We start from the raw sequence: 57671 nt of genomic DNA, 5'->3' as shown, positions 1-57671 counted from the left end.
CTTCGACCTGGCCTGGTTGTCCACCAACCGGTTCCTGCGGCTGGGCGGGGGCGAGGAGCCGCTGTCGACGAGCGTCATGCTGTCCCCGGTGGTGCTCGGCGTGAAGCCGGACGTGCCGCTGGGGGAGCGGCCGACGTGGGCGGACATCGCGGACCGCGCGGCGCTGGGCGAGCTGAGGTTCGGCATGGCCGACCCCCGGCTGTCGGGCGAGGGGCTCGCCGCGCTGATCGGGGTCGCGACCGCCGCCGCCGGCACCGGCACCGCGCTGCGCCCGGAGGACGTCGGGTGCGACCGCGTCCAGGGGTTCCTCGCGGGCCGGGCGTTCGACTCCCGCGACCTCGTCGACGAGTTCGTGAACCGCCAGTCCGATGTGGACGCCATCGTGGCGCACGAGTCGGAGGTGCTGTCGCTCAACGCGTCGGGCAGGCTCGCGCAACCCTTGCGGGTCGTGTACCCGCACGACGGGATCGTGCTCTCCGACTACCCCCTCACGCTGCTGCGGCCCGAGAAGCGCGCCGTCTACGACCGGGTGGTGGAGTGGCTGCGCTCGCCGGCCGCCCAGGAGCTGATCATGCAGCGGACGTGGCGGCGGCCGGTCGACCCGTCCGTGCAGCGGGTCGAGCTGCTGCGGGAGCCCCTGGGGAACGCGCTGTACTTCCCGGACAGCCAGGAGGTGATCGACCGGCTGCTGGCGTTCTACGACCGGGCGGGTACCGGCCGCCAGGTCGTCTTCGTGCTCGACTACTCGACCTCCATGGCGGGGGAGAGGGCCGCGCGGCTGCGGGAGGCGTTCGCCGCCCTGAACGGGTTCGAGCGCTTCCACCTCGGTGAGACGGTCACGGTGGTGCGGTTCGCCGGCGAGGTGCTGGAGGAGTTCTCGGTGACGATCTCCACGAGGGAGGACCTGGACGGCCTGCTGGCCGTCGTGGGGTCCGGGGACTTCCGGGACCACACGGCGATCTGGTCCGCCCTCGACCACGCCTACGGGCTCGTGCGGGGGGAGGCGTCGATCGTGCTGATGACCGACGGGGAGAACAACGCGGGCATGGCGGTGGACGAGTTCCTGCGCGTCGGCCGGGCCGGGGTGCCCACGTACCCGATCCGCTTCGGCGAGGCGGACCTCGCGGAGCTGGACCGGGTGGCGCGGGCCAGCGGTGGCCGCGTCGTGGACGCGACGACGAAGTCGTTGCTGGAGGCGGTGAGGGAGATCCGTGGGTGCCGGTAGCGGAGCGTTCTGGAACATCGTGTGGGGTGTGACCGTCCTGGCCGTGCTGGCGGCGCTCGGCGTGGTGGTGGTGAACCTGCGGCGCGGCCGGGGTCCCGTGCCCGTGCCCGGCCTGCCGCTGCTGCTGAACAAGGGGCGGGTCATGAGCCTCTACCAGGGCGGCGGCTACGGCGACGCGCTCGTCCGGGAGGTGCAGGAACGCGTCACGGTCACCAGGGACGGCAAGCTCCAGATCGGGGTCAGGCTCGTCGACCTGGTCGGCGGTGGGTCGGTGGAGCACCAGATCGTCAACACCTACGTGAAGCACGCGGAGCCGGTGGAGGTGCTCGGCGTCGTGATGAAGGCGCTGGACAGCGCGCGCGGCATCGTGCACGTCGACCTGGCGAACCTGCGCGTCCAGACCAACGCGGTGTGGCGGCGGACGAGGCTGTCGGAGCTGGGTGACGGCCCCCGGGACGTGTACGTGTCGGTGAAGGGGAAGTTCCGGCTCGCCAAGGGCCCCGACGACAAGATCGTGTTCCTGGCGGCCATCGGGAAGGACGGCTCCGGGGCCAACGTCCGGATGGAGTGCTCGGGCGAGGACATCCACCTGGACGACGAGATCCCGGAGGGCGTGTTCTACGCGCGCTGCCTGGGCAAGGCCCAGCCGTGGCGGGGCGAGGCGGGCGAACTCGACATCCTGCCGGTCGCGATCTTCCAGTAGTCCCGCCCCGGTGCGCGGCCGAGCCGGAGCGCGGCCGCCCGCCGGGTCCGGTCCGCTAGCAGCTGGAGCAACACCCGCAGCCGGGTCCGGTGCAGCCGCCGCAGCAGTTGCAACCACCCGCGTGCGGTTGCGGCGTGGGTGTGGTTTCCGTGGTCATAGTCGGCCTCCGTGGCGGAAACGGTTGAGGGCTTCGCTGTCACGGTGCGCCGCCTGGGCGGAACTCATAAGCCCCTTCACCCGTCCGCCCACACCGGTCACCTGTACGGTCGAGCATTTCCGCGGTGGAAGAACCGCGGTGTGGCACGCCGTTCGGCCAGGCCGCTTCGGACGCTCCTGTCGAGCTCGTGCGGGAGGGATCAGGACCGCACGAGTCGCCCGATGGCCGCGCTCGCCTCGGCGATCTTCGCCTCGGCCACCTCGCCGCCCTCCTCGGCGGCCTGGGCCACGCAGTGCCGCAGGTGCTCGTCGAGCAGGCTGATCGACACCGCCTGCAACGCCTTGGTGGCGGCGGCGATCTGGGTGAGCACGTCGATGCAGTACTCGTCGTCCCCGATCATCCGCTGGAGGCCCCGGACCTGGCCCTCGATGCGGCGCAACCGCTTCAGGTGGTCGTCGCGGCGGTCTGCGTAGCCGGGCATGACGAGTCCTCTCCGCAGGTCTACGGCGTCCACGATATCGCGGGGGCGGGGGTGGCCGGGGTCTCGTTGGGGATTGATACCCCATAGGGGTATGTTGGGCGGTGTCGGGCGAGGGGGTGCACCAGTCTCCCCGCCCCCACCACCACGAAGGACGTCGACATGAAAGCAGCAGCGAAGCTCTCCGCCTACGGTGCGGTGCTCGCCCTGGTCGCCGGTGGCGCCTGGGCGGTCGGGAGCGCTGTCGGTCCCCTGCCCGTCGGGGCCGCGGGCCACGACGGGTCCGGCGGCGGGGACGCCGGGCACGGGGACGACCACGGCGCCGCCGTCGCGGGAGCAGCGCAGGACCAGCCGGCCGGGTTGGCGTCGTCCCGGGGCGGTTACACCCTCGCGCCCGTCGACACGGCGCTGACCGCCGGGACCACGGACACCTTCTCGTTCCGGGTCACCGGGCCCGACGGTGCGGCGGTGACCGCGTTCGACGTCGAGCACGACCAGCGGATGCACCTGATCGTGGTGCGCCGGGACACCTCCGGCTTCCGGCACGTGCACCCCGAGATGACCCCGGACGGCACGTGGACGGCGTCGCTGGAGGTGTCGGGCGCGGGCTCCTACCGGGTGTTCGCCGACTTCAGGCCCACCGGCGGGGAGGCGACGACCCTGGGTGTGGACGTGACCGCCGCCGGGTGGTTCGAGCCCCTGGAGCACGCGCCGTCGCGGGTGGCCGTGGTCGACGGGTACGAGGTGCGCCTGGACGGCGAGCTGGAGCCGGGGGCGGCGTCCCCGGTGACGTTGACCGTGAGCCGGGCCGGCGAGCCGGTCACCGACCTGGAGCCCCACCTGGGCGCCTACGGCCACCTCGTGGCGCTGCGCCGGGGTGACCTCGCCTACCTGCACGTCCACCCCGAGGGCGCGCCGGGGGACGCCAGGACGGCGGCGGGGCCCGGCATCGCGTTCGTCGCCGAGGTGCCGTCCGCCGGCGGGTACCGCCTGTTCCTGGACTTCCGGCACGGCGGGGTCGTGCGCACGGCGGAGTTCACCCTGACCACCCGGGGAACCCCGGAAGAGCCCGCGCGGACCTCGACGGCGCCCGCCGGGCACGGGGAAGAGGAGGAGCACGGCCATGGCTGACACGCAGCTCGAACTGTCGATCACGGGCATGACCTGCGCCTCGTGCGCGAACCGGGTCGAGCGCAAGCTCAACAAGCTCGACGGCGTGACCGCGAGCGTCAACTACGCGACCGAGAAGGCCCACGTCACCTTCCCCGAGTGGGTGGACCCGCTGACCCTGGTCGCCCAGGTCGAGGCGGCCGGCTACGGGGCCGCCCTGCCCGCCGCCGAACCCGAGGCCGACGTGGCGGAAGCGGACCCGATCCGGTCCCTGCGGCAGCGGCTGGTGGTGTCCGCGGTGCTCGCGGTGCCGGTGGTGGTGCTGGCGATGGTGCCCGCGTGGCAGTTCACGTACTGGCAGTGGATCTCGTTGGCGCTGGCCGCGCCGGTGCTGGTGTGGGGTGCGTGGCCGTTCCACCGGGCGGCGTGGGCCAACCTGCGGCACGGCGCGGCCACCATGGACACGCTGATCTCGATGGGCACGATCGCGGCGTTCGGCTGGTCGCTCTACGCGCTGCTGTTCGGCACCGCCGGGCGGCCCGGCATGACCCACCCGTTCGAGCTGACAGTCACGCGGACGGACGGCGCGGGGGCGATCTACCTGGAGGTCGCGGCCGGGGTGACGGTGTTCATCCTGGCGGGCCGCTACTTCGAGGCCCGCTCCAAGCGGCGGGCCGGGGCCGCGCTGCGGGCGCTGCTGGAGCTGGGTGCCAAGGACGTGGCGGTGCTGCGCGACGGCCGTGAGACCCGCGTCCCGCTCGCGGAGCTGGCGGTGGGGGACCGGTTCGTCGTCCGGCCCGGTGAGAAGATCGCCACGGACGGTGTCGTGGACGAGGGCAGCTCGGCGGTCGACGCGAGCATGGTGACCGGCGAGTCGGTACCGGTCGAGGTCGGCCCCGGCGACGCCGTGGTGGGCGCGACGGTCAACGCCGGCGGGCGGCTGGTCGTGCGGGCCACCCGGGTCGGCGCGGACACGCGGCTGGCGCAGATGGCCCGGCTGGTCGAGGACGCCCAGAACGGCAAGGCCGAGGCCCAGCGCCTGGCCGACCGCGTCTCCGGCGTGTTCGTGCCGATCGTCATCGCCCTGGCCGTGGGCACCCTGGCGTTCTGGCTCGGCGCGGGCGGAGGGGTGTCGGCGGCCTTCACCGCGGCCGTGGCGGTGCTGATCATCGCCTGCCCGTGCGCCCTGGGCCTGGCCACGCCGACCGCGCTGCTGGTCGGCACCGGTCGAGGTGCCCAGCTGGGCATCCTCATCAAGGGACCCGAGGTGCTGGAGTCCACCCGGCGGGTCGACACCGTGGTGCTGGACAAGACCGGCACCGTCACCACCGGCCGGATGAGCCTGGTCGCCGTCCACCCCGCACACGGCGTGGCCGAGGACGAGGTGCTGCGCCTGGCGGGCGCGCTGGAGCACGCCTCCGAGCACCCGATCGCCAAGGCCGTCGCCGCCGGCGCGGCCGACCGGGTCGGGGACCTGCCCGGCGTCGAGGACTTCCGCAACCACGAGGGCGTGGGCGTTCAGGGCGTGGTCGACGGGCACGCGGTCGTCGTCGGCCGCGAGCGGTTGCTGGCCGAGTGGTCCGTGCACCTGGACGACGACCTGGTCGGGGCCAAGCGCGCCGCCGAGGAACGCGGCCACACCGCCGTGCTGGTCGCCTGGGACGGCCGGGCCAAGGCCGTGCTGTCGGTGGCCGACACGGTCAAGCCGACCTCCGCCGAAGCGGTGCGCAGGCTCCGCGACCTGGGGCTGACCCCGATCCTGCTGACCGGCGACAACTCCGCCGCCGCCCACGCGGTCGCGGCCGAGGTCGGCATCGACGAGGTCATCGCGGAGGTCATGCCCGAGGAGAAGGTCGACGTGGTGGCGCGCCTCCAGGCCGAGGGCAAGGTCGTGGCCGTGGTCGGTGACGGGGTCAACGACGCCGCCGCCCTGGCCAAGGCCGACCTGGGGCTGGCGATGGGCACCGGCACGGACGCGGCGATCGAGGCGAGCGACCTCACGCTGGTGCGCGGCGACCTGCTGGCCGCCGTGGACGCGATCCGGCTGTCCCGCCGCACCCTGGGCACGATCAAGGGCAACCTGTTCTGGGCCTTCGCCTACAACGTCGCCGCCCTGCCCCTGGCCGCCGCCGGCCTGCTCAACCCGATGATCGCCGGGGCCGCCATGGCGTTCTCCAGCGTGTTCGTGGTCAGCAACAGCCTGCGGCTGCGCGGCTTCCGGGGCACCACCGCGACCACGCCGCCCACCGGGGTCGAACCCACCGCGGCGAAGGTCCCCGCGAGCGTGGCCTGACCGCCGGTCAGCCGCTCGAACTCGGTGCGGTCGGCTCCTCCGGCTCGGCGGTGGTGCCGGGGTCGTCGGTGGTGGGCTCCACCGGGTCCGAGGTCTGCTGCGGGACGGTGGTGGTGACGACCGGCTCCGTCGGCTCCGTGGTGGTGCCGGTGTCCGGCCCCGCGGCGGGTTGGCTCGTGGGGACCGGGGTCGCCGCGGACGTCGCCACCGGTGGCGCGGTGGTGGTGACCTGCGGCGCGTCGGTCGCCTGCGGCGGGTTCACGACCTGCCGGGGGCCGGCCGTGACCTGCGCCGGCGTACCCGGTGAGCCCGGTGGCGCGGTGGACGCGGACTGGGCCGGGGCGGAGGGGGAGGTGGTGGGGACGGGCGCGGAGGTCGCGGGCTCGTCGCCCCAGGTCAGGGCCGTGGTGATGACGAACGCCCCGAACAGCACGCCCGCCGAGGTGAGCAGCGTCTTGTTCGGCAGTCGCCGCTCGCGCGGGGGTGCGGCGGTCATGGCGGTGGCGTCCGGCGCGGCGGCTGGTGTGACGGCCGGGGCGGTGGCGCTCGGCGCGACGACCGGGGCGTCCGGCGCGGTGGCGGCCGGGGTGGCGATCTCCGGCGCGGCGGCTGGGGTGGCCGGTGCGGTGGCTGGGGTGGCAGCCAGGGTGGCGGCCGGGCCGGCGGCGTGGGTGTAGATGTCCAGGGTGTCGATGTCCGGTGCGGTGGCGGCGGGGCCGGCGACGGCCGCCGGGGCGGCACCGCGGGGCAGGGAGATCCCACCGGCGGGGGTGGTGCAGGAGCGGGGGATGGGGACCAGGCCCGAGGCTTCCGCGGCCAGGACCTCCGCGCAGTCGTGGGCGGCGGGGCGCTCGTGGGGCTCGGCGGCGGTCATCCGCGACAGCAGGTGCTCGACGTCGGAGGGCAGGTGCTCGGGCAGGACCGGCGCGCGGTGCAGGCGGGCGATCGCCGCTTCGACGTCGCCGCCCCCGTACTCGCGCCGCCCGGTCAGGCACTCCAGCAGGACCAGGCCGAGCGCGTAGACGTCGGCCTGGGGGTCGATGTCCTGGCCGAGCACCTGCTCCGGGGCGAGGTAGGCGGCGGTGCCCACCATCTGGTCGGTGCGGGTCAGCCGGGTGGCCCCGGTCAGGTGGACCAGGCCGAAGTCGGCGAGGTAGGGGTTCTCCTCCTGGTCGAGCAGGATGTTGGACGGCTTGACGTCGCGGTGCACGAGGCCGCGGGAGTGCACGTGGGCCAGCGCGTCCGCCAGCCCGGCCCCGAGGCGGCGCACCCGGTCGACGGGCAGCGGTCCGCGCGAGATCCGCTGGCGCAGGGTGTCGCCCTCGACGAGCTGGAGCACGACGAAGGGCGTGCCCGCCTCGGTGTCGGCGTCGTAGACGGAGACCAGTCCCGGGTGGGAGAGCCCGGCCAGGGCGCGGACCTCCTGGTCGAACCGCTGGGCGGCGGCGGGGTCGAACCCCGGCTGGAACAGCTTGATCGCCACGTGCCGCCGCAGGAGGGTGTCCCAACCCCGGTGCACCTCGGCCATGCCGCCCGTGCCGATCGGCTCGATGAGCCGGTAGCGGCCTGCCACCTCGTTCTCACTAACCGACTGTGACACCGACATACCTCCGGTCGCACCCGTGGACCACTTTCGAGTGCCCTGATGACGGAGAGTGCAAACAGTCCCTTCGGCTGTCGGACGATCGGCGCACCGCACTACCCGGCGCTGACCTGGGAAGCACCGGATTCGAACGGGTTTTCGACGACTTCGCTGCGGGAGGGGCGACGCCCAGCAGGAGCCGTCGCGCCTCCCGCGTCGCCGACACGGTCTCGGACGCCTCGGGGCGCACCACGAGCGGGTCGGCGACACCGGTCTCGACCAGGGGGCGCAGCACCACGCGCCGGTCCGCCGCCACGGCGAACGGGACACCCCGCGCCTCGGCCCGGTAGCGGACCTCGACCAGCAGCGACAGGCCGATCGAACCGAAGACCACCACGCTGTTTGATCAGTCATGAGCCCGTCCTCCGGCACCGCGCGGGACCGCGCCGACGTCTGACCGTTGCCCACGCCGCTCGGCGAGAGGGGACCTGTGTCAGCCGGTCGTCTCATGCTGTCACCAATTGGGGCCGATGCCGGTGACTTGAGCTGTTTTTGCAGCTCAGGCCGATTCCGGCTCTGACCGGGCGGTGTTCATCGGCATCGTGATCGCGACGCTCCGGCGTTTGCTGTCGCCAGACGTCCTGGGACAGGCTTGCGGACCGCACGGCAACGGGTGTGCCAGACCATTGCCTCGCGGGCCCAAGATGGACTCCGACCTGCCGTTGCAGCCGCCAAGTCACTGGTGTTGGCTGGAGCCGTCGTTGGCCGTGCTGTGCGGCCGGCCGTCCTTCTCCATGGCCGCGACCACCACGCCAACGATCCCTGGGATCGCGACGTCGTCACCAGCGTCGACGTCGCGTCCTTGGTCTGCCCGACCGGCAGCCCGGCCGCCAGTGCCCGCAGCTCGTCCTCGGGCAGCTCGGACAGGTCGGCACCGACCGGCTGTGGCACCGACCGGCCCAGCCCGCACGGGAACGGGTTGACCGCGTTCCGGCTCCCGGGCGGGGTGGACAGCGCGTCGTCGTCGCCCCACGGCAGATAACCCCACCATCGTATATGCCGACCCGTGAGGCTCGTCGCACTACTCCGGTCGAGGGCGGCCGGTCGCGTGCAAGCCGGTTGCTAAACCCTCCACTTCCAGTCCTGGGCGGTGGAGTTGGCGCAGGTCCAGATTTCGGTTCTCGCTCCCGGGTGCTGTGCATAAGCCTTTACGTTGAGGCAATAACCGGACTGCCTGTGCAGCAGTACAGACCCGTAACTGGACGACTCCCAGTAGGACCAGAGCGCAACCCTGTTGTTGCAGCCCCAGAGTTCTGTTGCCGCGCCCCTGTTGACGCTGTAGCCGACGGTGTTGAGGCACAGCCCTGAAGCGGGGTTGTACATCTGCCCACTTTCGTTCAGCACCCACTGTTCGGCCGGCACGGTGCTGCAGCCCCAGATTTCCGTCCTGCTGCCGGGTTCCGCGCTGTAGCCCACGACGTTGAGGCACAACCCTGCACCGGTGTTCATCAGGACGCCCTGGTTGTACTGCGCGTTGTACTGTTCGGCGGAGGCGGTGCCGGTCGCCATGAGGGCGAGGGTGCACCACAATGCGGTGAGGACGGCGGTCACGCGAATAGTGAGAGAGTGCATGTTGACGACATTGCCTTCCGTTCGCCGTGCGCGATTGGAGCAGGGGTGGAAGATTTCGTCGATTATTTGGCGGCATCTCGGAGGTTACCGTTGTCGAGCAGCAGTGGCAAGGTTCCCCGTTAACACCGCTGTTCGGTCGGGTGCCGCCGGTCGCTGACAATGACTGCGCCTTTCGGCTCACCGGTCCGCGTTACTGCGGAAATAAATTCTCCGGGCTACTCGAATGCGCTGCTCGAAGGGAGTCGGGACCGCTCGACGACCCTGCCGGCCGACTTCGGTAATCCCACCTGCCCGACCGGGAGGCGGCGTGAGCCACCACCGGCGCGAATGAGCAGACCTGGCGCGACGCAGGCAGTCCTCGAAGCAGCACCAACCGAGGGGGAACCGTGGCCAAACCCCGCCCCGAGCGCATCGACCCGCACTGGCCGGAGCCGCCCGCTGACGGCAAGTACGGGGGACCGGCCCGGCATCGCCCACCTGCTCGGGTTGAACCCCTCCACGGTGCACCGGGGTGCTGCGCCGTTTCGGGCCCCGGCTGGCGCACCCGAACCGGGCCACCGCCACGCCGGTGCGGCGCTGCGAGCACGCCGCGTTCCGGACCCGCGCCTACCGGCCCCGGGCCAACGGCAAGGTCGAACGCTTCAACCACACCCTGCTCGACGAACGGGCCTACGCCGAGGCATACCGGTCCGAGACCGAGCGGCGCGAGGCGCTACCGGGATGGCTGCACGCCTGCAATCACCACCGCGGCCAACCACCAGCCAACCGCATCCCCAACCTCACCGGGCAGAACACCTGGCCGCAATGCCGGTGACTTGAGCTGTTTTTGCAGCTCAGGCCGATTCCGGCTCTGACCGGGCGGTGTTCATCGGCATCGTGATCGCGACGCTCCGGCGTTTGCTGTCGCCAGACGTCCTGGGACAGGCTTGCGGACCGCACGGCAACGGGTGTGCCAGACCATTGCCTCGCGGGCCCAAGATGGCCTCCGACCTGCCGTTGCAGCCGCCAAGTCACTGGTGGTGCGACTAGGACCAGAATGTCACTCGGTGTTACTCACGACACCGCCCTGCGCGGCGGTGGGAGGTGTTTCGGGAACTCGTGCCCTCACCGCATCCGCGGGACCGGCGGGGCGACCGCGCGGGCCGCCGCCACGGCGTGGTTGGCGGTGGAGCCGATCTGGAACCGCAGTCTCGCGACCGCCAAGCGCATGCTGGCGGCGACCTGCTCGGGAGAGGGTGCGGGCCCGCGTTGAGGGGCCCGTTCGTCCGGGTTCACCCGAACCGGGTACCCGGCTGTCCTCCGATCGACACATCCCGCGACACCGGGTGCCCGAACCCCGGGTAGGACGACGACCCGACCCGGTCCAGCTGCGGTCCGAGGTAACGTCGGGGTCGGGTCCTGCGCACGAAGCCGGAGGTGATCACGGTGCACCAGCTCTCATGACGGCCCCATCCCGGGGCGTCACGGAGCCGAAAGGCGACCGTATGAGCAGGACCGACAAGACCAGGCCCCGCTGGGTGCGGATGGCCGACTTCCCGATGGTGACCTGCGTGCCCGTGCACGACCACCGCGCCGGGGTGTGCACGCTGCCGGAGGAGGTCACCGCCGACAGCACCGATTCCCGTCACCGCGTTGCCGGGTGCCACTGGGGAGGCAGCCCCCGCTGCCCGATCCGGGACGACACCAGGGGCGGCAACCGGGAGTGGTACCACTTCCGGCGCGAGGAGCGCCGCCGCGGTCGTCACCGGGCGCGCCGCGAGCTGCGCGCCCACCGCGGCCAGGACGGCTGAGGTGGCGGGTGGGGCCGGTCGCCGACCGGCCCCACCCCGATGAGCCGGGTCTCCGGGCGTCGACCCGCCCCTGGTACTACGGTGGTGGCGGCCGAACGCGGGAGGCAGACGAGCGTGACCACCTGGACCGATGTGATCAACTACGTCCGCACCCGTTACGAGGTGCTGGAGGAGACCGACGACTGGCTGCGCTTCCGGCTCGACACGGGCGACGGCCGCACCCAGCAGGTCTCGGTGCACCACGTGCCCGACGAGGCCGGTCGGAGGTGGCTGGAGATGTCCTCGCCGGTCGGCCGGGCCGACGCGGTCGACCAGGGGCGGCTGCTCGAACTCGCCGGCTCCTCGCTCGTCGGCGGCGCGGCGGTGGTGGACGGCGTGGCCCTGCTCAAGCACGCCGTGCCGCTGGAGGACCTGAGCGTCCGGGAGGAGTTCGAGCACCCCCTCACGATGCTCGTCGCGAACGCGGACGCGTTCGAGCACGCGCTGACGCGGTCCGACCACTTCTGACCCGGGGCCGGCGGTCCACCGCGACCGCCGCCATCAGCAGGCAGCCGAACGCCGGCAGGAACAGCACCGGCAGCTGCCACGTGATGACGGTCAGGACGGCGAGCGCCAGGAGCAGCAGCAGGGAACCGCGCGCGTCCCCCGCGCCGCGCCGCGCCGCCGCGCGCAGCACCTCGCCCCACGTCCTGCCCGGTGACCAGCCGGCGGCCGCGCGCAGGACGACCACCGCGAGCCCCGCGCCGGCGGCCGCGCAGACCGCGGCGACGACCGGGCCGCCGGCCAGCCCGGCGGCGAGCAGGACCAGGTCCGCGGCCAGCACGCCGAAGGCGGCGACCACGCCCAGCGACGGCTGCCAGCCGCCGGGGAACGCCGCGCGCACGTGGCCGAAGAAGGCCCGGACCGCGGTGCTCTCGCCGTCGACGTGGGCCTTGACGTGCGCGCACCCCGCCGCCAGCGCGGGCAGCAGCGTCACCACCGGCAGCGCGGCGAGCAGCGCCAGCAGCCCGGCGGTCAGGCACTCGCCCAGCAGCGCGAGCTTCCTCATCCCTTGATCCCCGTGGTGGACACGCCCTCGACCAGGAAGCGCTGGAAGAACAGGAAGAACAGCACGACCGGCACCAGCGCGAGCACGGACATGGCCATCAGCGCGCCGAAGTCCGAGCCGGCGGTCTCGTCGATGAACAGCTGGAGCGCCAGCGGCAGCGGGTACTTGTCCGGGGTGCTGAGGTAGATCAGCGGTCCGAAGAAGTCGTTCCAGCTCCAGATGAACGTGAAGATCGCCGTGGTGATCAGCGCCGGGCGGCACAGCGGCAGGACGACGTGCCAGAAGACGCCCCACTGCCCGGCGCCGTCGATCTTGGCCGACTCGTCCAGGTCGCGCGGCAGGGTGCGGATGAACTGCACGATGAGGAACACGAAGAACGCCTCCGCGGCCAGGAACTTGCCCACCAGCAGCGGCACGTAGGTGTCGACCAGGTCCAGCCGCTGGAACACCACGTACTGCGGGATGATCAGCACGTGCACGGGCAGCAGGAGCGTCGCGATCATCACCGCGAACAGCGGGGTGCGGCCGCGGAAGCGCAGCCGGGCGAAGGCGTAGGCGGCGGGCGCGGACGACGCGACCGTGCCGACCACCGACAGCAGGGCCAGCACGGTGGAGTTGAGGAAGAAGCGGGCCACGTCGATGCCGACCACGCCGTCGAACACGCGCTCGTAGTTGGCGGTGGTGGCCGCGTCCGGGAGCAGCCGCAGGTCGCCCAGGATCTCCGCCGACGGCTTGAAGGTCGACGCCACCACCCACACGACCGGGTACAGCACGACGCCCAGCAGGACCAGCACGCCGAGGTGCCAGACCACCCCGTGCACCCGCTGTCGCCTCATCGCGCGTCCCCCGAGTAGTGGACCCAGCCGCGCGCGGTGCGGAACAGGAACGCCGTGACCAGCCCGACGCCCAGCAGCAGCATCCACGCCATGGCCGAGGCGTAGCCCATGCGGTAGTCGCCGAAGCCGCGGTCGAACAGGTAGACGGTGTAGAACAGCGTGCTCCCGGCGGGCTGGCCGTTCGGCCCGCCGACCACGTAGGCCGAGGTGAAGACCTGGAAGGCGTTGATCACCTCCAGCACCAGGTTGAAGAACACCACGGGCGAGATCATCGGCAGCGTGATCGAGCGGAACCGCCGCCACGGTCCGGCCCCGTCGACCTCCGCGGCCTCGTAGAGGTCGCGCGGCACCTGCTTGAGCCCCGCCAGGAAGATCACCATCGGCGCGCCGAGCTGCCACACGGCCAGCAGCACCAGCATGAGCACGGAGAAGTCGGGGTTGCCCGCCCAGCCGCCGGTGTCGATGCCCACGGCGCGCAGCAGCCGGTCCACCACCGAGTCGTCGCTGAACACCACCTTCCACACGATCGCGATGCTGACGCTGCCGCCGATGAGCGAGGGGCCGTAGAAGGCCGCGCGGTAGAAGCCCTGCCCGCCCCGCCGGTTGTCCAGCAGCACGGCCACGGCGAGCGCGGCGGCCAGCTTGATCGGCACGGCGAGCACCACGTACAGCGCGGTGACCTGGAGCGAGTTCAGCCAGCGGGAGTCGGAGAACATCCGCCCGTAGTTGTCCAGGCCGACCCACTCCGGCGTGCCGAACAGGTCGTAGTCGGTGAACGACAGGTACAGCGAGGTCAGCATCGGGCCCAGGGTCAGCGCGACGATCCCCAGGATCCACGGCGACAGGAACAGGTAGCCCGCCACGCCGTCGCCGGGCAGCCGGCCCCGCTCGCGCGCGGGGGCCGGCGCCGCGGCGAGGTCGGGCGGGCGCGCCGCCGTCCTCGTCACGACCCGAGGGTTTCTTCGGCCTCGGCGAAGAACTGGTCGACCGCCTCGTCCACGGTGATCCGGTCGTACAGCAGCTCCTCGACGATCCGGATGAACGCCTGCTCCAGGCTGCCGGCGCCCTTCGGCGGCGCGGGCGGCGTCGGGCCGAAGCGCTCCCGCTCCGCGTCCTCGTAGGCCGCCACCGCCGCGAGCGGCCCCTCCAGCCGGGCGGCGGCGCGCTGGGCGTTGGTCGGGGGCAGGCCCCGGTTGGCGCCGAAGATCTGCCCGGCCTCGGGGTCGTTGACCATGAACGAGACCAGCTCGGCGGCGGCCTCGGGGTGCTCGGTGCGCCGGGACAGGCTCAGCATCATCGCGGGCTTGAGGTACTGGCCGCTGGAGTTCTCCTCACCTCCGGGCACGGGCCCCAGCTTCAGCTCGGCCTCGGTGGCGTTGGCGTAGCGGGCGGTGAAGTTGTCCCAGCCCAGGTCGCCCGCCACCAGGTCCAGCTCCAGCGCGAACGAGGGCTTGATCTGCACGCCCTTCTCGACCGGCAGGACGGCCCCGGCCTCGGAGAGGTCCACGCCCTCCTGGAAGAACCTCGCCAGGCGCGCCTCGTCGAAGCCGAGCCGGCCGTCCTCGGTGTACAGCAGCCCGCCCTCCTGGCGGAGCTGGAGCTCCAGGTTGTAGTAGCTGCCGATGTAGTTGCCGCCGCCGTGCACGCCGGTCCGCTCGGTGATCTGCCGCAGGGCGGCGCGGTAGTCGTCCCACGTCCAGCCCGGCTTCGGCTCGGCCACGCCGGCGCGGGTGAACAGCTCCGGGTTGTAGACGTAGCCCCAGGTGTTGGCGCCGACCGGCACGCCGTAGCGGCGGCCGTCGACCTCGCCCGCGTCCTCGAGCCCCTCCAGGAGGTCGTCGAGCTCGATCTTCCCCTCCTGCTCGCCCAGGTCGTAGAGCGCGCCCCGGTCGGCGTACTCGCGCAGGTAGGCGAAGTCCATCTGGAGCACGTCCGGCGCGTTGCCGCCCGCGGTCTCGGTGGCCATCTTCTGCCAGTACGCCTCGAACTCCTGGAAGCTCGGCGTGACCCGGATGTCGGGGTGCTTGGTGTGGAACAGGTCGATGGCCTTCTGCATCAGCTCGGCGCGCTCGGCGTTGCCCCACCACGCGTACCGCAGCGTGACCGGCCCGGACGTCGCGTCGTCACCGCAGCCGGTCAGGACGGCGGCCAGGACCAGCCCCGCCGCCGCCACCTTCCTGAAGTGCCTCGTCGCACCCATGGGCCGTCCTCCGGGGTCGGATCCGTCCGGAACCACGCGCAATAGCGGAAAGCGTTTTCCGGGAGGCTACGAGCCCGTTCCCCCCACGTCAATGGCCGCTTCGGGGTGACGGCGCCGCCCCCGAGCACCCTGGTGTGCGCGGTGGTCAGCTCCTCCCCGCCGCCGGCAGGCACCAGCACGGGTTGGCCGGGCGTTGCGGGACCCGCTGGACGCGCACGTGATCGACGGCCTGGCGCTCACCCGCGCCGCCGAGCGGCCGGCCGCCGGCCCGGAACGCCTGGTCCGCGCCTTCACCCGCGAGTTCGGCCTGCCACCGCACCGCTACCTCGCCGGCCGGCGCCGGTCAGAGGCCCACGGTGAGGGCGCCCAGCAGCGTCAGGCTGGGGATGCCCGTGGTGGCGCAGCTGATCGGGTCCGGGTTCAGGGCGGTGAGCTGCATCTTCGCCGGCTCGGTGGCGAACGTGCCCGAGGTGATCGACCCCAGCAGCAGGATGACGATGTTCGCGCCCACCCGGCTCGACGTCCGGTTGTAGGAGTAGGTGCTCGGCGGAACGGCCGGGTCGGTCCAGGTCAGGGTGCGGGTGCCGCTGCCCTGGTAGAAGAGCTGGGTGCAGCTGTAGTTCGGCAGCGTGGCGGTCTCGGTGTACGAACCCGTGGCGGCGGAGCCGTTGAGGCAGTTGACGAGCTGGCCCTGGACGGTGACGGTGACCGTCTGCGGGGTGTTGGTGACCGGCTGGCTGAACGTCACCACCTCGTTGACCAGGCAGGTCTGCGCGACGACCGCCTGGGCGGTCGGCGCGACGCCGGTCAGCGCGGCGGCGGCGACCAGGCAGGGGACGGCGGTGCGCAGGGCGGCTCGGATCGTGTTCATCCACGGACCTCTCGGGTGTCGGACCGGCGCCGGGGCGGGTCTCGGTGGTGGTCACGGGTCACATCGGGCCGGGTTGTCGCTGCGTTACGGGATCAACACCGCGAGTAGCGAAGTTGATCGACGGGATGGGCGGGCTCGCGCCTTGGACAGATGTGAGCGATAACAGAAGCGGCTTCGTGGAAGATCATCCGACGCGAATCGATCTTGCATTGTCGCAGCTGGCAACATGATTCGCCGGAGCGCTGTCGAACGATTCGACTGCACAATGCTTGTTAGCGATAACAGACTCCCTTGTCAGTCGGTGTCGGGATCGTTATCGTGCTGAGAACGCGCCGGTGGCGCCCACCCGGAACACCACCGACCACGCGCCACGATTCCTGCTCGCAAGGAGGCGAAGCATGGGTCCCCGCACGTATGCGACCACCCGGGTGGCCGGAGTCCAGGCACCGTGCAGATCAGCACACCGGTGCCGGACGCCCGCGCGCTGACGCCTTCCCCCGCACCCCGTTCCCACCCCCGTTCCCCTGAGTGCCGTCCGTCCACCGGACCGGCGCGCACCAGGCCGCGCCGCCGTCGCACCCACCCGCCAGAACAGAAAATCGAGGACATCGTGGTCTCATCGATGAAACGCGTTCTGACAGCGCTGCTCGTCCTGTCCGTGACCGCCGTGGCGGCGCCGTCCGCGTCGGCCTACCCCGGCCCCGGCCGGGTGACCGGCGACGTCGGCGTGCACGACCCGAGCGTGGTCAAGCGCCCCGACGGCAGCTACCTGGTCGCCCACACCGGCAACGGCATCTCGCTGAAGACCTCGGGCGACCGCACCGCGTTCCGCAACGCCGGCGCGGCCTTCCCCAACGGCACGTCGTGGGCGAACACCTACACCAACAACGGCCGCAACCTGTGGGCGCCGGACATCACCTACCGCAACGGCCAGTACTGGCTGTACTACTCGGCCTCCACGTTCGGCTCGAACCGGTCGGCGATCTTCCTGGCCACCAGCCCCAGCGGCAACTCCGGCACCTGGACCCACCGCGGCCTGGTGATCGAGTCGCGCACCAGCGACAACTTCAACGCCATCGACCCCGACCTGGTGGTGGACGACCAGGGCCGCTGGTGGCTGAGCTTCGGCTCGTTCTGGTCGGGCATCAAGATGATCGCGCTGAACTCCTCCACCGGCCTGCGGTCGGACAGCACGGTGCGCTCCATCGCCGGCCGCAACGGCGGGGCGATCGAGGCGCCGAACATCGTCAAGCGCGGCAGCTACTACTACCTGTTCGTCTCGTTCGACCGGTGCTGCCAGGGCGCCGCGAGCACCTACCGCGTCATGGTCGGCCGCTCCACCAGCGTCACCGGCCCCTACGTCGACCGCAACGGCACCGCCCTGACCTCCGGCGGCGGCACCGAGATCCTGGCGGGCCAGGGCAGCACCCACGGCCCCGGGCACCAGGACGTGCTGGCCGACAGCGACGGCGACGTCCTCGTCTACCACTACTACGCCGACAACGGCGCGTCGTTGCTCGGCATCAACCTGATGAGGCTCGACTCGGCCGGCTGGCCCTCCGTCTACTGACCGTCCGGGCACAGCCCGTGCCGCGTCGCAGGGAGAAGACCTTGACACCGATCACCAGCGGTCCGCGTCGCCGACGGCGGACCGCGCTAGTCCTGGCCACCACCACCGTGCTGCTCGGCGGCGTCACCTCCGCCCTGCCGCCCGCCGCGTCGGCGGCCACGGTGGACACCGGCGCCACCTACGTGCTGGTCAACCGCAACAGCGGCAAGGCGTTGGACGTCTACGACCTGGCCACGGCCGACGGCGCGCGGATCTCGCAGTACACGCGCAACGACGGGGCGTGGCAGCAGTGGCAGTTCGTCGACTCCGGCGGCGGCTACTACCGGCTGAGGTCCCGGCACAGCGGCAAGGTGCTGGACTTCACCTCCACCGCCGACCGGACCGGCCTGGTGCAGAACACCGACGCCAACCGCACCGGCCAGCAGTTCCGCCTGGCCGACTCCGACGGCGGCCACGTCCGGCTGCTCAACCGGGCCGCCGGCAAGGCCGTCGACGTGCTGGACTTCTCCACCGCCGACGGGGCCCAGCTCATCCAGTGGCCCGACACCGGCGGCACCAACCAGCAGTGGCAGCTGGTCAAGCTGGGGTCCAGCGCGCCGGGGACGTTCACCAACCCGATCAAGCGCAACGGCCCGGACCCGTGGCTCCAGTTCCACAACGGCTACTACTACCTGGCCACCACCACGTGGAACTCCACCATCACCATGCGCCGCTCGCGGACGCTGGCCGGGTTGTCGAGCGCGGCCGACCAGGTGGTGTTCAACCTCTCGGGCCGCCCCAACGGGTGCTGCAACATGTGGGCGCCGGAGTTCCACCTTCTCAACGGCCGCTGGTACCTGTACTACGTGGCCGGGCAGAACGTCCAGGACTTCAACCCCACCCAGCGGCTGCACGTGCTGGAGTCCTCGGGTTCGGACCCGATGGGGCCGTACTCGTTCAAGGCCGACCTGGGCAACACCTGGGAGCTGGACCCGAGCATCCTCCAGCACGGCGGGAAGCTGTACCTGATGGGCAGCGCGACCGACGGCACCCAGTCGTTGACCATCACGCCGCTGTCCAACCCGTGGACGATCAGCGGGTCGCGCCGGACCATCTCCCAGCCGACGCTGTCGTGGGAGCGGCAGACCCACCCGGTCAACGAGGGCGCGGAACCGCTGTACCGCAACGGTCGCACCATGATCGTGTACTCGGCCAGCGCCTGCTGGGGCCCGGACTACAAGCTGGGCCTGCTGACGCTGACCGGCTCCGACCCGCTGAACCGGTCGCACTGGACCAAGTCGCCGAACCCGGTGTTCCAGCGCAACGACGGCAACGGCGTGTTCGCCCCGGGCCACAACGGGTTCTTCAAGTCGCCCGACGGGACGGAGGACTGGATCGTCTACCACGCCAACGACAGCGCGGGCGGCGGCTGCGACATGAACCGCTCCACGCGGGCGCAGAAGTTCACCTGGAACTCCGACGGGACACCGAACTTCGGCACCCCGGTCCGGCTGGGCACGCAACTCCCCGCCCCCTCGGGTGAACCCGCCGCCTGACCTCGGCACCCCCGGTGGCCGGCGGCGCCCTTCCGCCGCCGGCCACCCCGGGCGGGTTCGGCACTGTCTTGTCGGTCACCCCGGGCGGGTCCGGCGCTGTCCTGTCGGCCATCCCGGTTGGGTCCGGTGACGTCCTGCCGCCGGTGACCCCGGCCGGGTCCGGTGCCGTGCTGCCGCGACCGCCCGTCGGGGATACGGTGGGACCCCGGTGGCCGATCCCGGCCGCCGGGGTCTTCGCGGGAGGGGAATCGCTTGTGGGGTCGGTCGTCCGCACGGGAAGCGCGACACCTGGCGGCGGTGATCCCGCTCGTCCTGCTCGCCGGGTGCACGGCCGGGCCGATCGGTCCGGACCGGGCCGCGCCGAGCGCCGCGGAGGTCACCGCGCCCTCGGCCGCGCTGACCGTCCTGGACGTGGGTGACGGCGGGGACGCCGCGATCGCGACCAGCGCCGCCCTGTTCCGCAGCGCGCCCGTCGTCGTGGTGGCCGGGCACCCGGACGCGGCGGGTGCGGGCGCCGTCGCGGAACGGCTCGGCGCCCCGGTGCTCCTCGCCCCCTCGGGCACACCCGCTCCGCCACCGGCGACCGACGCCCTGCGCCGCGAGCTGACCAGGCTGTCCCCGCGCGCCGTGCTCGCCGTCGGCGCGGGGGTGCGGCCCGTGGCCGAGTCGACGGCGGGCGACGTGCCCGTGCTCACCGTCGACACCGCGACCGCCGAACTCCCCGAGGGCCTGCCCCGGACCGACCCGCCCGCGCCGGTCGGGGTGACCGTGCTGGTGGACACCACCCGGGACGACGCGGCGGCGGCCGCCACGGCGCGCGCGGCGGGCGCCCGGGTCGTCGGTGTGCGCGGGGCCGACCCGCGCGCCGACCCGGCCGCGATCGAGGCGCTGCGCGGCGCCCCGCCGACGGCCGTCCTGGCGGTGGGCGGGGACTTCGGCCCGGCGGACCGGCTCCGGGCCCGGCTGGACGTGGCCTCCCGGGGTGTCGAGCTGCCGGGCGGCGGCCAGGTGCTGTTCCCCGGTCGGCGGCTGGTGTGCCTGTACGGCCACCCCGGCGCACCCGCCCTCGGCGTGCTCGGCGAACAGGGCGTGGACGCGGCCGTCGCGCGGGCCAGGGAGGTGGCGGCCGGGTACGAGCCGGTCAGCGACGTCCCCGTGGTGCCGGCGTTCGAGATCATCGCCACCGTCGCGCAGGCCGCACCCGGTCCCGACGGCGACTACTCGGGCGAAGCCCCGGTCGAGTCCCTGCGGCCCTGGGTCGAGGCCGCCGGGCGGGCCGGCCTCTACGTCGTGCTCGACCTGCAACCCGGTCGGGCCGAGCTGCTGGACCAGGCGAAGCGGTACGCGCCGCTGCTGGAGCTGCCGCACGTCGGCCTCGCGGTGGACCCGGAGTGGAAGCTCGGGCCGGACCAGGTGCCGCTGGAGCGGATCGGCGGCGTGGACGCCGCCGAGATCAACGAGACCGCGGCCTGGCTGGCGGCCCTGACCGCCCGCAACGCCCTGCCGCAGAAGCTGCTGGTGGTCCACCAGTTCCAGCTCTCCATGATCCGCGACGAGCGGTCGCTGGTGACCACCCACGACGAGGTGGCCGTGCTGATCCACATGGACGGCCAGGGCACCACCGGTCAGAAGACCGCCACCTGGGACGCCGTCGTCGCGGCGCGTCCCCACGAGGGTTTGCCGATGGGGTGGAAGAACTTCTACGACGAGGACCGCCCGATGCTCTCCCCGGAGCAGACGATGCGCTACCGGCCGGCGCCGGCGATGATCTCCTACCAGTAGGCCGCACCGGTCGGGGTCGTAGGACGAAACGGGTGAACCGGCCGTGCGGTCCATTGCCCCTCGCGGACGGGTGTGGGAACACTGGGTTCCCCAACCACGTGAGGAACGGGTGCACATGAGGCTTCTCAAGAGGATCATCCGGCGTCGCCCCTTCTCGTCCCCCGGCTACTACGCCTACCCGGCGGTGTGAACCGGTGCCGCCCGGGGAGTGCCCGCCGACGGCGTCCCCGGTCGGCCCCGGTTCGGGAACGTGAGGGATCCCCGGGAGGAGCTCCTCGCCGCGGCGAGGGCCGGCGACGGCGTCACCGAGCTGCGGCCCGGCCTGTGGCTGGTCACCGACCCTCCCTCGACCGCGCGGCTCCTGGCCTCGCCGGACGCGGTGACCGGCAGGAGCGCGCCGCGCCGCGACCTCACCTCGTGGGGCCCGGACGGCGCCGCCACCTGGATGGCGGTCCGGCGCGCCCTGCGGCCGGTGCTGACCGCCCCGCACCTCGAACCCCTGCTCCCGGCCATCGCCGAGCAGGCCCGGCGGACCACCGCGGCCTGGCCCGCGCCCGGGGTCGTCGACGGGGTGCGCGCGGCCGTCCGCCTGGTGTCCGACGCCACCCTGGCCCACCTGCTGGGCGCGCCCTCGGCCACCCTCTCCGCCCTCGTGGACGAGGAGCTGTCCGCCGCAGGGCGCACCCGCGCGGTGCTCGGGCGGCCGGTGCTGGGTCGGCGTAGCCTGGACCGCGCCCGGCGGGCCACCTACGACGCCGTCCGCCACCGGGTCCGCGCCGACCGCGACGGCCTGCCCGCCCTCCTTGCCGCCCACGGCTTCGAGGAGCACCACGTCACCCTCGCCGTGCGCACCCTGCTGCTGTCGGGCCACCACGTCCCCGCCGCCGCCCTCGCCTGGACCTTCCACCGGTTGGCGCTCCACCCCGACGCGCAGGACCAGGCCCGAGCGGAGGCCCTCGCCCACCCGGAGCCGGGCGCCGACCTCCCGTTCTGCCGGGGCGTGGTCCGGGAAACCCTGCGCCTGCACCCGCCCGTGTGGCAGCTGCGGCGACAGCTCCGCGCGCCCGTCAACCCCCTGCCGGCCGGCGCGACCGCGGTGTTCAGCCCCTACCTCAACCACCGGGACGCGGCCGCCCACCCCGATCCCGACGCCTTCCGCCCGGAGCGCCGGCACCTCCGCCCGGCCCTCGGCAGCTACCTCCCGTTCGCCCTGGGACCGCGCTCCTGCCCGGCGTCCCGGACGGCGCTCGTCGAGCTCACGGTGCTGCTGGCCGAGGTGCTCAAGACCCACCGGCTGAGCCGGCACCGGGACCCCGGCCCGTCGCGCGGCGTCCTCTACGCCCCGGACGGCCTCGCGCTCCGCGTGGTCCCCGTCGGCGCGTAGCCCGGGAGCTGCGGTACGGTCCGTTCGGAACGATCCGAACAAAAAGAACGGACACCCGTGGACGCCTCCGGCAAGCTCGTCGTCGCCGTCACCGGAGCCAGTTCCGGCATCGGCCTGCGCGCCGCCCGAAGACTGGCCGAGGAGGGGCACCGCGTGTTCGCCCTCTGCCGGGACCCGCGGCGGGGCGAGGAGGCCCTGGCCCGGATCAACGCCACCGCGCGGGAACCGGCGCGGCTGGTGCTCGCCGACCTGGCGGAACCGGGCTCCCCGGACGCCGCCGCGGCCGCGGTCGGCGAGGGCGCCGACCGCCTGGACGTGCTGATCAACAACGCGGCGAACTTCGACCAGACGTTGCGCGAGCCCCACCGCACCGCCGACGGGCACGAGCTGATCTGGGCGACCAACCACCTGGGGCCGTTCCGGCTGACCGCCGCGCTCAGCGGGTTGCTCGCGGCCTCACCGCGCCCGAGGGTCGTCAACGTCGCCAGCAAGGGCCTGCTCACCACGCCCCGCATCCGCATCCGCTTCGACCAGCTGGACGGCCGGGGCTGGTACGGCCCGACCAGGGCCTACTACCACTCCAAGCTCGCGCAGGTCATGATCAGCTTCGAGCTGGCGGTGAGGGCTCGGGGTCGCCTGGACGTGGCGTGCGTCCGGGTGCCCGCGGTGCGCCTGGACGCCGACCGGGTCGCGAACCTGCCCCGGTTGTCGCGCGTGCTGTACGCGCCCAAGAACCGGCTGGCGGCCTCGCCGGAGGACCTGGCGGCGACGTACGCGCGGATCGCCGGGCGCGAGGACGACTGGTCACGCCACGCGGGGGCGGGGGCGCGAGGGGCCCTGCGCGGGATCTACGTCGACGAGCGGGAACGGCCGGTGGACGCGCCCGCGTTCGCCTACGACGCGGCGGCGCGCGAACGCCTCTGGTCGGTCACCCAGGCCGCCACCGGCGACCCCTCGTGGGCCTGGTGGGGGAACTAGTGGAGGACGCGCGGGCGGTCGAACGGGCGGAGTTCGTCGAATCCGCCGGGCTGTACTTCGAGCGGCTGGGGTTGAGCCGTACCTCGGGCCGGGTCCTCGGGCACCTGTTCGTCGAGGAGAGCGGGTCCGCGGACGCCGCCGAGCTGTGCGCGGCCCTCGACGTGGCCAAGAGCACCCTGAGCGTGTCCCTGGGCCGGCTCGAACAGCTCGGGCTCGTCCGGCGGCACCGCCCACCGGGCCGCAAGCGTGACCACTACCGGGTCACCGAGGACGTCTTCGGGCACGCGCTCAAGTCCAAGGTGTCCGAACTCGCCGAACTCGGCGGCGTGCTCGGGCGGGGGCTCCACGCGGCCGAGGGCAGCCCCTCGGCGGTGCGCCGCCTGCAAACCATGATCGACATGAACGAGTTCCTGCAACGGGGGTTCTCCGGGCTGCTGGAGGAGTGGGACGCCCGGGGCGGACGCGGTCCGGTCGGGTAGGCGGTAAGGTCCTCGGTGGTGTGCCGGGAAGCCTGGTCGGCGTGGATCTGCCGTCGTCCGGGATCGGGGGCCGCTCATGGCCGGGTACGTCGTCATCGTCGGCCGCCGCGCGGCCGGGTGCTCGCGCGAGGGGCTCCTGCCGTGGTGAGCGGAGCGGCCGGCACCGCCGTCGGCCCCATGGTGATCGCGGCGGTGGAACAGCACCACCCCCGTGTCCGGCGACTGCTCGACGACCCGCTGGCCGCCTCGGTGCTGCCGCCCGTGTCGAGGTGGGTGGCGCGCCTGGCCCGCCGACCGCGCGTGCGCGAGTGGCTGGTCGACGCCTCGGAGCGCAACGCGCCCGGCATCTGGGGCGGCATCGCCTGCCGGAAGCGCTACATCGACGACCAGGTGGTCCGCGCGCTGGCCGACGGCATCGGGTCCGTGGTGGTGCTGGGCGCGGGCCTGGACACCAGGGGCCACCGGTTGGTGGCCCCGGCGGGTGCGACGGCGTTCGAGGTGGACCTCCCGGCCAACGTCGAGCGCCGGCGCGGGCGCCTCGGCGACCGGGACGGCGTGGTCCCGGTGCCGGTCGACCTCGACACCGGGGACCTGGGCGCCGCCCTGGCCGCGCACGGTCACCGGGTCGGGGACAGGTGCCTGTTCGTGTGGGAGGGGGTGACCCAGTACCTGACCGAGGAGGGCTTCCTCCGGACCTTCGACTTCCTGGCCGGCGCGGCGCCCGGCAGCAGGGTGGTGTTCACCTACGTCCGGCACGACTTCGTGGACGGCAGCGATCGGTACGGGGCCGACGCGCTGCACCGCCGGTTCGTCACCAGGCAGCGCCTGTGGCGGATCGGCGTGCGCCCGCGCGACGTGGCCGGCCTCCTGGCCGGGTACGGCTGGCGGAAGGTCGAGGACGTGGGGACCGAGGAGTTCCTGGCGCGCTACGTCCGCCCCACCGGTCGGGAGGTCGCGGTGTCGCCGCTGGAGCGGACGGTGCTGGGGGAGAAGCTCTGAGCGGTACCGCCGCGAGGACGCCACCGGCCGGAAGAGGAGCGTTTCGCGGACGCCTGGCCGGTGCGCTCGTCCCACCGCGGTGGACGAGGAACGACGAGCGTCAGTCGACGACGTCCCGCTGGTGGACGTCCGGGATGCCGTCGCGGTCGTCGTCGCGGGTCTCCTCCTCGTGGATGCGCCGGTAGACGCGGTTGCGGGCGCGCAGGATGACCGTGGCGACCAGTGCGGAGAGCAGGGAGCCGAGCAGGATGCCGATCTTGGCGTCGTCGTAGGGCGCGGTGCCCTCGCCGAACGCCAGTTCGCCGACCAGCAGGGACACGGTGAACCCGATCCCGCCCAGCACGGCCAGGCCGACCACGTCGATCCACGCGAGGTCGTCGTCGAGTCTGGCGCGGGTGAACCGGGACACCAGCCACGTGGCGGCGGTGATGCCCACCACCTTGCCCACCAGCAGTCCGGCGATCACGCCGAGGGCGACGGTGTCGGTCAGCGAGGAGGTCAGGCCGTCGAGCCCGCCGAGGGCCACGCCGGAGGCGAAGAAGGCGAACACCGGCACCGCGATCCCGGTCGACAGGGGCCGGAAGCGGTGCTCGAAGTGCTCGGCCAGCCCGGGGCCCTCGCCGGGGCTGCGGCGGATCACCGGCACGGCGAAGCCCAGCAGCACGCCGGCCACGGTCGCGTGGACCCCGGAGGCGTGCATGAACCCCCAGGTCATGGCGGCCAGGGGCAGCAGCAGCCACCACGACCGCACGCGTCGCTGCACCAGCACGGTGAACAGCGCCAGCGGCACGAACGTCAGCAGCAGCGGTGTCACGGCGAGGTCGTCGGTGTAGAACACGGCGATGATCACGATCGCGATCAGGTCGTCGACCACGGCGAGGGTGAGCAGGAACGTCCGCAGCGCCGTGGGCAGGCACCGGCCGATCACCGCGAGCACCGCGAGGGCGAACGCGATGTCGGTGGCGGTCGGGATGGCCCACCCGGACGCGGCGCCCGGTGTGCCCAGGTTGACCAGCACGTAGACCAGGGCGGGCACCGCCACCCCGCCGAACGCCGCGGCCACCGGCACCGCCGCGCGTCGGGGGTCGCGCAGGTCGCCGGCCACGAACTCGCGCTTGAGCTCCAATCCGGCGACGAAGAAGAAGATGGCCAGCAGCCCGTCGGACGCCCAGTGCCCGACGCTCAGTTCCAGGTGCAGGGGTGCGAAGCCGAACTCGAACTCGCGCAGCGCCTCGTAGGTCGGCGCCCACGGCGAGTTGGCCCACACCAGCCCGAGCATCGCCGCGACCAGCATGATCACCCCGCCGACGGTCTCCATGCGCAGCACGTCGGCGATCCGCTTGGCTTCGGGCCAGGTCCCCCGGTCGAACAGCTTGGTGGTGGTGCGAGGCACGGGCGGCTCCCGGGGTCGTCGGATCACATCGCCGACCAGGCTTCCCGGCACACCATGCCCGAACACGGGCAACACCCCGACCTTACCCGGTGGTGCGGCACATCGGGGTATGGGCCACCGGTCCCGGGGTCGGCCTGCCCTGCGGTTCCGGACCCGCCCGCCGCTCCCCGGGGTCGGTGGTAGGTGAGGACCGGCTCACCGGGCTCCCGCGTCGGCGGCCACCGCCCGGATCCGGCGGACCGCCTCGTCGACACCGCCGTCCCAGGGCGCGCCGTGGCCGGGGACCAACCAGGTCGCCCGCAGGTCGACCAGGCGGTCGAGGGAGGCGAGGGCCTCGCCGGGGTCGTCGGTGAACGGGGCCGGCTGGGGACCGCGCCGGCCGGTCAGCACGTGGCGGGTGGTCAGCGCGTCGCCCGCGAAGACGGCGTCGGCGACGGGGACGTGGACGGCGATGCTGCCGGGGGAGTGGCCGGGCATCCCGATGACCCGCGGCGCGCCCGGGAGGTCGAGGACCTCGCCGTCCGCCACCTCGGTCACCTCGGTGAGGTAGGTGGTGCGCAGGCCGCCCTTGCGCGCCGTGTAGCCGAGGAAGCGGGCCACCGCCCCGAGCTTCACCGGACCCCGGGTGGGCTGGGACTTCGTCTCGCCGCGGGCTCGGGCGGCGTCGGCGCCGTGGACGAACACGGGAACACCGTGGTCGCGGCGGAGGCGTTCGGCGAAGCCGAGGTGGTCGGTGTCGCCGTGGGTGAGGACCACGCCCCGGACGTCGTGGGGGGAACGGCCCAGCGCGGCCAGTTCGGCGGTGAACTCGCGCCAGTGGCCGGGAAGACCGGCGTCGATGACGGTGACGCCCTCGTCGGTCGCGATCAGGTGGACCGCGACCAGGTCGTTGCCCACGCGGTGCAGGTTGTTGCCGAGCTTCACGGGTGCGCCTTGTCGTCGGGGGCGGGTGTTGATGGCTACGGTACATAGCCATCATGGCTATCGTCCATAGCTATGATGGACGCGACACCACCGCCGACCGGAGGGGCACCGATGCCGACGCCCGAACGGACCACGCTCGCCGACATCGTCGGGGCGGCCCGGGACATCCTGGAAGAGGGGGGACCGGCGAGCCTGACCATGCAGGCGGTCGCCGTGCGCGTGGGCGTGCGGGCGCCGTCGCTCTACAAACGGGTGCGCAACCGCGACGAGCTCGTCCGCCTGGTCACCGAGGCCGCCGTCCGCGACCTGGGCGGGCGGCTCGACGCGGTGGCGGTCGGCGGGGACGCCCGCGAGGACCTGGCGGAGCTGTGCCGGGCGTTCCGGGCGTTCGCGCACGCGCGCCCGGCCGGCTACCGCCTGATCTTCGCCGCGGGACCGGCGGGGAGCAGGCCGGAGGTCGGTTCGCTCGCCGCGGCGGCGGCGTCGGTCCTGCGGGTCGCCGAGGAGCTGGCCGGGCCCGACGAGGCCCTGGAGGCGGCGCGGATGATCACGGCCTGGGCGCACGGCTTCGTCAGCATGGAACTGGCGGACGCGTTCAACCTGGGCGGGGACGTCGGACGCGCCTTCGAGTACGGGATCGCCCGGCTCGCGGACTCGCTCGCGGGTCGTCGCACCCGGTCCTTCCCGTCGGTAAATGACGGTTAACCCGTTTGCACGGTGATTGATTCACCTGGCGGTCGCGATACTGGGTGTCCCTGCAACGCCTTCCCGTGGAGGCCGCCTTGACCACCCGACCCGTCTCCGGCGCGTCCCTCGCCCTCGCCCTCGCCCTCGCCGCGGCCCTCGCCTGGTCGCCACCCGCCACCGCCGCCGAACCCCCCGACCTGACCGAGGTGGTCGTCGCCGAGATGCGCGAGCGCGCCCCGGTCGCCGCCGCCGCCGGCGACCGGACCGCCCGGGTCGCCGCCGACCGCCGGGCCGGCGACTGGGCCTTCGGCACCGCGGTGCTGACCACCCGACCGGGCTCCGAGCAGCTGCCCGAGGGGTGGCTGTTCCTCGCCCACCGCGCCGGCGGCGCGTGGACGGTCGCGCTGGAGGGCGAACCCGCGTTCGCCGACCTCGCCGGCCGGGCCCCGCTCGTCGGCGAGGAGGAGCGGGCGCTGCTGGTCCGCCAGGACGGCCGCCGGGACGTCGGCGCCACCGCGGGCAACGACCTGCGCACCGGCATGGCCCTGCCGTTCGCGGTCGGCCAGAGCTGGAGCATGACCAGCGGCCCGCACGGCTGGTCCGGCAGCGCGGCGCCGTGGAGCTCGCTCGACCTCGCGGGCGGCGACCAGCGCGTGCTCGCCGCCCGCGCCGGCGCGGCTTACACGATGTGCACCGGGTGGCTGCGCGTGATCCACGACCGGGGCTACGCCACCGACTACTACCACCTGTGGAACAGCATCAGCGTCAACGGCGCCGCCGTCGGCCAGGGCGCCTTCCTGGGCAACACCGGCACGGACGTCACCTGCGGCGGCTCCGCCTCGGGCCGGCACGTGCACTTCGGGCTGCGCCAGCACAACGCCTACGTCGGCATCGCCCAGCACAACATCGGCAAGTGGGTGCCGCAGGCCGGCGGGGCGGCCTACCAGGGTTCGGCGCTGCACGGCAGCGCGCGCGTCAACGCGGGCGGCGCGCTGTACAACTACGGCGCGCTCGGCTTCACGCAGGGCGTCGTCGACGCCAACGGCGGCGGGACCGTCAACAAGCGCACCGGCCCCGGCACCGGCTACGGCCTCGCCGGCGCCGTGGCGGACGGGACCACCGTCGGCATCGCCTGCTCGGCCAACGGCACCAGCCACACCGGGAGGTGGGGCACCTCCGCGCTGTGGAACCGGCTGACCGACGGCACGTGGGTCTCCGACGCCTACCTGTGGACCGGGGTGAACGGCGCGCTCAACGGCAACTGCTGACCCCCTCGGGGCCCTGCGCGTCCAGGGGCCCCGAGGTGAGGTGCCGGCGTCCGGAAGAGTCCACACAGGACGAAACGGGGTTTCGCCCGGGGCGTCCGCCACCCGAACTTCCTTTCCACACCACGTGGAATCCCGGTGCGTCCGAATGCGGGCACTTCGTGGTTCCCGGCCACGCGGTGCAACGTTTCGGTTTACCTTGCGATCGTCAGGTGTGCGCCGAGACGGGTGGGGGTTGGGGTGACGGGCGGATCGGTTCCGCGAGAGGTGCTCGACACCCACCGCGCCGGGGAGCGGGACGGTCGGGAGAAGTGGCGGGTCCGCATCCGGCGGGCCGAGGACGGCCGGGTGCTGGGCGCGGGGGTCCTGGTGAGCCGCACGAACGTCCTCACCTGCGCGCACGTGGTGGCCGACGCGGAGGAACTGCTGGTCGACCCGGTGGAGGTCCCCGGCGCGCCGTCCTCCCGCGCCCGCGTCGTCGACGGGTTGTGCGTCCCGGAGGCGGAGGGTCCGCGCGGGGACGTCGCGCTGCTGCGGCTGGAGACGCCGCAGCCCCCTGGTCACGTCGCCGCGCTGCGGCGCATGGCGTTCACCCGCGACCGGCCGGTGCACGCGCAGGGCTTCCCCCGCGGCCTGGACAACGGCGTGTGGACCAGGCTGACGCTGTTCGGCCACTCGGGGGCCGAGTGGTTGCAGATGAACCTCCGGACCGAGACCGAGCAGCAGGTGCGGGTCGGGTACAGCGGGGCCGGGGTGACCGACGACGCGACCGGCGCCGTGCTGGGGCTCGTGGTCGCCAAGTACCGCGACAGCGCGGCCGGCCTGTCCTGGATGATCCCGGTGGAGGCCGTCGTCGCGCACCTGCCGGTGGTGGAGAGGTGGGTCGTCGGCGACACCGGGATCGACCCGCTGTTCACCGACGTCTCGGCGGTGCCGGCGGGCAACGCCGACTGGGTGCGCGAGTGGCTGCGCCACCGCGGCCGGGGCGCGGCGGTGCTGGTGGTGGTGGGCCCGGAGCTGTTCGCGGTGCGGCAGGCGGTCGCGGCGTCCGGCGTGCGGTCCGACCGCGGCGACCCGGGCGGCGTGGACCTGGCGCTCGACGTGAGCGGCCGCACGGTGGACGAGGTGTCGCGGCGCATCGTGGACCGCGCGGGCCTGCCCACGTCGGCGGTGGAGAGCGCGAGCGACCGGCTGCGGGCCGACGCGCCCCCGGTGACGATCGTGCTGGACGGCGTCGACGAGGCCGAGGAGCCCGCGGCGCTGGTGGAGGAGGTGATCCGGCCGGTGCTCGACGGCGGCGGCCGGATCGTGCTCGGCTTCCGGCGCGACGACTCGGCGGGGCTGTCGGCGGCCGGCGCGCTGGTCGCCGGGTTCGTGGCGGAGCGGTTGGAGGCGCTGGCGCGGCGCATCGACGTGCTGCCCGCGGACACGGACCTGCCGCTGCGGCTGATCGTGCTGCGCCAGGCGGTCAAGCGGTCCCCGGTGCTCGCCGCCCGGCGGCTGGACCAGTTCGAGAGCGCGGTGGAGCGGGCGGAGCGGCGGGCGCGCAAGGCCCGCGCGGTGGACGACGCACGAGGGTTGCTGGAGGCCACGCGCGCCGGCGCCAACGAGGCCGGGCTCGACGAGGACATCGTGCTCGCCGGGCTGTACCGGCTGGCGGACGAGGCGTTGAACGCCGACCCGCCGGACCGGGCCGCGGCGATCGCGGCGGTCCGCGCCTACCTGGACGCGGTCCGCCGGGCCCGCGAGGCAGGGGGAGCGGCACCGGCGGGTGAGCCGGGTGGAGCGGGGAGGTCCGAGGAAACGGGTGGGCCCGGGGAAACGGGTGGGCCCGGCGGAACGGGGAAGGCGGGGCGGCACCCGGGAGCGGGGCGGGCACGCCGAGCGGAGGAGGACGGATGACGGCCTGTGCCCGACCGGGGTGCGCCGGCTCGATCGACGAGACCGGGTACTGCGACACCTGCGACCTCCCGCCGCTCCTCGTCGCGCCACCGTCCGCCACCCCACCGTCCGCCGCCCGGTCGACATCGGGGCGGCGCGGGTCGGGACGGCGCGGATCAGGGCGGGGCGGATCAGGGCGAGGCGGATCGGCCGGCTCGGGGGCCGTGCCCCCCGCCGGCGCGGGCGCGGCGCGGCGGCCGGACGTGGCCGACGACCCCTTCCCCCTGCCCGACTTCGCCTTCCCCGACCCGGAGAGCCTCGTGCTCCCCGACCCCCGCGTGCCCGAGGGCGTGCGCCGGTGCGCCAACGAGGCGTGCCCGGACCGCACGAGGCTCCCGCCGAAGGACGTCGGCCACTGCCTGTCCTGCGGCACCCCGTTCTCGTTCCGGCCGAGCCTGGCGCCCGGCGACGTGGTCGAGCAGCGGTACGAGGTGTGCGGCCCCATCGCGCACGGCGGCCTGGGCTGGGTCTACCTGGCCAGGGACAGCAGGCTCAACGACCGCTACTGCGTCCTCAAAGGACTGATCGACGCCTCCCACGCGGCCCTGACCGCGTTCGAGGTGTGGGCGCTGACCCAGATGGACCACCCGAACATCGTCGGCATCTACAACTTCGTCAAGCACCCCGACGATCGCACCGGCAAGGTGCGCGAGTACATCGTGATGGAGTACGTGCCGGGCCTGCCGCTCAACGTGGTGGCCACCGCGGCGCAGCAGGGGAACAGCCGGTTCGACGAACCGCTGCTGACCGAGCACGTGATCACCTGCGGCCTCCAGGTCCTCGCCGCGCTGGGCCACCTGCACGAGCGGGACATGCTCTACTGCGACCTCAAGCCGGACAACGTGATGATCCGGCCCGCCGACCGGAGCGACCCGGACACCCGGATCAAGCTGATCGACCTCGGCGGCGCGCGGCAGGCGGGCGACACCAGCAGGCCCATCGTCATCACCCGGCGCTACCAGGTGTCCGCGGAGGAGATCTCCGCGCGCGGGATGACCGTCGCCTCGGAGATCCACACCGTGGGGGAGACCCTCAACCAGCTGTACCGGGCGACCTCCGACCACACCGGCCAGGAGGTGCCCGCCGACCGGCACGGGCGCGAGCAGCAGCGGATCGCGGTGGGCATCGAGTCGTTCAAGCTGGTCTGCACGCGGGCCCGGCACCCGGAGCCCGAGCGCCGGTTCGCCGGGGCCGCGGAGATGGCCCGGCAGCTGCGCGGGGTGCGGCGGGAGATCGCCTCCCTGCGCGACGGCGTGCCCCGGCCGGAGCCGTCGGCGCTGTTCGCGGACAACGCCGTGCTGCTGGACGCCGGGCTGGGCGCGGTGCCGCCGCTGACCCGGTGGACCCGCCGGGCGGCCGACGTGCCGCTGGGCGCGCTGCCGCTCGACATCGGGACGCCGACCCCGCTCGCGGTCGCCACCGGGCTGCCGACGCCCCGCCCGCGGCCCGACGACCCGGCCGCCGACGTGCTCGCGGCCGCCGCCACCGAGGACGCGCCGCGGCTGCTCGCCCAGCTCAAGGCGACCGGCCTGGACACCGCGGAGGTGGCGTTCGCCCGCGTCCGCGCGGGGCTGGCGGCCGGCGAACCCGACGCCGCGGCGGCGGGCCTGGCCAGGGCGCGCGAGCTCCAGGGGGACCGGGACTGGCGGCTGCGGTGGCACGAGGGCCTGGTGGAGTTGGCCGCGGCGGACACCGCGGCGGCGCGGTCGTACTTCGAGGAGGTGCGCCGCGCGCTGCCCGGGGAGATCGCGCCGGAGCTGGCGCTGGCCTGCTGCGCCGAGCTGCTGGGGACCCCCGAACCGGCGGAGCCCTACTACCTCGCGGTGTGGCGGCGCGACCGCTCGGTGGTCAGCGCCGTGTTCGGGCTGGCCCGGGTGCACCTGGCGCGCGGCGACCGGGCGGGCGCGGTCGCGCTGCTGGACGAGACGCCCGACGTCTCGCGGCACCACGACGCGGCCCGGATCGCCGCGGTGCGGGTGCTCAGCGGCACGCTGCCGGGCGGCGACCACCCCACCGGGCCCGACCTGGACGACGCCGCTACCCGGCTGGGCGCGCTCTACCTCGACGGCGGCGAGGCGGCGGGCGAGTCGCGCACCCGCCTGGAGACCGTCGTGCACGAGGCCAGGTTCGGCCTGCTGCCCGCCCCCGAGGCGGCCGGTCGGGCGGGGGACGACCTGCGGGCGCTGCTGGAGCGGGCCTACCGCGCGCTGGCCCGGCAGACCACCGACCGGGGCCACCGCTCCGACCTCGTCGACCTGGCCAACGAGCACCGCCCGTTCACCTTCCGCTGACCGCGACGGAGAGACCGTGGAGCACCGAACAGACTTCGACCTGCACGTCAGCCAGAACCAGTACCTGTCGCCGGCGGACCGGGAGGTGCACGCCGCGCTCGTGGTGACCGCGCGCGGCGAGGCGTCCCCCGGCGCCGAACCCGAGGTGGCGCAGGTGATCCTGATCGACTGCTCGGGCTCGATGTCGTTCCCGATCACCAAGATCGGCGCGGCCCGGCAGGCGACCAAGGTCGCCGTCGACGCGCTGCGCGACGGCGCGCTGTTCGCCGTGGTCGAGGGGACCGAGCGGGCCCGGCAGGTGTTCCCCGCCAAGGGGTTGGCCGTCGCCGGCCCGGAGACCCGGCGGGCCGCGAAGGACGCGGTGAACCGCCTGTCCGCCACCGGCGGCACGGCCATCGGGACCTGGCTGACCCTGGCCGGGCGGCTGCTGCGGGAGCACCCGACCGCGGTGCGGCACGTCATCCTGCTCACCGACGGGCGCAACGCCCAGCGGGAGGGCGAGCTGGAGCGGGTGCTGGCGGAGTTCGGCTCGGACTTCACCTGCGACGCGCGGGGCATCGGGGCCGACTGGCTGCCCACCGAGCTGCTGCGCATCGCCGAGGCCCTGCACGGCACGGCCGACGCCGTCCGCGCGCCCGCCGACCTGGCCGCTGACTTCGCCGCCATGACCCGCGTCGCCATGGGCAAGCTCGTGCCGGAGCTGCGCGTGCTGGTCCGGACGACGGCGGCGAGCCGGCTGGACTTCCTGCGCCAGACCCACCCCTCCGAGGCGGACCTGCGCGGTGAGGTGGTGGACGAGCGGACCACCGCGTTCACCACCGGCTCGTGGGGCGCGGAGAGCCGCGAGTACCACCTGCGGCTCACCGTCGACCCCACCGGCCTGCCGCACGACAGCGGGGTCCGGGTCGCCCGGGTGGACCTGGAGGTGCGCGCGCCGGGCGCCACCGCGTTCACCAGGGTGGGCGAGGCGTCGTCGGTGGTCGTGCACTACACCGACGACCTGGAGCGCTCCAGCCGGATCGACGCCAGGATCGCCCGGTACACCGGGCAGACCGAGCTGCGCCAGGCGGTGCTGGAGGGCGGCGTGGCGCACGACCGGGGCGACCGGGAGGCCACCGCGGCGGCCTGGGGCCGGGCGGTCGCGCTGGCCACCGGGCTCGGGAACCGGAAGGTGCTGGAGCGGCTGCTGCGCCTGGTCGAGGTGGTCGGCGCGCCGGAGGAGGGCGTGGTCCGGGTCAGGGAGGGCCTCGCCACCGAGGACCTGCTGTCCGTGGCCGTGGGCTCGACCCTGTCCGGCCTGGCCTCGGAGTCGGTCGCGGGTCCCGCGGCCGCGTCGCCGGTCGTGGCGGCGGGTCCCGACGTGACCTGTCCGGAGTGCTCGCTGCGGTGGCCCGCCGGGTCGGCGTTCTGCGGGGACTGCGGCAGCCCGATCGCGGTCTGAGGCGGGCCGGGGCGCGGTCGTCCCGAGGCCCCCACGATCGCCTCAGCGCCGGTACGGGTCCTCGGGCACCGGGAGCCGGTGGTGCGGCGCGAGCCCCCGGAACCAGGTGTCGTACGCCTGCCCCAGGCTGCCGTCCCGGCGCATGTCGTCGAGCACGCCGTTGACGAACCGGAGCAGGTCCTCCTGCTCGCCGCTCACCGCGACGGCCGCCTTGGTCGTCACCGGGCTGCGGTAGTCCAGCAGCACCGTGCCGGGGTCCTGGGCCTGGTAGCCGTGCAGGATCAGCACGTCGGAGTAGACCGCGTCGACGAGCCCGCGCTGGAGCAGCATCAGGCAGTCGCTGGTGTCGTTCACCGCCACCGGGACCAGCTCCCGCCGCCCCTCCCGGCGCTGCCGGTCCCGCACGTCGATCATCTCGTCGCTGTTGGTCGTGCCCCCGCCCGAGCACACCTTGCCGCCGGCCAGGTCCTCCGGGCCGGCCACGCCCGACAGGCCGGCCCGGACGAGCAGGCCGCTGTGGGTCTGCATGTAGGGCCGGGAGAACCGCAGGTCGTGCGTCTCCACCCGGCAGGCCGTCACGCTCACGCCGGCGATCACCAGGTCCACCTCGGGGACGTCGGCGAGCCGGTCGTCCCCCTCCTTGGCCGTGCGGTTGGCCCCGGTGTCCAGGGAGTACAGCCGGCCGCCGGTGGGCAGGCCGATCATGCGCAGCCCCTCGTCGCCCGCCGGCACGCCCAGGGCGGCCGCGATCCGCCTGGTGATGTCGATCTCCAGGCCGGACAGCTCGCCGGTGATCAGGTCCCGCTTGCTGCGGAACTGCCCGGTCTGGCTCACCCCGACCCGCAGGCCCTGCTCGCGGACGCGGCGGACGTGGGGCCCGTCGGGTCGGCCGTCCGGCCCCAGCGGGCCGGTGGCGGGGTCGAGGCTGTCGGTCGAGGTGTCCGAGCAGGCGGCGGTGCGCTGGGGGTTGTCCTGGTACCCCGGGGGCAGGTCGAGTGCCGACGACGACAGGGTGGGGGTGGGGTTGGGCACCTCGGTGGGCGCGGCGCACGCGGTCAGGCAGGCGAGGGCGGCGACGAGGGCGAGTGCTCTGCTCACGTGTAGTACTCCCTGATCCGGACGCCGAGGCCGAGCACGGCGGACACGACCGCGGCGAGCAGGAGCGCGAGCACGACCGCGTCCCAGTTCGCCAGGGTCGCCCTGGCCGACCCGGCGGAGTCGGTCGCCACCGCCCGGTGCTCGTCGATCAGCGCGGTCAGGCGGGCGTCGAGCTGCCCGCCGAACGTGTCCGCGCTGCCCGGGACCGGGTCGATGATCAACTTCACCAGCTCGGTGAACACCGGCGGTCCGGCGTCGACGTCGCCCCGGACCCGGCCGAGCAGGGCCTGGTCGTGCTCGCGCCACGCCCGCACCGCCGCGAGGGCGACCTCGTCACCGCCCGCGGCCGTCACGCGCTCCTCGATCCCGGTGAACGTCTCGTCCAGCTCGGACACGTCACCCGCCTTGGGGAAGATCAGGATGCGGGCCTCGGCCTCGTCCGCCTCCCGACCGAGGTTGCGCGCCTCGGCCAGCGGCCCGACGATCGACAGCTCGCGCTCGCCGACGGCGCCGCGGGCGGCGACGAACCCGATGACGATGCCGCCGCCGAGCAGCGCGACGCAGGTCAGCGCGGTGGCCAGGGCCAGCCCGGGGTTGACCCGGCGACGGGTCCGGCGGGTGACGGACACCTGCGCCGCGACCAGCGCGACGAGCGTGGCCACGCCGGAGAGCAGGGGCAGCCACGGCACCGCGCCCGCGTCCCGCTGCGCCCGCACCACCGCGTCGGTCTGCGCCGCGTGCAGCTGCTCGGCCAGGGGCAGGATCTTGGTGCGCACCAGCGAGGAGGCGTTGGACAGGTACGAGATGCCGACCGGGTTGCCCGCGTCGCTCTCGGTCCAGCCGATCTCCACCAACCGGGTGTAGAGCGGCAGCATCCGGGACAGCAGCCAGACCTGGGTGTAGGCGGCGTCGTCCCCGGTGCCCGCGCTCCTGGACGAGGAGATGTGCAGCGCCTCCGTCGTGTCGGAGACGTCGTCGCGGAAGCGCTGCCGCAGCGGGCTGCTCCGCTCGGGGTTGACCAGCACCGCGTTGAGCGAGTGGGCGTCCGCGTCGGCCATGGCGCGGTACACGTCCAGCGCCGACGCGGTGAGCACCGCCCGCCGCTCCGCCGCGTCCGCGGCCCGCTCCTGCCGGAGGTCCAGCGCCGCCCACCCGGAGAAGGCGGTGAGCAACCCCAGGACCGAGATGAGGACGGCGAACGCCAGGAACCTGTGCTCGGTCCGCTCCACCACGCCGCGCAATCGCGTTCGGATGACCGGCAACCCACCTCCCGGGGAGTGCGTGCGCGCTGATCACCAGGGTGTCGTCCGCGCCGGGGGTTTCGTTACCGGCACCCGGCCGTGTCCGCGCGCACTTCGTCAAGTCGGGCCCCGAATTCGACGTTTCCCGGATACCGGCGCGCAGGTGGAGGTGACATGATCGTGCGGTAACCGGTGGGGACTTCACGGTCGAGCGCGGGCGTCCGGGCCACGAGCCGCAGCCGGGGCGCGCCGTTCCCGGGTCGCCGTCGCGACGACCGCACGAGGAACTGGGGGCGCTTCGACATGGGTCTCAGGTTGCTCGGCCCGGTGGAGCTGGTGCTGGACGGCCGCTCACTCGACCTGGGCGGCCCGCGCCAGCGGGTCGTGCTCGCGGTGCTCGGCCTCAACGCCAACCGCGTGGTCCCCGTCGACCAGCTCATCGACGCGGTCTGGGGCGTCAACCCGCCGTCGACCGCGCGCGGCCAGGTCCAGATCTGCATCTCCGCGCTGCGCAAGCTGTTCGGCGACGCGGGCCGGTCCGGCGCGATCGCCACCCGCCCGCCCGGCTACCTGCTGCGGCTGGACGCCGACGAGGTGGACAGCCTCAGGTTCGCCGAACTGGTCGCCGCCTCCCGCGAGCAGGCGGACGCCGGCGCGCCGGCCGAGGCCGCCGCCACGCTGCACGCCGCGCTGGAGCTGTGGCGTGGCCCGGCCCTGGCGGACATCCCGAGCGACCTGGTGCGGCGCACCGCCACCGTGCTGGAGGAGGAGCGGCTGGCGGCCCTGGAGGCGCGCCTGCGGCTCGACCTGGTCCTGGGCCGCCACCGCGACGTGGTCGGCGAGCTGCACGCCCTGGTCGACGAGCACCCGCTGCGCGAGCGGCTGCACGGGTTCCTGATGCTCGCGCTGTACCGGGCGGGCCGCCAGGCCGAGGCGCTGGAGGTGGGCCGCCGGCTGCGCGCCGTCCTGGTCGAGGAACTGGGCCTGGAACCCGGCCGGGAGCTCCAGGACCTGGAGCAGGCCATCCTGCGGCGCGAACCGGCGCTGGGCGAGGCCGAGCCGCCGCCGCCGGCGCCCGTGCTCGCCCCGCCGCCCGCGACCGAGCGGCCCCCGCCCCCGGTGGAGGTGGTGCCCCGGCAGCTGCCCGCCAGCATCGCCGACTTCACCGGGCGCGAGGAGCAGCTGGACGAGATCATGCGGCTGCTGGACGTCGACGGCCGGGACCCGCAGACCTGGGGGATGCCGATCGTCGCCCTCTCGGGCAAGGGCGGCGTCGGCAAGTCGACCCTCGCCACCCGCGCCGCGCACCAGCTCAGCGCCCGCTACCCGGACGGCCAGCTCTACGCCGACATGTGCTCGGCCACCGCGGGCAACGACCACACCGCCAAGCTGCTGGCCCGGTTCCTGCGCGCGCTGGGCGTGGCGGGCTCGGCGGTGCCCGAGGACGTGGAGGAGCGCGTCGAGCTGTACCGCAGCAAGCTGTCGGGCAAGCGGCTGCTGCTGGTGCTCGACGCCGTCGCGGACGAGGCGAAGGTGCTGCCGCTGCTGCCGGGCAGCGCGTCCTGCGCGGTGATCGTCACCAGCCGGGTGCGGCTGAGCGGCCTGCCGGGCGCCCACCACCTGCACCTGGACGTGTTCGACGCGGCCAGGTCCCTGGACCTGCTGACCCGGATCACCGGCCCCGAGCGGGTCGAGGCCGAGCCGGGCGCGGCGGCCGAGCTGGTCCGGTTGTGCGGCGGGTTGCCGCTGGCGCTGCGGATCGCGGGCGCCCGGCTGGCCTCCCGCCCGCACTGGCGGCTGGCCGGCCTGGTCCGCCGGCTGCGCGACGAGGCCGGGCGGCTGGACGAGCTGGCCCACCACGGCCTGGAGCTGCGGCCGACCTTCGCCATCACCCACCGGGTGCTCGACGAGGGCGCCCGGCGGCTGTTCCGGCTGTGCTCGCTGGTCAGCGCGCCGGACTTCCCCGGCTGGACCGCCGCCGCGCTGCTGGACACCACCGCGGCGGAGGCCGAGGAGGTGCTGGAGAGCCTGGTGGAGGCGCAGCTGGTGGACATCGTCCAGTACGGCGGCGCGTCACCGCGCTACCGGCTGCACGACCTGCTCCGGGTCTACGCCGCGGAGCGGCTCCAGCGGGACAGCACCGAGGAGGAGCGCGCCGCGGCGCTGGGCCGGGTGCTGGGCGGGTGGCTGGCGCTCGCGGAGGAGGCGCACCGCCGCGAGTACGGCGGCCACTACACCATCCTGCACGGCGGCGCGGCGCGGTGGCGGCCGGACGCGCGCGAGCTGGACGACCACCTCGGCGAGCCCGCGCACTGGTGGGAGGGCGAGCGGCGGGCGCTGGTCGCCGCGGTCCGCCAGGCCGCCGGCGCCGGGCTCGACGAGCTGTGCTGGGACCTCGCCCTGACCTCGGTGACCCTGTTCGAGGCCAAGGGCTACTTCGACGACTGGCTGGAGTGCGCGCGGGTGGCCCACGAGGCGGCCCGGCGCGCGGACAACCGGGTCGGCATGGCCGCGATGAGCTACTCGCTGGGCACCCTGCACATGTTCCAGACCCGGCTCGACGAGGCGGAGGAGTGCTTCGCGGCCGCGCTGGAGCTGTTCCGCGCCGCCGGCGAGGAGCACGGGTGCGCCCTGGTGCTGCGCAACTCCGCGCACGTCGACGCCCTGCGCGGGGACACCGCGTCGATGGTGGCGAAGTACACCGAGGCGCTGGCCACCCTGCGCGAGGTAGGCGACCGAATCGGGGAGGCGCACGTCCTGCGCGGCATCGCCAAGCACCGGCTGGACGAGGGCGACACCGAGGCGGCGGCCCGGCTGCTGGAGCGGGCGCTGGCGATCACCAGGGAGACCGGGTGCCTGCGGGTCGAGGCGCAGGTGGCTCACCGGTTCGCCGAGCTGCACCTGGCCACCGGCCGGCTCGACCTGGCCCGCGACGCGCTGCACCGGGTGCTGCGCATCGTGCGGGACAACGGCGACCGGATCGGTGAGCTCTACGCGCTCTACGGGCTGGGTTCGCTGCGCCACCGCGAGGGGCGGCTGGACAGTGCGGAGACGACCCTGGGGCACGCGCTGGACCTGGCGCGCCGGCTGGGGGAGCGGTTGATCGAGGCCAGGTCCCGGTACTCGCTCGGGGAGGTCGCGCTGGCCCGGGGCGACGCGGCGGGCGGGGTCGGGCACCTGCGCGCGGCGGAGGAGCTGTTCGACGGGCTGGGGTCGGCGCTGGGGCGGGCCAGGGCGCTGGCGCTGCTGGCCGAGGCCCTGGGCGCGACCGGGGACCGCGCGGAGGCGGAGGAGCTGGTGGAGCGGGCGTTGCTGCTGCTGGCCGACGCCGATTCCGCCGAGGCCGTGCGGTTGGTGGCCCGGCTGCGGGAACGCCTGGTCGGCGGGGCGGTCGTGCGCGACCTGGTCTGACCTCGCGAGCCGGGTGCCGGGCGTGCGCGGGGAGCGGGTGCCGAGGTCGGCCGCCGGAGCCGGCCACCGGGCGTGCGCGGCCGGGGCCGGCCGCCGGCGTGCGCCGGGCCGGGCGTTGGCGTGCACCGGAACCGGCCGCCCGCGCGGCGACCCAACCGGCGGCGTGCTCACCAGTGCGTGTCGTCCGCGCGCACCCGGCGCTCCTGGCTCCAGTGGGTGTCCTCGGTGCGGTCGGCCACCGCCGACGCGGTGGTGGGCGCCGGGACTGCGACCGCGAGCGGGGCCGTGGTGACGGCCAGGCCGATCGCGAACGCGGTGAGCGAGGACTTCAACACCGGAATCGCCTTCTCTCCGTGAACCGTGGTGCGGGGAACCTCGTGCCGGAACCGTTGTGCCGGGAACCGTTGTGCGGTGCAACCAGTGGACACCCAGGTTCCTTCCCCGCGCCTTCGATCGCCTTGAGCCGGGCGCCGCGGCACCGATAGCGCGTGGAAAGCGGATCGACAGAACGCTCCCGCACCGTGGTCCTCACACCGGCCAGGACGACCGCGGAAGGGAGCGCACCACCATGAACGGTTTCCCCGGACACCACGGGCGACACGACGGCGCCGACCCCGTGGACGCCCTGGCCGAGCGGCTGATGACCGGCGACGGCGTCGAGGCGGCGCTGTCGTCGGTGGCCGCGCCGGAGCACCGCGCGGCGGTGCTGGCCGCGCTGTCGGCCCGGTACCTGCTCGCGCCCGGCGTGGTCACCGCGTCGGTAGTGGGCGCCGGGCGGGCGGTGCGGGCGCAGCTGGACGCCGTGGCCCGGCACGTGCCCGGCACCAGCCACGTCGCGGTCCGCCTGCTCGACGGCGAGCCGCTGGACCGCGACCTGGTCGACCGGCTGCGGCGGACGGGCATCGGGCTGTCCGTGACCGCCACGGCGGGCGAGGCGGTGTTCGGGGCGACCCTCGTGGTGGTCACCGACTTCGCCGACCCCGACACCTGGCCCACCCACCTGCCCGGCGGCTCGGTGCTGGTCAACGCCACCGGCGACGACCTGCCCCCGGCCGTGACCCGCGTGGCGGACCTCGTGTTCGTCGACGACCTGGGCCTGCTGCGCCCCGGCGGACGCCCCGTCGAGGCGGACCTGCGGCAGGTCGTCACCGGCGAGTGCGCGGGACGCACCAGCGCCGACCACGTGCTGCTCGTGGAGCTGCTGACCGAGGGTCGGCAGCCCGGACCACCCCTGGAGGGACTCCCCGTGTCGACCGAGAACGAGATCAAGCGCTTCGTCGTGACCAGCTTCGCCCCCGACCTCACCCCCGACCAGCTCCCGTCCGACCTGGACCTGCTGGACAACGGCGTGGTGGACAGCCTCGGCCTGCTGCGCCTGATCGCGTGGGTGGGCGAGCGCTACGGCATCCCGGTCGAGGAGAGGGACATCTCCCCGGCGCAGTTCAGCTCGGTGGAGGCCATCGGCGCCTTCATCCGGGAATCACGCAGCTTCGTCTGAAGCGGACATCCCTGAAGCAGACACCTCCGAAGAACGACACCGCGGACAGGAGAGGTTCACGAGCATGATCGTGCGGGCCAAGACCGGCGTGACCGGCGTCGACTGGGGGAACGGGCTCAGCTACCGGCTCCTGGTGGAGAAGGACAACATGGGCTTCACCGTCGCCCACACCGTGGTGAAGGCGGGCTCGAAGTCCCCGCTGCACTACCGCAACCACCTGGAAGCCTGCTACTGCATCTCGGGCCGGGGGCAGGTGATCGACGCGGACGGGACCGCCCACGACATCGAGCCGGGCGTCATCTACGCCCTGGACCGGCACGACCAGCACTTCCTGATCGCCCACCCCGAGGCGGACCTGGAGCTGATCAGCGTCTTCAACCCGCCGCTGCGCGGGGACGAGCGGCACAACTTCGACGCCGACGAGTTCTCCCACTACTGACCGGTCACGGGTGGGTGCGGGGAGCGGCCCCGTTCCCCGCACCCACCCGCCGACCCGACCACAGGAAGGACCGCAGTGTCCACACGCGACGAGTTGTTCTCGCTCTCCGAAGAGGTGGCCGACGCGCTGGCCTCGGGGTTGCCGGTGGTGGCCCTGGAGTCCTCCGGCGTGGTGCAGGGCCTGCCGCACCCGCTGAACCTCCAGACCGCCCTCGACATCGACAAGACCATCCGCGCGGGCGGCGCCGTGCCCGCCCGCACCGGCATCGTCTCGGGCCGGTTCGTGGTGGGCATGTCGGACCAGGAGGTGGAGCTGTTCGCCACCACGCCGACGGTGCCCAAGGTCGGCGCCCGCGACCTCGGCCCCGCGCTGGCCGGCGGCGGGCACGGCGGCACCACGGTCTCCGCGGCGCTGGTCGCGGCCGGCCGGCTGGGCATCGAGGTGTTCGCGGTCGCGGGCATCGGCGGCGCGCACTTCGGCGCGCAGCAGAGCTTCGACATCTCCGCGGACCTCGTGGAGTTCACCCGCCACCGCGTCGCCGTGGTCTGCGCGGGCGCCAAGTCGCTGCTGGACCCCGCGCTCACGCTGGAGTACCTGGAGACCGCGGGCGTGCCGGTGGTCGGCTACCGCTGCGACGACTTCCCGGCCTACTACAGCGTCTCCAGCGGCGAGCGCAACCCGCGCCGGGTCGACGACCTGGCCGAGCTGGTGGCGGGCGTGCGCCTGCACTGGGCGGTCGGCAACCCCGGCGGCTTCCTCATCACCCACCCGATCGACGCCGCCGACGCGCTGCCCTCCGACGAGGTCTACGCGCTGGTGCGGCAGAAGCAGGCCGAGGCCGAGGCGGCGGGGGTGCGCGGCAAGGACATGACGCCCGCGATCCTCAGCGCGGTCGGCAAGGCCACCCGGGGGCGCACCGGCGAGGCCAACCGCTCGGTGCTGCTGTCGACCAGCGCGCTGGCCGCGGAGGTGGCCGTGGCCCTCAAGGAGCGGTCGTGAACACCGCGGTCCTGTTCGACGTCGACGGCACGCTGGTCGACACACCGGCCGGCATGACCGTCGTCCTGCGGGACGTGGTGGCGGAGTTCGGCGGCGCGGCGGACGAGCCCCGGCTGCGCGCCACCGTCGGCCGCCCGCTGGTCGCCTCGCTGGCCCTGCTGCTCGACCTGCCCGCCGACCACCCCGACGCGGCGCGCGCGGCCGACCGGGCGCGGGCGCTGTTCACCGAGCGGGTCGTCCCGGTGGCGACCGACCTGGTCTTCCCCGGCGTGCCCGAGCTGCTCGCGGAGCTGCGCGAGCACGGGCACCGGCTGGCCGTGGTCACCAGCAAGGTGCACCGCAGCGCGGTGGAGCTGCTGGAGGCCACCGGGCTGCTCGGCCACTTCGACGCGCTGTCCTGCCACGGCATGGCCGAGCGCGGCAAACCGCACCCCGACCTCGCCCTGCTCGCCGCCGCCGCGCTGGCCGTGCCGCCGGAGCGCTGCGTCGTGGTCGGCGACGCCGTGGACGACGTGCTGATGGCGCGTGCCGCGGGCATGGACGCGCTCGGCGTCGCCACCGGCGTCGCCACCCCCGACCAGCTGCTGACCGCGGGCGCCCGAGCGGTGCACGCCGACGCGGCCCGGCTCGGCGAAGTCCTGGTACCGCTCGGCTCCCCCCAGAGGTGATTCCCATGACCAGCACCCGCACCGGAACGGTGCGCGCGCGCTCGGCGAACGCGACGCTCGCGATCCTCGCCGTGGCCCAGTTCCTCATCGCGCTCGACTACTCCATCGTCTACATAGCACTGCCCAGCGTCGGCGCGGAGATGGCGCTGACCGAGAGCTCCGTCCAGTGGGTGGTCAGCGGCTACGCGGTGTTCTTCGCCGGGTTCCTGGTCGTCGGCGGCCGGGCGTCGGACCGGTTCGGGCCGCGGAACCTGTTCATCGTGGCGATGCTGCTGTTCGGCGTGGCCTCGCTGGTGGGCGGGCTCGCGCCGGGCGCGCCGATGCTGCTGCTGGCCCGCGCGGTGCAGGGCGTGGCCGCCGCGGTGCTCCAGCCCGCGGTGATCGCGCTGATCAACACCTCGTTCGCGGCGGGGCCGGCGCGCAACCGGGCGCTGGGCGTGTGGGGCACGGTCGGCGCGTCCGGGCTGGCCGCGGGTGTGGTCATCGGTGGCCTGCTGACCACGGTGTCGTGGCGGTGGGTGTTCCTGATCAACCTGCCGCTGGCGGTGCTGTGCGCGCTCGCCGCGCCGAGGCTGCTGCCGCGCAACACGACCGCGGGCCGCGAGCGCGGCGGGCTGAACGTGCCCAGCGCGGTGCTGTGCACCGGCACGGTCCTGTCCGCGGCGCTGGCGCTGACCCAGGCGTCGGGCAGCGGGTGGACCCACCCCGGCACGCTGGCCGCGTTCGGCGCGGCGGCCGTGCTGCTGGCCGCCTTCGTGCTCCAGGAGCGGCGCAGCGACCGCCCGCTGGTGGACCCGGTGCTGCGGGCCACCCGCTCGCTGCTGGTCGGCTGCGGCGCCACCGCGCTCTACATGGCCAGCGTCGGCAACCAGTTCTTCGTGGTGACCCTGCTGGTGCAGCAGCTGCGCGGGTACGACCCGCTCGCGGCGGGCCTCGCGTTCCTGCCCATGGCGGTGGCGATCGCGGTGGCCAACTCCGTGGCGGCCCGCATCGTGGCCGCGATCGGCGTGCGGGCGACGCTGGCGCTGGCGTTCGTCGCCGACGCCGCGGGCCTGCTGCTGCTGGCCCTCCAGGTGCACGGCGACGGCTACGTGCTCAACCTGCTGCCCGGTTTGCTGATCACCGGCTTCGCCCACGGCGTGACCTACGTGTCGATGTTCATCGCGGGCACCGCCGACGTGGCGGACCGCAACCAGGGCGTCGGCAGCGCGTTGATGACCACCTCGCAGTACATGGCGGGCGCGCTGGGCGTGGCGGTGCTGGTCCTGGTGCTGGGCGTCGAGCCCGGTCCCGACGCCTTCGCCTGGGCGTTCGTCACCACGGCGATCGCGGCGGCGGGCGGCGCGGTGCTGGCCTGGTTCGGGCTGGCCCGACGCGAGCGGAGCCGGTCGTGAGGGGCCGGGCCTGGGTCGCGCGGCTGGGGGTGCTGGTCGTGCACAACGACCCGGTGGTCGAGGCGGAGCTGTGGGACATGGCCCCGCCCGGGGTGACCGTCCACGCGGCCCGCTTCGAGAGCCCCACCAGCACCGGCGCGGAGTACACCAGCGAGTCCTGGGAGCGGGTGGTGAACGCCCCGGACGTGCGGCGCGGCCTGGTCCAGCTCGGTCAGCTGGACGTCTCGGCGATCTGCCTGTGCTTCGGCTCGGCCAGCTTCTTCGGCGGGCTGGGGTTCGACGACGGGTTCGCCGCCGCGGCGGTCGGGCTCACCGGCGGCACCCCGGTCTACACCGCCGGGCAGGCCATCCGCGCCGCGCTGACCGAGGTGGGCGTGCGCCGGCCGATGGTGCTCGCGCCGCCGTGGTTCACCGAGCCGACCTTCGCCGCGACCGGGTCCTACCTGACCGCGGCCGGGTTCGAGCCGGCCGCCCTGGTGCCCTTCCGGCTGGGGGCGCACTGGGACGGCGTCGAGCGGCACCGGCTGTTCGACCGCGGCGGGCGCTGGGACGTCGACCCCGACGAGGTGCGCCGCCAGGTGGTGGCCGCGTTCCCGGCCCACGCCGACGGCGTGCTGCTGCCCGGCAGCGGGTTCCGCTCCTGGGAGGCCGTGGACGCGCTGGAGCGGGAGCTCGGCGTGCCCGTGGTGACCTCCAACCAGGCGTGCCTGTGGCGGTTGCTCGACCTGACCGACCTGGACGCGACCGTGCCCGGCGCGGGTGGCCTGCTGGCCGCCCGCCGGTAACCCGGTCCGCCCCGACCCGACGACCCGAGGGGAACCCCATGCCCACCCGATCCTTCCTGACCGCGTTCGCCGCGCAGGTGGACGCCCGACCGCACGCCCCGGCGCTGTCCTGGGCCGGGACCGAGGTGGACTACGCCTCCCTGGACCGGCTGGCCCGCGAGGCCGCGGCGCTGACCGCCGGCATCCCGGCCGACGTGCCGGTCTGCGTGCCCGCGCACAAGTCCCCGGAGACCGTCGCCCTGCTCATCGCGTGCTTCCGGCAGGGCAGGCGCGTGCTGCTGCCGTCGGCCTCGCTGGGCCCGGACGCGCTGCTGCGGCTGTGCGAGCAGGTCGGCTGCCCGCACGTGGTGACCCCCGGGGGCGTGCGCACCACCGGCGCGGACGCCGGGTCGCTGACCGGACCGGGCCTGCTGCTCACCACCTCCGGCTCGACCGGCACGCCGAAGGTCGTCGTCCTGGCCGAGGAGGGCGTGGACAACTTCCTCGCCTGGGCGGCGCGGTCGTTCGGCATCGGCCCCGGCGTCGGGGTGCTCAACTACGCCCCGCTCAACTTCGACCTGTGCCTGCTGGACGTGTGGGCGGCGCTGGCCGCCGGCGCGTGCGCGGACCTGGTCGACCCGGCCCACGCCACCGACGGCGCCCACCTGGCCGGGCTGCTCGCCCGGCGGGGGCCCGCCGTGGTGCAGGCGGTCCCGCTGTTCTTCCGGTTGGTGACCGGGACCGGGGAAGTCTTCCCGAGCGTGCGGGAGGTCCTGCTCACCGGTGACGTGACGCCGCCCGCGCTGCTGGCGGACGTCGCGGCGGCGTTCCCGAACGCCCGGCTGTGGAACGTCTACGGCTGCACCGAGACCAACGACAGCTTCGTGCACCGCATCGACCCGACCTCGGCGCACACGCCCATCGGGACACCCGTCGACGGCGTGGAGTTCCGCGTCCTGGACGAGGACGGGCGCGAGGCCGACAGCGGCGAGCTGGTGGTGCGCACGCCCTTCCGCGCCGAGGGCTACCTCGACCCCGGGCTGAACCGGGGGCGGTGGCGGGACGGCTGGTTCCGCACCGGCGACCTGGTCCGCCGCGACGGGGACGGGCTGGTGCACCTCACCGGCCGCAACGACCACCAGGTCAAGGTGCGCGGCGTGCGCACCAACGTCCAGGAGGTCGAACAGGTCGTGCTCGCGCACCCCGCGGTGCTGGAGGCCGCGGTGGTCGCGGTCCCCGACGAGCAGGCCGGGAACGTGCTGCACGCCGTGGTCCGCCGCGCGGCGGGCTCCCGGCTCAACGGGCTCGACCTGCGGGTGCACTGCGCCGCCGCCCTGCCCCGGACCGCCATCCCCGGCGCGTTCGAGATCGGCGACACCGCGCTGCCCCGCACCTCCACCGGCAAGGTCGACCGCCACGCCCTGCGCGCGCGGCGGGTCGCGGTCACGGTCACGGGAAAGGTGTGAAGAACGGTGATCGAGTGGAACGAGGACCAGCGCGCGCTGCGCGCGGCGATCGAGGACATGGGCGCGGTGCTCGGTGAGGGCCACGTCGAGCGCGACGCCGACGGCGAGTTCGCCGAGGGCGCCTGGAAGACCCTGCGCGAGACCGGGCTGCTCGGCCTGCCCTTCGGGGAGGAGTGGGGCGGCCTGGGCCAGGACCTGCTGACCACCATGTACGTGTTGGAGGGCCTGGGGCACGCCTGCCGCGACGGCGGGTTCGGCTTCTCGGTGTCGACCCACATGGTCAGCACCGGGGTCCCGTTGCAGCGCTTCGGCTCCCGCGACCTGAAGGACCGCTACCTCACCCGGGTGTGCGACGGCTCGATCATCGGGGCGCACGCCATCACCGAGCCCCAGGGCGGCTCGGACGTCATGGGGATGCGCACCGCCGCGGTCCGCGACGGCGACCACTACGTGCTCAACGGCAGCAAGGCGTTCATCAGCAACGGCCCCCTGGCCGACGTCTTCGTGGTCTACGCCCGCACCGGCAAGAGCGGCAGCCCCGCCGCCCTGACCGCGTTCCTGGTCGACCGGGACACGCCCGGCCTGACCGTCGGCAACCCGGTGGCCAAGATGGGCCTGCGGACCTCGCCGCTGAGCGAGCTGTTCTTCGACGACTGCCGGGTTCCCGCCGCCAACGTGCTCGGCTCGCCCGGTGCGGGGTTCCTCATCCTGGACCACGTGATGAAGTGGGAGATCCTGTGCTCCTTCGTCATCAACGTCGGGGAGATGCAGCACCGCCTGGAGCGCTGCGTCGACTACGCCCGCGAGCGGGTCCAGTTCGGACAGCGGATCGGCTCGTTCCAGTCGGTGTCCAACCGGGTGGTGGAGATGCGCATCGCCGTGGACACCGCCCGCAAGTGGCTCTACGACACCGCGGTGAAGCTCCAGAAGGGGGAGAACGTCACCGTCGACCTCGCCATCAGCAAGATCGTCGCCAGCGAGGCCAACGTCAGCACCGCCCTGGCCGCGGTGCAGCTCTTCGGGGGTTACGGCTACACCGCCGAGTACGGCCTGGAGAAGGACCTGCGCAACGCCGTCGGCGGGACCATCTACTCCGGCACCTCCGACATCCAGCGTCAGCGCATCGCCTCCATGATCGGTCTGTAGAGGGAGAGCAACGATGTCAGTGCAAGCGGTCAACCCCGACACCACCAACCCCGACCTGCCCCACCCCGGCCTGCTGGCGGTCACCGAGTTCCTCGACCACGACCGCGAGCCCGTCCGCGACCTCGTGCGCAAGGCCCTGCCCGACGGCGGCCGGGGCCTGACCGACGTCGAACGCGCGCAGGCCCTCTACTACGCCGTGCGCGACGGCATCCTCTACGAGGTCTACGGCGCCGACCTGTCCCGCGACGGCCTCAAGGCCAGCTCGACCATCCGGCGCGGCACGGGTTTCTGCGTGCACAAGTCCATCGTGTACGCCGCCGCCGCGCGCTCGGTCGGCATCCCCAGCCGCATCTACTACGGCGACGTGCGCAACCACCTCGCCTCGCCGAAGCTGGAGGAGCTGATGGGGGGCAACATCTTCACCTACCACAGCCTCACCACGGTCTTCCTGGACGGCAGGTGGGTGCGCGCCACCCCGGTGTTCAACAAGGTGCTGTGCAAGCTCTACCGGATCAAGCCGCTGGACTTCGACGGCCGCACCGACAGCATGTACCACCCCTACGACGAAGAGGGCCGCCGGCACATGGAGTTCCTGCGGGAGCACGGCGAGTTCGACGACGTCCCCTACGACCGGGTGGTCGACGGCATCCGGGCCAACCACCCCAGGCTGTTCGCCTCCCGGAACACCACCGCGCGCGGCTCGCTGGTCGCCGACGCCCAGGGGGACCCGTCGTGACCGCGCAGCCGGTCGACTCCCTGCCGCGACCGCGCGCGCCCCACGACCCGCGCCTGCGCTCGGCGGTCGACCTGGAGCTGGTCGTGCCCGCGTTCAACGAGGCGGGCAGGCTGCCCGGCACGCTGGCGGAGCTGACCGGGTTCCTGGCCGACCGGCCGTGGCGGTCCCGGGTCGTGGTGGTGGACAACGGCAGCACCGACGGCACCGCGACCGCCGTCGCGGACCACCCGGACGTGGTGGTCATCGGCTGCGCCCGCCCCGGCAAGGGCGCGGCGGTGCGCCGAGGCATCGAGAGCAGCACGTCCCGGTTCGTCGGGTTCCTCGACGCCGACCTCTCCACGCCGGTGGGCACGCTGACCAGGGCGGTGGCCGAGCTGGAGGCGGGCGCGGCGGCGGCCATCGGGTCGCGGCACGCGCCGGGCGCGCGGCTGGTGCGCCCGCAGCCGCTGGGCCGCCGCGTCGGGGGCGCGGTGTTCCGCGCGCTGGCCCGCCGGCTGGTGCCCGAGGTGCACGACACCCAGTGCGGGTTCAAGCTGTTCGAGCGGGTCGCGGTGCAGCGGGCGCTGGCGCACTGCCGGGTCGACGGGTTCGCGTTCGACGTGGAGCTGCTGCGCCGCATCTGGCTGGCGGGCGGCCGCATCGCCGAGGTCGCGGTGGCCTGGACCGACGACGAGCGCTCGACCTTCCGCCCGCTGCACGACGGCCGCGTGGCGTTCGCGGACCTGCTGCGCCTGTACCGGGTCGAGGCGCGATGAGCGCCGGGCGCCGGGTGCTGCTGGTCGGCGAGCGCGACGTGCGGCACCCGCTGGCGGGCGAGGAGGAGCGCTACCTGCACGAGGTCGCGCGGCGCTGGGTCGCCGAGGGCACGCGGGTCACGTGGGCCGTCGGCCGGCCGGCCGGGGCGCCCGCCCGCGAGGCCGTCGACGGCGTGGAGGTGCTGCGCTCCGGCGGGCCGCTGGGCCCCGGTCCGCTCGCCGCGCTGCGGTTGCGGTGGTGGGGGCCCCGGTTCGACGCGGTGGTCGACGCGACCACCCGGCCGGCGTTCGCGCTGCCGCCGGCCGCCGGGCAGACGTTCGCGGCGCCGCCGGCCGCCGGGTCGGCATTCAGGTTGCCGCTGATCACCAAGCCGGCGTTCGCGGTGCCGCTGGTCGCCAAGCCGGCGTTCGCGCTGCCGCTGGTCGTCAGGTCGGCGTTCGCGGCGCCGCTGGTCGTCAGGTCGGCGTTCGTGGTGCCGCTGGTCGCCGGTCGCCGGACCCCCGTCGTGCGGGTCGTGCACCGGGCGCGGTCCCGCGCGGGCGCCGGGACGCGCGGCCGGGCGCTGGCGGACGCCCTGTCCCGGCGGCTGGCGCGGTGGCACCGCGACGACGTCGCGACCGTCGTGCCGTCCCCGTCGACGCGCCACGAGCTGCGCCGCCGCACCGGCCTGCGCGGTCCGGTGTTCGTCGCGCCGCCCGGCACGTCGGCCGGCCCGGGGGAGCGGGCCGGGGACCCGGTGGTCGTGGTGGTCGCGCCGCTGGTGCCCGAGCAGCGCCTGGACCTGCTGCTGCGCCGGCTCCCGGGGGTGCTGGCGCGGGTACCGGGGCTGCGCGTCGAGGTGATCGGCGCCGGGCCGGAGCGCACCCGGCTGCTCCGGGTCGCGCACGAGGAGGGCGTGGCGCGGGCGGTGGTGTTCCGCGGTGCCCTGCCCGACGCCGAGCGCCGCGCGGCGCTCGGCCGGGCCTGGCTGGCGGTGACCGCGGCCGACGAGGTGTCCGGCGCCGCGGTCCTGGAGGCCGCCGCCCACGGCGTGCCGTGCGTGGCGCTGGAGACCGTGGGCGCCCGGGACTTCGTCCGCGTCGGCGAGGTCGTGCGCACGCCGGACGCCCTCGGCCCGGCCCTCGTCCGGCACCTCGCGGAGGCCGCCGACCCCGAGCACGCCCGGCACGTCGCGCGGCGGTGCCGCGCCTGGGCCGACCGGTTCCACTGGGAGCGCACCGCGCGGCTGCTGGCCGCCGTGGTGGAGCACCAGGTCACCGCGTCCCGGCGACCGGGCCAGCGCCGCCGCGCCCGTTCCGACATCTCCGCGCTGGTGCGGCTGCCCGCGGGTGTGCGCCCGCCGGCGGGCGCGCTGCGCGTGACCGACGAGGTCGACGAGACCGCCGGCGTGGTGAGCGCGCTGCTCAACGGCTGCGACGACCACGACGCGCTGGGCGTCCTGGAGCGCCTCGGGTGCGAGGGCGCGCAGGTGCGGCTGGCCGGCCACGACGACCTGCTGCTGGGCCCCCGCCCGGCCCCCGAACCCCCCGTCCCCGCCCTCCCGAGAAAGGTCGACTCCCATGTCAGGTCCTGCTGACCCCCGAGCCGCGGCCCCCGCCCCGGCCGGCACCCGAGCCCGGGTGCTCACCTGGTCCGCGGTGACCGTCACCGCGTTCGCCCTGGCGCTGGTCGCCCAGGCCGTCTACACGAGCGACCCGCACTGGGGCATCCGCTACATGGCGGACCTCTGGGTCTACGTGGCCAGCGGGCAGGCGGTGCGCGACGGGGTGTCCCTGTACGACGTGGTGATCATGTCGCCGCTGTACGGGCCCATGCCGTACCTGTACCCGCCGCTGACCGCGGTGGTGCTCTTCGTGCCCCTGACGTTCCTGCCGTTCGGGGCGGCCGGCCTGGTGTGGAACACCGCGACGCTGATCGCGCTGGGCGCGGTCGTGTGGATCTCCCTGGGCATCGCCGGCGTCCTGCGGACGAGGACGCGCACGGTGCTGACGGTCGTCGGCCTGGTGCTCGTGTTCTGCCTGCTGCCGACCCGCATCCACCTGATCTTCGGTCAGATCAACGCGTTCCTGGTGCTGCTGGTGCTGCTGGACTTCCGCCGCGGCGCGGGCCGGTGGCGCGGCATCGGCATCGGCGTGGCGGCGGCGCTCAAGGTGACGCCGATGATCTTCATCGTCTACCTGCTGATCACCGGCCAGTGGCGGGCGGCGCGGACCGCGGTGCTGGCGTTCCTGGGCACGGTCGCGGTCGGCTTCGCCGTCGCGCCCCGGGACTCGCTGGAGTACTGGGGCGGGCTCGTCTTCGAGTCCTCGCGGGCCGGCGCCGTGTACGCCACGCCCAACCAGTCGCTGGCCTCCGCGATGGCCAGGGTGTTCCGGAGCGAGGTGTTCGCCACCTGGTGGCTGGTCGTGCTGGCGGTGGTCGGGGTGCTGGGGCTCGCGGTGGCGCGCTACGTCCACCACCGGGGCTCGGACTTCCTGGGCTTCTGCGCGGCGGTCCTCACCGGGCTGCTGGTGTCGCCGGTGAGCTGGGAGCACCACTGGGTGTACGTGGTCCCGCTGCTGGTGTGGCTGGCGGTGCGGGCGCACCAGCGGCGCTCGGCCGGGCTGGCGGCGGTGACGGTGCTGCTGTCGGCGGTGTTCACCCTGCGGGTGTTCTGGTGGGTGGGCGTGCAGGAGTTCCCGCCCGAGCCGATGGACCTGAACCCGTGGCAGCAGCTCGCCTCCTCGATGATGCCGGTCGCCGCGCTGCTGCTGCTCCTGCTCGGGCCGCTGTGGGTGCGCCACGAGTTCCGCTCCCGCCCGGCGGGTGCGGGTGCGGGGGCCGTCGCCCAGGCCCCTGCTCCGGCTCGTGTCCCCGCCTCTGCCGCCGCCGCAGCCCCTGCCCCGGACCCGGCCGCGACACCCCCGGCCACCTCCACCACTCCCGTCGTGCCGGAGCCGACCCGATCGGGGTGAGGTGGGTGCGGTCCGCGGTCCGGTCACCCACGACCGGACCGCGCGCGGTTAGCTCGTCACGGTGATCTTTCGCCCGGATGTCCTCGATCGGGCGAAAGATCGCCGTGGTGGCCCGGCGGTCTGTGCCACAGTTCCCTCCCGTCCCGGCCCGGCGGCGGGGAGGCCACCGGATGTTTTGGAGCAGCGTGATGTCGGTGCCGGCGCCCCCGGTCGTCGCGGGAGCGGGCGCGTCCGCCTTCACCGCGAGCGCTGTGGTGGACTCCGTGCGGCGGTTCCGGGAGCACGCGCACGTGGTGACCGACCCCGCCGGCCGCCGGCTCGGCGTGCTGACCGGGCCCACGCCCCGCGAGCACGTCGTCGGGTCGCTCCCGCCGCTGTACCCGGAGTGGCTGGGCGGCCGGGGGTTCTGCCAGGCGCACGGCGTCCGGTTCCCCTACGTCGCCGGGGAGATGGCGAACGGGATCGCCACCACGCGCCTGGTGGTCGCGCTGGCGAAGTCCGGGATGCTCGGCTTCTTCGGCTCGGCCGGCCTGGACCCGCGCGAGGTCGAGGACGCGGTGCACGAGCTGGCCACGGCGCTGCCCGGCCGGGCGAACTGGGGCGCCAACCTCGGCCACACCCCCGGCGAGCCCGAGCTGGAGCGGCGGGTGGCCGAGGTGCTCCTGCGCGCCGGGGTGCCCCGGATCTCGGTGTCGGCGTTCACCGACCTCACCCCGGCGGTGGTGCGGTGCGCGGCGTCCGGCCTGCGGCTCGACCGCGACGGCCGGATCGTGCGCCAGACCCGCCTGCTGGCCAAGGTGTCGGGGCTGGAGGCGGCCGAGAAGTTCCTCTCGCCCGCGCCCACCGCCCTGCTGCGGGCGCTCGTCGGCCGGGGCGACCTGACCGAGGAGCAGGCGCGGCTGGCGGCCAGGGTGCCGGTGGCCCAGGACCTCACCGTCGAGGCCGACAGCGGAGGCCGCACCGACAACCGGCCGCTGACCGCGCTGCTGCCGGCGGTCCTCGCGCTGCGCGACCGGCACGCCCGGCGGCACGGCCACCACGTGCGGGTCGGCGCCGCCGGTGGGCTGGGCACGCCCGAGGCGGTGGCCGCGGCCTTCGCGCTGGGCGCGGACTACGTGGTGACCGGCTCGGTCAACCAGGTCGCGGTCGAGGCCGGGGTCTCCGAGACCGCCAAGCGGATGCTGTCCCGGGTGGACATCGGGGACGTGGCGATGGCCCCCGCGGCCGACGGGTTCGAACTGGGCGTCCGCCTCCAGGTGACCAGCCGCGGCACGCTGTTCGCCGCGCGGGCGGCCCGGTTGCAGGAGGTGTACCGGGACCACGCGGGGCTGCACACGCTGCCCGCCGCGGTGGCGGCCCGGCTGGAGCACGAGGTGTTCCGCCTGCCGCTGGCACGGGTCTGGGAACTGACCCGCGAGTTCTGGCAGCGCCGCGACCCGGCCCAGCTCGTGCGCGCGGACCGCGACCCGAAGCACCGGATGGCGCTGGTCTTCCGCTGGTACCTGGGCAGCTCCGCCCGGTGGGCGATCACCGGCGACCCGGACCGGCGCACCGACTACCAGCTGTGGTGCGGCCCGGCCCTCGGGGCGTTCAACCGCTGGGTCGCCGGGTCGTTCCTGGCCGATCCGGGCAACCGGACCGCGGTGCAGATCGCGCTCAACCTGCTCGAAGGCGCCGCCGTGGTGACCCGCGCCCACCAGCTGCGCACCCACGGCGTCGCGGTGCCCGCCGCGGCGGCGGTGTTCCGGCCCGTGCGCCTGGCCTGAGCCCCGGGACGGTGCGGTGGTCGAGCCACAGCCAGGCGCGGCTGGAGACGGGAATGGCGACCACAGCGCGCCCGAGGATGATCAGTTGGGCCGTCTGCGCCTGGTCGTGGGCCTCGGGGCCGGGGCCGGGCGGGTGGGTGCCGTCTGGTCACCGGGCCTTTCACGCTGGTGGGGGTGGGATCAGGGAGCGGGGACGATCTCGAAGAGGTCGTCGAACTGCATGGGTGCCAGGGCGGTGAGTGCTCCGCCGATGAAGGCTGGGCCGGGGTGAAGCTGGCCGGTGAGCACCCGGGTGACGGTGGAGCGGTTGACACCCATGGATCTGGCCAGGGCGTAGTCGGACCGGAAGCCTGCCAGCCGCATCGTCTTGGAGAAGGCATCCGTGCGCAGCCGGATGGTTCGCGGGACGCCGTCGTGCCGCTGCTTGTCGGTGACCCCGTCCATGGCGCTTCCCCTTCAGGTCGCTACGCCGCTGTGGTGTCGTAGCGGCTGGTCCAGCTGACGAGCAGTTCCCGGGAGCCGGTGGGGTCGAGCGCCAGGCGGCTGAGCTGCCGCATCTTGCCCTGGTAGGTGGCGACGATTTCGGGATCGTCGTGGAAGGTGGTGGCGACGTCGGTTTCGACGTGGACCACCGGCTGGATCGGCGTGTCCAGGGTGAGCAGCGTGGCCGGGTGGCACAGGGCGGAGTGGAGTCCTCGATGCTGGGGGATGACCCGGATGACGGTGTTGGGGGTTCCGGACAGCAGCGTCAGGTGCAGCAGTTGGTCCCGCATCACCCGCGTGGAGCCCACCACCGTGCTGAGGGCGGTTTCACGGAGGAAGATCGTCACTCGGCGGTCGACGGGGGCCACCACGTGGCTCTGGCGCTTCATCCGTGCGGCGACGACGTCGGTGTCCTCGGTCAGGGCGTGGGCGTAGTCATCGGTCTGGACGAGGCTGGGGATGCCGACGGGGTCGTAGGCGGTGACGCTGGTCGCCTGCTGCTCGTGCACCCGCAGCCCGAACAGGGTGTCCACCGACTGCTCGTGCAGCCGCAGGAAGCTCCCCGTGTCGGTCTGCTGGACCAGCGCCATGACCCGGTCGCGGGTCGCCTTGTCGGCTCCACACGTGCCGAGCAGGAAGAAGATGTCCTCCCGGGGCGTGTTCCGGGCACCGCACTCCAGCTTGGACAACTTGCTCGCCGACCAGTCCAGGACCTCCAGCAGCCTGCCCACCCGGATGTTCGACCGTCGTCGGATCAGACGCAGGTAGGCGCCCAGCTCACGGCTGTGGGCGGTGCTCGTCCGTTCGGGGCTGGTCGGTTCCGTCATGGGTTTCCTCTCGGGTTTCAAGGTGCGTCGAGGACGAGCAGCAGGCAGCCTTCGGCGCGGAAGTAGCCCAGCGCGCGGGCCAGGTCGTCACGGTCGTCCGCGACGTGCCGCGTACTCGGCACGACGACGCCAACGGGCCGCAGCCGGTGCGTCAGGCCCTGCAAGCGCCGGAAGCCGTAGCGCTTCAGCGGCGGCCAGTCCGTGACGTCGATGAACACCTCGCCCAGCCTCAACCTGCAGTCGGCCGCCCACTGGTCCAGCCGCGCCTTGTCCTGACCGACGGTGGCGCTTCGAGCAGGCAACGGCCGCACGTAGCCGAGCACGAGCTGCCCTTCCGGTAGGAGGAGGTACAGCATTCTGGTGCGGATCACGGGGCCGACCCGTCATCGGGCGTGCTGAAGACTCCCCGTCCACCTGGCCCGAGCGCCGAGGCGTGGTTCGCGCTCAAAGCCACCATCGCCGCATACCGCCTTGCTGCTGCCGATCCGTTGCTGACCACGCCCTACGGGGGCGCGTTGGGATCAACTAATACTGCAACGGCACTTATGTGAGTGGGTAGCCGCGTCGTTTGTAGTGGCTGAGTCTGGCTTGGTGTTGTCGTCGGCGGCGCCAGCCGGACCAGGACAAGACGTGCTCGGGAGTGGGGAGGTAGCGCTGGACCAGGTTGATCAGCAGCCAGCGTATCTCGGGTATCGTGTAGCCGATCATGCCCGGGTCGCCGGCACCGATTCCCCTTTTGTGGCAACAGCTTTGGTCACGGCCAGCCAGGCCAGGGCGAGCATGGACAAGGTGATGTGCGCATACCACGCCCGCCACGACCGGACCTGGTAGTGATCCAGTCCCGCCTCGTTCTTGGCCTGCTGGAAGCATTCCTCCACATGCCAACGGGATCCGGCGACCCAGGCCAGGTCCACCAGGCCGCAGCGACGGGGGCCGTAGCAGACGTAGTAGGCGATCCCGGTCGGGTCGGACAGCGAACGCCGTGCCAGCAGCCAATGGCCACGGCCGGCTCGCCAGTCGGCGCGGACCGGGATGCGCGCCCAGTGGTACTCGCGCGGACCATGAGCCCCGGCGCCGACCGACAACCGTCGCCACGACCGCCGCGGCAGGGCGGCGATCAGCTCGTCGGCCCGTGTCCGCCGGCCGTCAGGGGTGACCAGCGTGTCCTTGCACTTGATCGCCAGCACATGTGAGGCGTCCCGCTCTTCCAGCCAGTCCCGCAGGCAGGGGGCTTGGCCGTAGGCTTCGTCGGCGGTGACCCAGGCGAACGGCACGCCGGCGTCGAACGCGCGGGCGAGCATCGTCATCAACTGCCGGGGCTTGGTCGCGAACTCGACCTCGTCGGGTATGTCGGTGATCCTCACCCCGTTTGGCGGAGTCGGGTTGCTGGAGTTCAGGCTACTGGAGCGATCCTGGCGTGTCGGAGTTCGT

Annotated in this window: 49 protein-coding genes and 1 pseudogene (1 of these 50 running past the window's edge); 33 read left to right on the top strand and 17 right to left on the bottom strand. The window is 73.9% G+C overall.

The window, feature by feature from the left end:
* Positions 1–1225, top strand: partial view of a substrate-binding and vWA domain-containing protein gene (locus tag Q5530_RS36245; protein ID WP_415367417.1) — the 3' portion only. 200 nt of this gene lie to the left of the window's left edge; only the last 1225 of its 1425 coding nucleotides appear in the window; its start codon lies off the left edge, out of view; it ends in the stop codon at positions 1223–1225.
* 28 nt (positions 1226–1253) lie between these two features.
* Positions 1254–1928: a hypothetical protein gene (locus tag Q5530_RS36240; protein ID WP_415367416.1), complete on the top strand. Its 675-nt coding sequence runs from the start codon at positions 1254–1256 to the stop codon at positions 1926–1928.
* A gap of 356 nt (positions 1929–2284) precedes the next feature.
* On the opposite strand, the gene Q5530_RS36235 is transcribed toward Q5530_RS36240, so the two are convergent.
* Positions 2285–2566, bottom strand: a complete 282-nt coding sequence (locus Q5530_RS36235) for a metal-sensitive transcriptional regulator (protein ID WP_380638265.1) — start codon at positions 2564–2566, stop codon at positions 2285–2287.
* Positions 2567–2725: 159 nt separating this feature from the next.
* Between Q5530_RS36235 and Q5530_RS36230 the strand changes: the two genes are divergently transcribed.
* A complete protein-coding gene (locus Q5530_RS36230; RefSeq protein WP_415367415.1) occupies positions 2726–3694 on the top strand; it encodes a hypothetical protein in 969 nt (322 codons plus the stop codon).
* Positions 3687–5966 carry a heavy metal translocating P-type ATPase gene (locus tag Q5530_RS36225; protein ID WP_415367413.1) on the top strand — a complete coding sequence of 760 codons (2280 nt, stop codon included), beginning with the start codon at positions 3687–3689 and terminating at the stop codon, positions 5964–5966. The genes Q5530_RS36230 and Q5530_RS36225 overlap by 8 nt, the downstream gene beginning before the upstream one ends.
* Positions 5967–5973: 7 nt before the next feature.
* Here Q5530_RS36225 and Q5530_RS36220 read toward each other — a convergent pair whose 3' ends face one another.
* Together Q5530_RS36220 and Q5530_RS36215 are read right to left on the bottom strand one after the other, a co-directional pair.
* Entirely contained in the window at positions 5974–7539 is a 1566-nt protein-coding gene (locus tag Q5530_RS36220; RefSeq protein ID WP_415367411.1) for a protein kinase domain-containing protein, read from the bottom strand.
* 1131 nt (positions 7540–8670) lie between these two features.
* The gene (locus Q5530_RS36215; RefSeq protein WP_415367410.1) at positions 8671–9159 is read right to left on the bottom strand and encodes an RICIN domain-containing protein; all 489 of its coding nucleotides are present in this window, start codon (positions 9157–9159) and stop codon (positions 8671–8673) included.
* Between the two features lie 601 nt (positions 9160–9760).
* Between Q5530_RS36215 and Q5530_RS36210 the strand changes: the two are divergent.
* The 3 genes and pseudogenes from Q5530_RS36210 to Q5530_RS36200 form a co-directional block, all read left to right on the top strand.
* Positions 9761–9994, top strand: a pseudogene (locus tag Q5530_RS36210) (integrase core domain-containing protein); the annotation flags it as partial.
* Between the two features lie 670 nt (positions 9995–10664).
* On the top strand, positions 10665–10970 hold the full coding sequence (locus Q5530_RS36205; protein WP_415367409.1) for a hypothetical protein: 306 nt from the start codon (positions 10665–10667) through the stop codon (positions 10968–10970).
* 114 nt (positions 10971–11084) lie between these two features.
* Positions 11085–11477, top strand: coding sequence for a hypothetical protein (locus Q5530_RS36200; RefSeq protein WP_415367407.1), 393 nt, complete (start codon positions 11085–11087; stop codon positions 11475–11477).
* On the opposite strand, the gene Q5530_RS36195 is transcribed toward Q5530_RS36200, so the two are convergent.
* From Q5530_RS36195 to Q5530_RS36175, 5 genes are all read right to left on the bottom strand, one after another.
* Positions 11413–12018 (bottom strand): hypothetical protein, encoded by a 606-nt coding sequence (locus Q5530_RS36195; protein WP_415367406.1) that lies wholly within the window; start codon positions 12016–12018, stop codon positions 11413–11415. The genes Q5530_RS36200 and Q5530_RS36195 overlap by 65 nt on opposite strands.
* Positions 12015–12854, bottom strand: coding sequence for a carbohydrate ABC transporter permease (locus Q5530_RS36190; RefSeq protein ID WP_415367405.1), 840 nt, complete (start codon positions 12852–12854; stop codon positions 12015–12017). Before Q5530_RS36190 ends, Q5530_RS36195 begins: the two co-directional genes overlap by 4 nt.
* The gene (locus Q5530_RS36185) at positions 12851–13801 is read right to left on the bottom strand and encodes a carbohydrate ABC transporter permease (RefSeq protein ID WP_415367404.1); all 951 of its coding nucleotides are present in this window, start codon (positions 13799–13801) and stop codon (positions 12851–12853) included. Before Q5530_RS36185 ends, Q5530_RS36190 begins: the two co-directional genes overlap by 4 nt.
* A complete protein-coding gene (locus Q5530_RS36180) occupies positions 13798–15054 on the bottom strand; it encodes an ABC transporter substrate-binding protein (protein ID WP_415367403.1) in 1257 nt (418 codons plus the stop codon). The genes Q5530_RS36185 and Q5530_RS36180 overlap by 4 nt, the downstream gene beginning before the upstream one ends.
* Before the next feature lie 343 nt (positions 15055–15397).
* Positions 15398–15925 (bottom strand): hypothetical protein, encoded by a 528-nt coding sequence (locus Q5530_RS36175; RefSeq protein WP_415367401.1) that lies wholly within the window; start codon positions 15923–15925, stop codon positions 15398–15400.
* A gap of 622 nt (positions 15926–16547) precedes the next feature.
* Between Q5530_RS36175 and Q5530_RS36170 the strand changes: the two genes are divergently transcribed.
* From Q5530_RS36170 to Q5530_RS36140, 7 genes are all read left to right on the top strand, one after another.
* On the top strand, positions 16548–17495 hold the full coding sequence (locus Q5530_RS36170; RefSeq protein ID WP_415367400.1) for an arabinan endo-1,5-alpha-L-arabinosidase: 948 nt from the start codon (positions 16548–16550) through the stop codon (positions 17493–17495).
* 41 nt (positions 17496–17536) lie between these two features.
* Positions 17537–19030 carry a family 43 glycosylhydrolase gene (locus tag Q5530_RS36165; protein WP_415367399.1) on the top strand — a complete coding sequence of 498 codons (1494 nt, stop codon included), beginning with the start codon at positions 17537–17539 and terminating at the stop codon, positions 19028–19030.
* Between the two features lie 297 nt (positions 19031–19327).
* Positions 19328–20812: a hypothetical protein gene (locus Q5530_RS36160; protein ID WP_415367397.1), complete on the top strand. Its 1485-nt coding sequence runs from the start codon at positions 19328–19330 to the stop codon at positions 20810–20812.
* A gap of 250 nt (positions 20813–21062) precedes the next feature.
* Complete coding sequence (locus tag Q5530_RS36155; RefSeq protein WP_415367396.1) at positions 21063–22196, top strand: cytochrome P450; 1134 nt, start codon at positions 21063–21065, stop codon at positions 22194–22196.
* A 57-nt stretch (positions 22197–22253) separates the two neighbouring features.
* Positions 22254–23174: an SDR family NAD(P)-dependent oxidoreductase gene (locus tag Q5530_RS36150; RefSeq protein ID WP_415367395.1), complete on the top strand. Its 921-nt coding sequence runs from the start codon at positions 22254–22256 to the stop codon at positions 23172–23174.
* On the top strand, positions 23162–23653 hold the full coding sequence (locus tag Q5530_RS36145) for a GbsR/MarR family transcriptional regulator (protein ID WP_415367393.1): 492 nt from the start codon (positions 23162–23164) through the stop codon (positions 23651–23653). The genes Q5530_RS36150 and Q5530_RS36145 overlap by 13 nt, the downstream gene beginning before the upstream one ends.
* A 144-nt stretch (positions 23654–23797) precedes the next feature.
* Positions 23798–24652 carry an SAM-dependent methyltransferase gene (locus Q5530_RS36140; RefSeq protein WP_415367392.1) on the top strand — a complete coding sequence of 285 codons (855 nt, stop codon included), beginning with the start codon at positions 23798–23800 and terminating at the stop codon, positions 24650–24652.
* A gap of 100 nt (positions 24653–24752) precedes the next feature.
* Here Q5530_RS36140 and nhaA read toward each other — a convergent pair whose 3' ends face one another.
* Positions 24753–26045 (bottom strand): Na+/H+ antiporter NhaA, encoded by a 1293-nt coding sequence (gene nhaA / locus Q5530_RS36135; protein ID WP_415367391.1) that lies wholly within the window; start codon positions 26043–26045, stop codon positions 24753–24755.
* 195 nt (positions 26046–26240) lie between these two features.
* Positions 26241–26969, bottom strand: a complete 729-nt coding sequence (locus Q5530_RS36130) for an MBL fold metallo-hydrolase (RefSeq protein WP_415367389.1) — start codon at positions 26967–26969, stop codon at positions 26241–26243.
* Between the two features lie 111 nt (positions 26970–27080).
* On the opposite strand from Q5530_RS36130, the gene Q5530_RS36125 reads away from it, so the two are divergent.
* From Q5530_RS36125 to Q5530_RS36105, 5 genes are all read left to right on the top strand, one after another.
* The gene (locus Q5530_RS36125; protein ID WP_415367388.1) at positions 27081–27674 is read left to right on the top strand and encodes a TetR/AcrR family transcriptional regulator; all 594 of its coding nucleotides are present in this window, start codon (positions 27081–27083) and stop codon (positions 27672–27674) included.
* A gap of 77 nt (positions 27675–27751) precedes the next feature.
* Complete coding sequence (locus Q5530_RS36120) at positions 27752–28924, top strand: hypothetical protein (protein ID WP_415367387.1); 1173 nt, start codon at positions 27752–27754, stop codon at positions 28922–28924.
* Between the two features lie 264 nt (positions 28925–29188).
* Complete coding sequence (locus Q5530_RS36115; protein ID WP_415367385.1) at positions 29189–30823, top strand: trypsin-like peptidase domain-containing protein; 1635 nt, start codon at positions 29189–29191, stop codon at positions 30821–30823.
* A gap of 203 nt (positions 30824–31026) precedes the next feature.
* On the top strand, positions 31027–33153 hold the full coding sequence (locus Q5530_RS36110; protein WP_415367384.1) for a tetratricopeptide repeat protein: 2127 nt from the start codon (positions 31027–31029) through the stop codon (positions 33151–33153).
* Between the two features lie 16 nt (positions 33154–33169).
* Positions 33170–34594, top strand: a complete 1425-nt coding sequence (locus Q5530_RS36105; protein ID WP_415367382.1) for a VWA domain-containing protein — start codon at positions 33170–33172, stop codon at positions 34592–34594.
* 42 nt (positions 34595–34636) lie between these two features.
* Here Q5530_RS36105 and Q5530_RS36100 read toward each other — a convergent pair whose 3' ends face one another.
* Both Q5530_RS36100 and Q5530_RS36095 read right to left on the bottom strand, forming a co-directional pair.
* Positions 34637–35692, bottom strand: coding sequence for a transporter substrate-binding domain-containing protein (locus tag Q5530_RS36100; protein WP_415367381.1), 1056 nt, complete (start codon positions 35690–35692; stop codon positions 34637–34639).
* Positions 35689–36954, bottom strand: a complete 1266-nt coding sequence (locus Q5530_RS36095) for a hypothetical protein (RefSeq protein WP_415367380.1) — start codon at positions 36952–36954, stop codon at positions 35689–35691. The genes Q5530_RS36100 and Q5530_RS36095 overlap by 4 nt, the downstream gene beginning before the upstream one ends.
* Positions 36955–37236: 282 nt before the next feature.
* Between Q5530_RS36095 and Q5530_RS36090 the strand changes: the two genes are divergently transcribed.
* Entirely contained in the window at positions 37237–40344 is a 3108-nt protein-coding gene (locus Q5530_RS36090; protein WP_415367379.1) for an AfsR/SARP family transcriptional regulator, read from the top strand.
* A gap of 167 nt (positions 40345–40511) precedes the next feature.
* Here Q5530_RS36090 and Q5530_RS36085 read toward each other — a convergent pair whose 3' ends face one another.
* Positions 40512–40679, bottom strand: coding sequence for a hypothetical protein (locus Q5530_RS36085; RefSeq protein WP_415367377.1), 168 nt, complete (start codon positions 40677–40679; stop codon positions 40512–40514).
* Between the two features lie 233 nt (positions 40680–40912).
* Here Q5530_RS36085 and Q5530_RS36080 point away from each other — a divergent pair, with 233 nt between their 5' ends.
* The 13 genes from Q5530_RS36080 to Q5530_RS36020 all read left to right on the top strand — a co-directional run bounded on the left by Q5530_RS36080 (position 40913) and on the right by Q5530_RS36020 (position 54930).
* Complete coding sequence (locus Q5530_RS36080) at positions 40913–41842, top strand: phosphopantetheine-binding protein (RefSeq protein WP_415367376.1); 930 nt, start codon at positions 40913–40915, stop codon at positions 41840–41842.
* Positions 41843–41906: 64 nt separating this feature from the next.
* Positions 41907–42281: an ectoine synthase gene (locus Q5530_RS36075; protein ID WP_415367375.1), complete on the top strand. Its 375-nt coding sequence runs from the start codon at positions 41907–41909 to the stop codon at positions 42279–42281.
* Positions 42282–42356: 75 nt separating this feature from the next.
* Positions 42357–43280 (top strand): pseudouridine-5'-phosphate glycosidase, encoded by a 924-nt coding sequence (locus Q5530_RS36070; protein WP_415367374.1) that lies wholly within the window; start codon positions 42357–42359, stop codon positions 43278–43280.
* Positions 43277–43948, top strand: a complete 672-nt coding sequence (locus Q5530_RS36065) for an HAD family hydrolase (protein WP_415367372.1) — start codon at positions 43277–43279, stop codon at positions 43946–43948. Before Q5530_RS36070 ends, Q5530_RS36065 begins: the two co-directional genes overlap by 4 nt.
* A 5-nt stretch (positions 43949–43953) precedes the next feature.
* On the top strand, positions 43954–45342 hold the full coding sequence (locus Q5530_RS36060; RefSeq protein ID WP_415367370.1) for an MFS transporter: 1389 nt from the start codon (positions 43954–43956) through the stop codon (positions 45340–45342).
* On the top strand, positions 45339–46127 hold the full coding sequence (locus tag Q5530_RS36055; protein WP_415367369.1) for a hypothetical protein: 789 nt from the start codon (positions 45339–45341) through the stop codon (positions 46125–46127). Before Q5530_RS36060 ends, Q5530_RS36055 begins: the two co-directional genes overlap by 4 nt.
* Before the next feature lie 38 nt (positions 46128–46165).
* Entirely contained in the window at positions 46166–47572 is a 1407-nt protein-coding gene (locus tag Q5530_RS36050) for a class I adenylate-forming enzyme family protein (protein WP_415367368.1), read from the top strand.
* Between the two features lie 6 nt (positions 47573–47578).
* Positions 47579–48718, top strand: a complete 1140-nt coding sequence (locus Q5530_RS36045; protein WP_415367367.1) for an acyl-CoA dehydrogenase family protein — start codon at positions 47579–47581, stop codon at positions 48716–48718.
* Positions 48719–48731: 13 nt separating this feature from the next.
* Positions 48732–49454, top strand: a complete 723-nt coding sequence (locus tag Q5530_RS36040) for a transglutaminase-like domain-containing protein (RefSeq protein ID WP_415367366.1) — start codon at positions 48732–48734, stop codon at positions 49452–49454.
* Positions 49451–50209: a glycosyltransferase gene (locus tag Q5530_RS36035; RefSeq protein WP_415367365.1), complete on the top strand. Its 759-nt coding sequence runs from the start codon at positions 49451–49453 to the stop codon at positions 50207–50209. Before Q5530_RS36040 ends, Q5530_RS36035 begins: the two co-directional genes overlap by 4 nt.
* Positions 50206–51786 (top strand): glycosyltransferase, encoded by a 1581-nt coding sequence (locus tag Q5530_RS36030; protein WP_415367364.1) that lies wholly within the window; start codon positions 50206–50208, stop codon positions 51784–51786. Before Q5530_RS36035 ends, Q5530_RS36030 begins: the two co-directional genes overlap by 4 nt.
* A 43-nt stretch (positions 51787–51829) precedes the next feature.
* The gene (locus Q5530_RS36025) at positions 51830–53164 is read left to right on the top strand and encodes a glycosyltransferase 87 family protein (protein ID WP_415367362.1); all 1335 of its coding nucleotides are present in this window, start codon (positions 51830–51832) and stop codon (positions 53162–53164) included.
* Between the two features lie 170 nt (positions 53165–53334).
* Positions 53335–54930: a PfaD family polyunsaturated fatty acid/polyketide biosynthesis protein gene (locus tag Q5530_RS36020; RefSeq protein ID WP_415367361.1), complete on the top strand. Its 1596-nt coding sequence runs from the start codon at positions 53335–53337 to the stop codon at positions 54928–54930.
* Between the two features lie 180 nt (positions 54931–55110).
* On the opposite strand, the gene Q5530_RS36015 is transcribed toward Q5530_RS36020, so the two are convergent.
* The 4 genes from Q5530_RS36015 to Q5530_RS36000 all read right to left on the bottom strand — a co-directional run.
* Positions 55111–55374 (bottom strand): transcriptional regulator, encoded by a 264-nt coding sequence (locus Q5530_RS36015; protein WP_415367360.1) that lies wholly within the window; start codon positions 55372–55374, stop codon positions 55111–55113.
* Between the two features lie 20 nt (positions 55375–55394).
* Positions 55395–56240: a helix-turn-helix domain-containing protein gene (locus Q5530_RS36010; RefSeq protein ID WP_415367359.1), complete on the bottom strand. Its 846-nt coding sequence runs from the start codon at positions 56238–56240 to the stop codon at positions 55395–55397.
* A gap of 17 nt (positions 56241–56257) precedes the next feature.
* A complete protein-coding gene (locus tag Q5530_RS36005; RefSeq protein WP_415367357.1) occupies positions 56258–56596 on the bottom strand; it encodes a hypothetical protein in 339 nt (112 codons plus the stop codon).
* 348 nt (positions 56597–56944) lie between these two features.
* On the bottom strand, positions 56945–57671 hold a 727-nt coding region (locus Q5530_RS36000; protein ID WP_415367355.1), incomplete at its 5' end, for an IS701 family transposase.

This window comes from Saccharothrix sp. BKS2, from assembly GCF_047689505.1.
Classification (GTDB): Bacteria; Actinomycetota; Actinomycetes; order Mycobacteriales; family Pseudonocardiaceae; genus Actinosynnema; species Actinosynnema lopnurensis.
Note: the sequence above shows the minus strand (reverse complement) of the source record. Positions and strands in the feature narration are given on the sequence as shown.

What these genes read in the sequence shown, in the direction of transcription:
- Q5530_RS36235 (WP_380638265.1), bottom strand. Translation starts at nt 2,566, where the DNA reads ATGCCCGGCTACGCAGACCGCCGCGACGACCACCTGAAGCGGTTGCGC.
- Q5530_RS36230 (WP_415367415.1), top strand. Translation starts at nt 2,726, where the DNA reads ATGAAAGCAGCAGCGAAGCTCTCCGCCTACGGTGCGGTGCTCGCCCTG.
- Q5530_RS36225 (WP_415367413.1), top strand. Translation starts at nt 3,687, where the DNA reads ATGGCTGACACGCAGCTCGAACTGTCGATCACGGGCATGACCTGCGCC.
- Q5530_RS36205 (WP_415367409.1), top strand. Translation starts at nt 10,665, where the DNA reads ATGAGCAGGACCGACAAGACCAGGCCCCGCTGGGTGCGGATGGCCGAC.
- Q5530_RS36195 (WP_415367406.1), bottom strand. Translation starts at nt 12,018, where the DNA reads ATGAGGAAGCTCGCGCTGCTGGGCGAGTGCCTGACCGCCGGGCTGCTG.
- Q5530_RS36190 (WP_415367405.1), bottom strand. Translation starts at nt 12,854, where the DNA reads ATGAGGCGACAGCGGGTGCACGGGGTGGTCTGGCACCTCGGCGTGCTG.
- Q5530_RS36180 (WP_415367403.1), bottom strand. Translation starts at nt 15,054, where the DNA reads ATGGGTGCGACGAGGCACTTCAGGAAGGTGGCGGCGGCGGGGCTGGTC.
- Q5530_RS36175 (WP_415367401.1), bottom strand. Translation starts at nt 15,925, where the DNA reads ATGAACACGATCCGAGCCGCCCTGCGCACCGCCGTCCCCTGCCTGGTC.
- Q5530_RS36170 (WP_415367400.1), top strand. Translation starts at nt 16,548, where the DNA reads ATGAAACGCGTTCTGACAGCGCTGCTCGTCCTGTCCGTGACCGCCGTG.
- Q5530_RS36125 (WP_415367388.1), top strand. Translation starts at nt 27,081, where the DNA reads ATGCCGACGCCCGAACGGACCACGCTCGCCGACATCGTCGGGGCGGCC.
- Q5530_RS36090 (WP_415367379.1), top strand. Translation starts at nt 37,237, where the DNA reads ATGGGTCTCAGGTTGCTCGGCCCGGTGGAGCTGGTGCTGGACGGCCGC.
- Q5530_RS36080 (WP_415367376.1), top strand. Translation starts at nt 40,913, where the DNA reads ATGAACGGTTTCCCCGGACACCACGGGCGACACGACGGCGCCGACCCC.
- Q5530_RS36075 (WP_415367375.1), top strand. Translation starts at nt 41,907, where the DNA reads ATGATCGTGCGGGCCAAGACCGGCGTGACCGGCGTCGACTGGGGGAAC.
- Q5530_RS36060 (WP_415367370.1), top strand. Translation starts at nt 43,954, where the DNA reads ATGACCAGCACCCGCACCGGAACGGTGCGCGCGCGCTCGGCGAACGCG.
- Q5530_RS36050 (WP_415367368.1), top strand. Translation starts at nt 46,166, where the DNA reads ATGCCCACCCGATCCTTCCTGACCGCGTTCGCCGCGCAGGTGGACGCC.
- Q5530_RS36040 (WP_415367366.1), top strand. Translation starts at nt 48,732, where the DNA reads ATGTCAGTGCAAGCGGTCAACCCCGACACCACCAACCCCGACCTGCCC.
- Q5530_RS36030 (WP_415367364.1), top strand. Translation starts at nt 50,206, where the DNA reads ATGAGCGCCGGGCGCCGGGTGCTGCTGGTCGGCGAGCGCGACGTGCGG.
- Q5530_RS36020 (WP_415367361.1), top strand. Translation starts at nt 53,335, where the DNA reads ATGTTTTGGAGCAGCGTGATGTCGGTGCCGGCGCCCCCGGTCGTCGCG.
- Q5530_RS36015 (WP_415367360.1), bottom strand. Translation starts at nt 55,374, where the DNA reads ATGGACGGGGTCACCGACAAGCAGCGGCACGACGGCGTCCCGCGAACC.
- Q5530_RS36010 (WP_415367359.1), bottom strand. Translation starts at nt 56,240, where the DNA reads ATGACGGAACCGACCAGCCCCGAACGGACGAGCACCGCCCACAGCCGT.
- Q5530_RS36005 (WP_415367357.1), bottom strand. Translation starts at nt 56,596, where the DNA reads ATGCTGTACCTCCTCCTACCGGAAGGGCAGCTCGTGCTCGGCTACGTG.